The sequence below is a fragment of the Staphylococcus kloosii genome (assembly GCF_032139365.1).
GTDB classification, from domain to species: domain Bacteria; phylum Bacillota; class Bacilli; order Staphylococcales; family Staphylococcaceae; genus Staphylococcus; species Staphylococcus kloosii_A.
The window spans coordinates 1-57,671 of record NZ_JAVTDB010000003.1 but is presented as its reverse complement, the minus strand read 5'-3'; the positions used below and the strand labels follow the sequence as shown (position 1 = coordinate 57,671).

Sequence of the window (57,671 nt, the reverse complement as noted above, 5' to 3'; positions counted from 1 at the left end):
TGACCTTTGAGGAATAAATTCCCTTCAATAACCGTCATATTATTATCTGTAATGCCATAAACTGCTTCTACTTCATTCATATCTGCATCGTGTGCCGTCACTCTATATTTCGTCCCTGATTGCCATAAAAATACCGAATCCATTAATTCATGGCGTCCATTAAACAATGGCACTTGAACGATGTCAGCTTTTGGTATTTTATTAGCAATTGCTTCTTCCACATATCTATTGGCTTGATAACTAGAAATTATTCCATTAAATTCATCCATAGCTACTAATACTTTCATTTTTGTCACCTCATATTTAACATAGTTGCACTTTTATTATTTTTCTACTATCTTGTTATCCAACTATTAACTTACTAATTTATTGGTTGTTATTTGCATTAATTTAACTGTTATCTATATTGATAAGTTCATTGTTATATTATACATGTAGTATCAAAATATTTCACATCAAAAGAAAAAGCTTGTTAGCCACTAAATGATTTAGTAAGACATAACAAGCAAAGTTTAATGATTATGTGATTTTTATTCTTCTGCTTTAGCTAATGATGAAACATTAATTTGTTCATGACTCGCACTCCATATTGCTTTTCCATCTACGAAATAAAACGCTTGTGGTGATTCGTGTTTCACTTGTGTTTGTTCTTCAATATAATCGGATAATTTACGTTCTTGTTGGACTACTAAATAGTATCCATCCATATCTCTTTCATATAAAAATTTATTGAATTGATCATATGCGTTTGCTGATATTGGGCATGTTTCACTATGCTTAAACACAAAAGCATATTTATTTTCATTGACGACTTGTTCAAACTGGTCAATCGAACTCAGCTTTATAGCCATTCTATTCACCTCTAAAAAGATTTAACGCACCGTTACTGAATAACAGTGTGTAAGTTATAAGATATTTTCATATCAACGCTTCCCATTATACACAAATAACTTTTTGTTGTTAACCACCTATTTAAAAGTTATTTAATTGTATTTAGACTTTATTTTTTTGAATTCTTTAGCGAAATCATCCTGATATTTATCTAAATCTTTACCTTCTTTAGGCAATTGTTTGTAATCAATTGTCGATAATTTTTGACCAATATCTAAAGTCTCTTCTCTCGTTTCATAGTAGTTTTGTAAACTATAGTACATTTCTATCGTATGTTTGCGCGCTGCGTTAACGTGTTCATCACTAATATTTGTTTGATTCAAATCTTTAATTTGTTTATTAATTAGCGGCATAATGTCATTGTTAATTGACGCTTTTATTTCTTTTGGATTTGAAGTTTGCGTACTCTTTACTGCTGTTTGTTTTAATTCTTTATTATTATCTTCTATTTTTTTAGTAATCGTTGCTACATCGGTACTATCACCTGATTTTTCGGCTGTTTTCATATTATTTTCAACGATAGATCTATTTTTTTCAAATAATTTAGTGTAATCTAATATGTCTTCGTTAGCCTTAATAGATTGATTACATAAATCAACAAATCTTTTAAGTTCGTTCAACGCATAAACTTGTTTTTTTACATCTTTCTTATACGTTTTCTTTAATCCTTTTAATTCACTCGTCTTAGCTTTAAGATCATTTGTAGACTTTTCATACGCTTTTATTTTAGGTACTAAATCACTATTAATTTCATTTTGTATATCATTAATTTCTTTTTTATTTTCATCTGTAGTATCCGTTTTTCTTAATGAATCTAATTTTTCGATATGTATTTTATTAAGTGTCTTTTTTACTTCATGTTCTTTACTTTTCGATTCATTTAATGACGATTGAAAGTCTTTAAAATTATCATCATGTTTATTACCGCAAGCACTTAGTATAAAAATGAGACAGGCAAATAAGATTAAACTTATGATTTTTTTCATCTTCGCACTCCTTATTATTCGTATTATACATAAACATATTTAACTTGAAAATGATATATGATATATTATTTCAGAATTTACTCATTCCTTAACAGCATACAAAGGAGCTATGATTGTATATGTATAGCAACGTTCAACCACTTATAACTTTGTCTAACAATCCAGATTTTAAACAACAATATAAAGAGATTCAAGCTGTGTTATTTAATTTATTAGATTCACCAGTTAAATCTACATATCATATCGGTGGTACCAGTCATTTTAATTATGCAACTGAACCTATTTTAGATATTTTAGTTGGCGTAAATAACTTACATGATATTACTGCTTTAGATGAAAAACGTTTAAATTATGAAGGTTTTTACAGATTACATCACTCATATAAAAAGAAAGTCCTTATGGCAAAATTTAATAATTTAATTGATTTAAAACAACTTGTTCGCTTACATATATTGCAACAAGATAGCGATATATTCGAACAATATTTAACGATGAATGATTACTTATCTAATGATCAAAGTGTAGCAATGTCATTTGCGCAGCGTAAACAAGAAATATTAAATAATGTAGTAACCATACGTGCGTATGAAAATCAAAAACAGCAAGTCTTCTCTACTTTATATCAACAAATAACTAAAAAATAATTTTAGCCTTTACAATTAAGTCTAACTATATAATTATTACTATAAAATAATGCGTTACAATTTAGCATATTTAGTTAATAGTTGCTATAATAAATAAATGAATTCATTCAGAAAGGATGTTCTAGTAGTGCATAAAGATACTATCTTAAAAGAACTAGAAGCGCTTGTTCCTGAAAGTATTATCAAAGTTGACGAGCCGCTCAAACGCTACACTTATACAGAAACTGGAGGTAAAGCAGATTATTATTTAACTCCAACTTCTAACGAACATGTACAAGCAATTCTGCGTTTCGCATATAAAAATAGCATACCCGTGACTTATTTAGGTAATGGTTCTAATATTATTATTCGAGAAGGCGGCATTAGAGGCATCGTTATAAGTTTATTGTCATTAGATCATATTGAAGTGTCAGATAATGTCATTATTACTGGTAGTGGTGCTGCTATAATTGATGTTTCACGTAAAGCAAGAGATCATTCACTTACAGGTTTAGAATTTGCATGTGGTATACCTGGCTCAATCGGAGGCGCTGTATTTATGAATGCTGGCGCTTATGGTGGCGAAGTAAAAGATTGTATTGATTATGCATTATGCGTTAATGAACAAGGCGATCTTATTACGCTAACAACTAATGAACTAGAATTAGACTATCGTAATAGTATTGTACAAAAACAAAATTTAGTCGTCCTTGAGGCTTCATTCTCACTTACGCCTGGCGACAAAACAGAAATCCAAAGCAAGATGGATGATTTAACGGATCGCCGTGAATCTAAACAACCATTAGAGTATCCTTCTTGTGGCAGTGTTTTCCAAAGACCACCAGGTCACTTCGCAGGAAAATTAATTCAAGATTCCAACCTACAAGGCTATCGCATCGGTGGTGTTGAAGTTTCTACGAAACATGCCGGCTTTATGGTTAATGTAGATAACGGAACTGCAACTGATTACGAAAATCTTATTCATTATGTCCAACAAACCGTCAAAGCTAAGTTCGATATTGAACTTAACCCTGAAGTTAGAATAATTGGTGAACATCCCATAAATTAATAGGAGACATTGTATGGTTAAAGTATATGGTTCTACAGTAGACGATGAAACAAGATGTATACACTATCAAACACCATTAGATGTCATCGCTATTAAATTTAAATGTTGCGATAAATATTATCCTTGTTATAAATGTCATAACGAACATGAATCACATCGAATAGTACGCTGGGAGTCAACTGAGTTTGACCAACAAGCGATACTATGTGGCGTTTGTAGACACGAACTTACAATAAATGAATATATGATGACAGAAACATGCCCAAATTGTAACGCGCATTTTAACAATCGCTGTAAGTTTCATTATCATCTTTATTTTGTAATTTAAATATTAAAAGGTTAGGCTTCCTTAAATGGATAACCTAACCTTTTTGCTTAACTAAAAAAAGGAAGCAGGTCTACAAAATGTTCTTATAAAAATAAGATTTTTGTCCCGCTCCCTTATAATAATTTCATTTAGTCTTCAAAAATAAAATCTTCATCTTTTAACGCTTCAACGTTTAACGCTAAAGTATAACCATCACCTTTAACTGAAAAGAAATCATGATTTTTTGTTGAAGTATCTAACGCATTTTCAATTATTGGGTTAAATTCACGTTCTTCGAAATATGGTTCGAAACCTAAGTTTGATAATGCTTTATTACCGTTATATCTTACGTAATTTAATACATCTTCTGCAATCCCAATGTCATCGTAAAGTCCATGTGTATATGACACTTCATTTTTATATAATTCATCTAGCAATTTATACATTTCTTGATCTGCTTGCTGCTTTTCACTTTCTGATAACTCATTACGTAAACTTTGAGCATCCATACCAGTGAATACACCATGAATAGATTCATCTAATAAAATTTTACGAATAATTTCGCCAGATGTTGTCATGCGTCCTTGTCCAGCTAGATATAGTGGATAATAGAAACCTGAATAGAACAAGAATGTCTCTAAAAACACACTTGAAACACGTGCCATATATTGATCAAAAATTGAGGCTTCTTTTCCCCATAACTTGTGATAGTTTGCAATAATTTTATCTGATTTAAATTTTAAATGTGGTTCCTCAATAACCCATTTATCTAATAAATAGTTAGTTTCGCTAGACGGTAGTAATGTCGTAAATATATGTGAATAGCTTTTAGCATGAATTTGTTCCATCATAGCCATAAATGAATAAACGGCTTTCTTACGTAAATCCGTCGTATGTAGCATAATTAGTGGCATACCATCATCAGCTTGATGTGTATCCAATCCTGTCAAACCAGCTAGAGCCTTTTTAAAAGCGTCTTTTTCAGCATCTGTTAATGTTTTCCAACTTGCGATATCTTTTGATACTTTAAATTCAGTTTCAACCCACATTTGCGAGATGTTTTGGCGCCAAAACATATTCGTCATATCTTCTTGCGTATTCCAATTGACTGCTTTCATAAGTTTAATGCTCCAATCTATTTTTTAAAATAAACAATGATATGCAGAGATTAGTAAATGATCTAATCCCTGCACCATTGCTTGTGGTCATTTCTTAATGCTTAGTTAAATTGCACAGCTTGTACACTCTTCAACACTTAATAATTTATTACGTGTATAATATAGTGATTTAAGGCCTTTATGGTGTGCATATACATATAATCTAGAAAGTTCACGTGTAGAAATCTCGGAATTCACATATAAAATAGTAGAAATACCTTGGTCTACGTGAGTTTGTATAGTAGAAACTAAATCAATCAGTTTCATTTGATCCGTATTGAACGCTGATTTGTAATACCACATTGTTTCTGGTGATAAGAAAGGCATAGGATAAAATGTTTCAGCATTACCATAAGTACGACGTTCAATTTGATCAACGATTGGCATTACAGAACTTGTCGCATTTTGTACGTAAGAAATACTTTGCGTTGGTGCAATCGCTAGACGATAAGCATGGAATAAACCATGTGTTTCGACTTTTTGTTGTAGTGCTTTCCAATCTTCAGGTGTTGGTATTTCTAAACCATCAAATAATCTACTAACTTTGTCATATTTTGGTTTAAATGATTGAGAAGTGTAAAATTCAAAATATTTTCCGTTAGCGTAATCTGATTTATCAAAGTCTTTGTATACCTCGCCACGTGCTTTAGCTATTTCCATTGAACGTTCAAGAGAATAATAGTTCATAATCATAAAGAATGTATTGGCAAAATCTTTAGCTTCTTCTGATTCGTAATTAATTTTATTTTTCGCTAAATAACCATGTAAGTTCATAACACCCAGACCAACTGAATGTAATTCACTGTTAGCTTTTCTTACTCCTGGCGCATTTTTAATATCTGCTTCATCACTCACAACCGTTAATGCGTCCATACCAGTGTGTACAGAATCTCTAAATTTACCAGATTCCATCACATTAACGATGTTTAATGAACCTAAATTACATGAAATGTCACGTTTGATTTCGTCTTCGGTACCATAATCGTTAATTATAGAAGTTTCCTGTAATTGGAAAATTTCGGTACATAAGTTACTCATTTTAATTTGGCCAATATTAGAGTTAGCGTGGACTTTATTGGCGTTGTCTTTAAACATTAAATAAGGATAACCTGATTGTAATTGAGTTTGAGCGATTGTATTTAGCATTTCACGCGCATCTTTTTTCTTTTTGTCCACATTAGGATTAGCTACAAGTTCATCATAATAAGCATCTAAATCGATATCATCTAGCGTTACCCCGTATTCATTGTATATCGTATGTGGTGCAAACATATGGAAGTCTTTACCTTCTTTAGCTAGTTCAAAAAATTTAGCGGGAACGATTAAACCAGTTGAAATTGTAGATAGTCTCAAGTCTTCGTCAGCATTTACTTTTTTAGTATCTAAAAATTCTTCTACGTCATGATGGAAAATATTTAAGTATACTGCACCTGCACCAGGACGTTGCCCAAGTTGGTCTGCATAACTAAAACCACCTTCTAGTGATTTAGCAACTGGTAGTACGCCTTTTGCTACACCTTTAATACCTTTGATTGCTTCTCCACGCGCACGTAATTTAGATAAATTAATTGCAACACCGCCTCCAATTTTACTTAATTGTTTAGCTGTAGCATCGATAAAGTTAATAGAATTCAAGCTGTCATCTACTTCTAGTAGGAAACAAGAAACAAGTTCACCACGACGCGCACGTCCAGCATTTAAAAATGTAGGTGTTGCGGGCTGGTAACGTTGTTCAATCATCGCTGAGATGAATTGCTTCGCAGTCTTTTTGTCACCATTCGCTAAATATAAAGAAACGATTGCCACGTGTTGGTTGTAGTCTTCTAAATATTGTTGTTTATCATTTGTTTTCAACGCATAATCTTTAAAAAATTTACTTGCAGACATGTAACTAGCAAATTTGAAGTCGAAGCTACGTGCGTATTCTGTCACTTCTTCTAGTTCTGCCTCTGAATATTTTTCAAAAGCATCAAAATAAAAATCATTATCTACTAAATAATGCAGACGTTCAAGTTCAGTTTCAAAATAAATTGTATTATCTTGAATTTCTTCTAAATATACAGCTAAGGCTTCTTGATCTTTTTCTAAATTAAAAAAGCCATTCTCTTTCCGTTTAGTCACTTCATTATTTAATTCAATATGATTGTATTTCTTCTCGTCTATAGTCTTCATAGAATTGCCCCACCTTATCCTTAAATTGTTCTACATCATTAGATGTCCCTTGTACTTCAAACTTTATTAATAACGGTACTTGATAGCTTTCAGCTATACTTCGTCCGGCTTTGGCAAAATTTTGGCCCCAATTACGATTTCCGCTTGCGGCTACGGCTTTTAACAAGTCGCCGTTTGTATTTAAAAATGACTGTACTGGTTGAGGGATCTCGCCAAATCCTATTGTCCCAGTGACCAAAATGAAAGGTTCATCAATACGTTCTGAACAATTCGTTTGTGTAATTTCCATCGTGTTTGTTATTTCTGCTTTGTTGATAAATCTTCTGACATTACCCGAAAATGAAAAGAATACAACTTTCATTGGTACACCTTCTTTCTAAATCAACATTGAACATTTAAAAATAAAACGTTAACTCACACTAACGTTTTTCAAACACAAAACTTATATGGCAAACACAATATATAGTGTAATTAACTAAAAACTGTCTATATATGGAACAATTAAGTGCTTTAAAAACCTTAATTTGTCATGTTTCCACTAAATTTTCATAATAATTAGTTTGTAAATTTGTATTTTTACAATTATTAATACTGTTTAAAAACACAACATATAGTAGCGTTGTTTTTCAACCAGTACTATATTATGTGTTTAATTATACATAACAACCAATTACTTTTAAAGGCTTAAGAATTATTAAATTACTAACTAAACAGCATAAATGGCACCATTTCAACGTTACAAAACGAAAAAAATTTTTTTCTAAAATTATAAGGTATTTCAGTTGATTTTTTTTGGAAAATCTCAACTCGTTGGCACACGTAGCTTCTAGACCCTTGCTTTAAATTTCTAATTTTATTAAATAAATTTATTACTCAATAGTTTTGTAAATTAGCGTCTTAAAACAGAACATTTGTTCGTATAAATATAATAATATACTTTTATATTTATTGCAAGCGCATGTGTACATTTTAAGAATATTTGTGCTAATATAAATACGTTAAAATTTTATGAATGAGGCGATATACAGTGAATCCAAAAATAAAAGGTATCATTGCTATATTAATTTCTGCAATTGGCTTTAGTTTTATGTCCGTATTTTTTAGATTAGCCGGTGATCTTCCTGTTTTCCAAAAATCACTTGCCAGAAATTTAGTATCGTTATTTATACCTTTATATTTCATAATTAAATACAAGCAACCACTATTCGGTAAATTAAGTAGTCAGCCACTGTTAGTTTCTCGTTCGACACTTGGTCTCATTGGTGTGCTGTTAAACATCTATGCAATTGACCATATGGTACTAAGTGATGCCGACACGTTAATGAAGTTAAATCCATTTTGGACGATTTTGCTTAGTCTTATTTTCTTAAATGAGAAAGTCCGAAATTATCAAGTCATCGCGATGATTGTTGCAATTGGTGGTATGCTTTTCGTAGTCAAACCAGAATTTTCATCTGCTATGATACCGGGAGTCGGTGGCCTATTATCTGGTATTTTTGCCGCAAGTGCTTATACATGTGTACGTGCTTTAAGTACGCGTGAAGCACCCTATACGATTGTATTTTATTTTTCATTATTCTCAGTCATAGTACTCATACCATTTACTATTTTCACGTATGAGCCTATGACTTGGTTGCAATTGCTTTATTTAATAGGCGCTGGTTTATCAGCTGCCGTAGGTCAAATAGGTATTACATTGGCATATAGTTACGCACCGGCAAAAGATATTTCAATCTTTACTTATGCTTCTATTCTCTTTACTGCCTTTTTCGGTTTAATTATCTTTGGAGAATCTCCAGATGTATATGCTGTCCTAGGTTATATTATAATTATTGGTGCAAGTTACTATATGTTTGAAAAAGCTCGACGTCAAAATATTGCTGCCGTTAAAGAAAACCAACGTAAGTAAATAATTTTAAAGGAGGTAATCAAATTGGCACAAGGCCGAAATAATGAAGAATTACAAAATATAACACTTTTAGGTAACCAAAATAACAAATATGACTTTGATTATACCCCTGAAGTATTAGAATCATTCGATAACAAACATCAAGGTCGAGATTATTTCGTGAAATTCAACTGCCCTGAGTTCACATCTTTATGCCCTATCACAGGTCAACCTGATTTTGCTACAATTTATATCTCATATATACCTAATATTAAAATGGTAGAGTCTAAATCTTTAAAGCTTTACTTGTTCAGTTTTAGAAATCACGGTGACTTCCATGAAGACTGTATGAATATTATCATGAATGATTTAATTGACTTGATGGATCCACATTATATAGAAGTTTGGGGAAAATTCACTCCTCGTGGAGGTATTTCGATAGACCCTTATACAAATTACGGCAGACCTAATAGTAAATATGAACAAATGGCCGAACATCGCTTAATGAACCATGATTTATATCCAGAAAAAATAGATAATCGTTAATATGAAATCTCCGTAATAAACTAAGTTTATTACGGAGATTTTTCTTTCAAACAAATTTAATAAAATTAATCATTAATATGTAGCTACAAAAAATACACTTGTTTTTTATATAAAAACAGTATAGAATTAGTTCAACTATTTAAGGGGAGTGAACAAATGAGGAAAATTAGTTATACACACGAAGAAATAATGAAAAGTACACCAAGAACAGGTTTTTTCGGACATCCGAAAGGACTAAGTACTTTATTCTTCACTGAATTTTGGGAGAGATTCAGTTACTATGGAATGAAAGCAATACTGATTTATTATTTATACTATAGCGTCGCAAAAGGCGGTTTTGGTTTAGATGAAGCCGTAGCATTACAAATCGTCGCGCTATACGGGACACTCATTTATATGTCTGGTGCTATAGGAGGATGGATCGCTGACCGAATTACAGGCACACAACATGCCCTATTCTTTGGTGGCGTTTTAATAATGATCGGTCATATTTTGCTATCATTACCAAATAATTTAACACTTGTAATGGTTGCTTTATTATTCATTATTGCCGGAACTGGTTTATTAAAACCTAATATATCAACTACTGTCGGCGAGTTATACGATCGTAATGATGTCCGTACAGACTCTGCATTTACAATATTTTACATGGGGATTAACTTAGGTGGTTTATTAGCACCTTTAATCACTGGATTTTTACAAACCCGAGTAGGTTTTCATGCTGGATTTTTAGTCGCAGCTATCGGGATGTTCTGTGGTCTAGTTGTATTCATCATCAGACGTAAAGGTACGTTAGGTTTAGCAGGCTTAAATGTCCCTAACCCGTTAACAAAACGTGAAATTAAACGTATTAGTCTATTAGCTGGTATCGTAGTCGTTTTATTCCTTATCTATTTACTAGTGCTTAAATTAAACAATGCACTAACATTAGAAAACTTCAGTCTACTTGTTACCATTATAGGTATCGTATTACCTATTGGTATTATTATAAATATGATAGCCAGCAAGGATGTTACTAAGGATGAAAAATCTCGTGTATTTAGTTATATACCATTGTACATAGCTTCAGTAGCATTTTGGATGATTCAGGAACAAGGTTCTACTGTACTAGCCAACTTTGCAGATAAAAAAACACAACTAGAAATGTCTGCTTTAACGAATGGTTTAATAGATTTCTCTATACCGGCGTCATGGGCCCAATCACTTAACCCTATATTTATCGTAGTACTAGCACCTATTTTCGCTACGCTATGGGTAAAATTAGGCAAGCGTAACCCACCTACTGTACATAAGTTCGCTTACGGTACAATCATTGCCGGATTATCATATCTAGTAATGATTATTCCATTAGCTACAGGTGCAGCATTAATAAACCCACTGTGGTTAGTATTAAGCTTTTTACTAATCACAATTGGAGAACTATGTATTTCACCAGTCGGTCTATCTACTACGACTAAATTAGCGCCGTTAAGCTTTACGGCTCGTATGATGGCTTTATGGATGTTAAGTAATGCGACAGCTCAAGGTATAAATGCCCAACTTGTAGTCGTTTATACAAAGATAAATCAAAGCGATTATTTCATGTACTCAGGTGCATTTGCAGTAGTTATCGGTGTCGTATTGTTAATTATTTCACCACTTGTAAAACGTGCTATGAAAGGCGTTTACTAATATATTATTTAACGGTCAATCATTTAGGTTGACCGTTTTTTGTTGTGTAATAATTAACAATTTTTAATTTTCATTGTTTAAAAACTTATAACTAAAATAAACTGAATCTTTAGAATATTATTATTATTAGAATATTATTGCAATTAATTTTATTTAAGAGTAAAATCCCTTTTATACATAATTGCAGAAGAAAGGTTGAATGTTTATGCATAACGATAGCACATACAAACAACAGCTTGACGGGATTCCACAGAAAGGGTTCTTTGGACATCCAAGAGGATTAGGCGTACTATTTTTCGTCGAATTTTGGGAGCGCTTTAGTTATTACGGCATGCGTGCGTTACTAATCTTTTATATGTACTTTACAGTTACAAAAGGTGGACTAGGAATAGATGAAACGACTGCTCAGTCTATCATGTCCATTTATGGTTCACTAATATTTATGACTTCAGTACTTGGTGGTTGGGTTGCCGATCGTATCACTGGAACACGTGGCGCTACAATTATAGGTGCTGTTTTAATTATAGTCGGACATGTATGTTTAAGTTTGCCTTTAGGTATTTCTGGACTATTTTTATCGATGTTCTTTATTATCGTTGGTTCAGGCTTAATGAAACCCAATATTTCTAATATCGTAGGACGTCTTTATCCTAAAGATGATAAAAGAATGGATGCCGGCTTTGTAATTTTCTATATGGCAGTTAATAGTGGTGCATTAGTTGCTCCAGCTATTCTTAATCAATTTATTGACGGTGGTAATTTCCACATAGGGTTCTCTATTGCAGCATTTGGAATGCTATTAGGTCTAATCTGGTATGTATTATTTAATCGTAAAAATTTAGGACAAGTTGGAATGGCTCCATCAAATCCATTAACAGAAGATGAACGTAAAAAATACATAAGTATATTCACTAGTATCATCGCACTTATTATTATTGTTGTTATAATTGCTAGCTTAACTCACACATTATCTTTTAACTTAGTAAGTGTTACAGTTTTAATTTTAGGTATAGCATTACCAATTGGTTATTTTATAATTATGATAAAAAGTAAAGACGTAACAGACGATGAACGTTCAAGAGTATTTGCCTTTATTCCATTATTTATATTGGGTGTACTTTTTTGGTCGATACAAGAACAAGGTTCAAATGTGTTGAATATTTACGCTATTAAACATTCTGACATGTCGTTAAATATTTTTGGCTGGCATATTCCATTTGGAATGGCTATATTCCAATCAATCAACCCATTATTCATCTTATTATTCGCACCAGTAGTTTCAGCAATTTGGAAAAAACTTGACTCTAAACAACCAAGTTTGCCTACTAAATTCGTATTAGGTGCATTGTTAGCTGGTGTATCTTACCTCTTAGTTGCAGCAATTGGACATGCATCTGGCGGAGCACAATTTAGCGTAAACTGGATAGTCTTATCTTATATCATTTGTGTTGTGGGCGAACTGTGCCTATCACCTACCGGAAACAGTGCTGCCGTAAAATTAGCGCCAAAAGCCTTTAATTCACAAATGATGAGTTTATGGCTGCTTACAAATGCAACTGCGCAAGCGATTAATGGTACGTTAGTAAAATTAAGAGCACCATTAGGTGACAATAATTACTTCCTGTTTTTAGGTATCATTACAGTTGTAATAAGTATAATTGTAATCGTCTTTATCCCTAAAATCGTTAAAGGTATGCGTGGTATCAGATAATAGATTAACTAAATATATAGTGCACTACACCACGGTTATTTAAAATAATCGTGGTGTTTTATTATATTCTTTCAAATATAGTATAATACTGTTACGTACTATCTAGGAGGAACTACAATGACTCAAACATACAATCATGGCGTTTTATTTTACCATGAACATTCTGGTATTAAAGATATATACGAAGGCTTGGGAGAAGTAGCTAAATCTTTAACTACCATATGTAAACACTTATCTATACAGCTGAGTGAAGATGAAGGAAATATCGTAACATTTTGTGAATCTATCAAATCACAACAATATAGCGATGATGTAGATATTATTTTCATTCTGGGCGGTGACGGTACCGTTAACGAATTGATCAATGGCGTCATGCAGCATGAATTAAATATCCCTATCGGTATCATTCCAGGTGGCACATTCAATGATTTTACTAAAACGTTGAATTTAAATAATGACTTTAAAGTTGCTAGTCAACAATTAACAGAAACTAAATTGAAATCATATGATGTTATGAAAGTTAATGATCGATACGCCTTAAATTTTGTAGGTCTCGGATTAATCGTTCAAAATGCTTTAAATGTTCAAGACGGTAATAAAGATTTATTCGGCAAATTAAGTTATGTTAGTTCGACAATGAAAACACTTGTAGATCCTGTGAAATTTAATTACAAAGTGAAGGTAGACGGTAAAGAACTAAGTGATGAATCATCAATGATATTAGTGGCAAATGGACCATTTATTGGCGGCAATCGTATTCCATTAACTGATTTAGCTCCAGACGATGGCTATTTAAATACTTTTATTTTTGATGACCAAAAATTTAATATATTTACTGATGTCTTTAAACAACGTGATAGTTTAAATTGGAATAATATGACAAAAGGGATAACGCATTTACTTGCAAAAGAAATAACTATAGAAACAGATGACACACATAAAGTAGATATCGATGGTGAAATTGCCTTAACGACACCATTAAATATTCAAATTATTCCTCAAGCCATTAAAATATTAACGCTTTTTGAGGAACCAACAAATAATTAAAAAGACGGTGCTGGGACATAATTCCCAGAGAAATAGCCAGTAAATGAGTTTTTTATGAATTCATTTACTGGCTTCTTTATTTACAATACTATGTATTGTTGGCTTGCTTTCTTAGGGGACAGATTCAGCCTGTAGTCTTCAGCTTGTCCTGTGCCCTCAAGAGTCTAGCCAAAATACTTTGTATTTATATATAATTTTACATTGAAATGCTTAAAAATAATGAAAAATTATAACTTGAAATATTTTAAAGGGCAAATCAACAAAAAGCTTTCTGAACCGGACACAAAAAATAGCTACAGTCAAAGAAAAAATTAATGTAGGTCTTGTTTTTTGGAGTTATGAAAGTTATTTTGGGTTTCACTTGAATGTCCATTCAAAGAATAAATAAAGTCAAAAGAGAACTTGGATTTATATTAAAGGCATTTAATATAAGAAAAATAGCAGCTCAACGAGCTGCATATGATCAAAATAATTATAAACAAGGCAATTTCTATATTATTTCAATAGCAATTGCCTTGTTTCACTTGTCCAAGCACTTTATGTCCTAGACTTGTCTTTTATTATTTATTTCCCAAGAAATAATCTTCCACATCTTCCCAATTATTAACGCGTGCAAATCTATTATCATCAACATTATGAGACGCTGTATACATAATAGGTTTGCCTGTAAAAATACTTAATTGTCGAGGATTATCATCAATTAAATAATCTGCTTTGACTATGTTTTTACGACCACAAAATACAAAATGTTGTGGGTCTAAAAATGGAAAATGTTGTCTTAACCATTCATATTTATCATGGAACGACGTTGGTACGTCCATCGCTGCCGTAGCAATATATACATCATAATGAGCAGTTAGCTTTTTCACTACATCTTGTGCACCTGACATCACTTCAAGTTGTCTGAAAAAGCCAGGTTCTCTTAATATTTCAGTTAATAAGCCATCATGTTCAGGCATCGCATGACGTAATTTCTTACCTTCCAACATTTCATAAGTGATACTCAAGTCCATACGGTCATTAAGGCGTTCTATAAGTGACCCCACAGTATCTGCTAATACTTCATCCATATCAATTGCAATTGATTCTCTAGTCATTAATCAGTCTACTCCCTTTTATAAGCTATGCTTACTGTGTCTTTATTAATCTTTCGATTACGCTTAGTAATCGAAAGATTTTAATACTTCTATCATTTTATCATTTTGTTCAGGAAAACCAATCGTTATTCTGACTCCATTTGGGAATGGTCTAGTAATACATCCTACTTTAAGAAGCGCTTCATATAAAGCATTTGGACGAGTAGTATTAACGAACACAAAGTTCGTTTGACTTGGATAAAAATGCTCGCTCTGAGGAATGGCATAGAACTTTTCTCTCTCTTTAGCATTATAGTCAGTTATAGATTTAAGATAAACTTGATCTTTAAATGCCGCTATCGCTGCATATTCTGATAAACGACCTACGTTAAATGGTGGTCTTATAATATTCCATTTTTCTATAGCTTCTTTAGCTGCAATCACATAACCTACGCGTAAGCCAGCCAAACCGTATGCTTTGGAAAATGTTCTTAGTAAAAAGGCATTATCATGTTCTTGTTGAAGAGCTAAAGCATTTGGAAAATCATCAGCTGTTACAAATTCAGCGTAGGCTTCATCAATGAGTACCGGTATATTACTTGGTGCTTCATTCAAGAAATGTTTCAACTCTTCATGCGTAAAATATGTACCTGTTGGATTGTTAGGATTACATAGCCAGATTAATTTAGTACGTTCATCCACGGCATTCAAAATACCTTCTAAGTCAAAATGACCATCATTTAAAGGTACTTGTTTTACTTCCGCCGCTTCGACAACGGCATTGTGGGTATATTGACCGAATGTCATCTCACTCGTTACAATATTATCTCCAGGCGTTAGCACCGCTCTTGAAATCATTAAAATAACTTCGTCTAGACCTGCACCAAATAAAATGCGACTTTCATCAATATTTAATTCATTACTTATTGTTTCTCTTAATAATGGAGACCCTGTTTCAGGATAGTAATATAATTCATCTAAATGTGCTGTAATCGCTTCTTTCACTTTTGGTGAAGGCCCATGTAAATTTTCGTTTGAAGCTAATTTATATAATTCTCCTTCAATGCCATAAGCCGCTTTTAGCGCACGTGGCGACAAACCTGGTTGATAAGCTGATAGTTGTTCTATTTGTTTTTTCATCTTGATGTTGGTCCCCCTTTTGAAATTTCATAATAAAAACTTATCCGTTATTATAACGCTTTAACAGAATGAAAAGCAATAACATCAGCTATTAAACATAAAAAATTGAGCTGAACGATTATCTTCCAATCGTTCAACTCGTCTCTAGTTATTTAATTAAATGATGCTTTTTTAAATAATTTTTGGCTACGGTATATGGGTCTTTGTTTTTAACAGTGACTTGATAATTCATTTCTTGCATATCTTCATCAGAAATTTTACCGGCTAATTTGTTCAATGGTGCTTTTATTTCAGGATGCTTTTTCAAGTATGACTGTTTAAACATTGGCGCGCCCTGATAAGGTGGGAAAACGTGTTTATTATCTTTTAATGCAACCATATGATACTGTTTTAATTCAGCATCTGTAGAGTATGCATCTATCAGATTAATATCACCTTTTTGAACGGCCTGATATCTCAATTTAGGTTCCATTGTTCTAACTTTACCTAGATCTAAACCATAAGCTTTTTTAACTGCTGGATAACCATCACCACGGTCATTAAATTCTAAAGTAAAACCAGGCTTTATTTTATCTTTCACTTTGTTTAAATCATCAATGGTTTTGATATTATTTTTCTTCGCGAAGTCTTCCTTCACAGCCAATGTATAAGTATTATTATATTTCATTGGTTTTAACATCGTCATATTATATTTATGTTCTAAGCTTGTTTTAGCTTGATTATATACTTTTGGTTCTTCTTTAGATGTTAATTTCTCTTTTGTTAATTCACCTAATACAGTACCAGTAAATTCTAAATAGCCATCTATATCGTCTGATTTTAAAGCGTTGAATAAGAATGACGTTTTGCCCATTCCATCTTTCACATCGACAGTATCATTCGTATTTTCCTCTATAAGAATCTTATACATATTTGTGATAACTGATGGTTCAGAACCTAATTTACCAGCGATAGTTACTTTATCACCTTTATGGGCTAACATTGGGCCTATAATAACAAGTAATAAGATTACCGCTATAGAAACTAAAGAAATAATTAGTTTTTTGTATGATAGCTTTTGCATAAAACGCAATACTAAATCAAATAAGATCGCAAGTAATGCTGCCGGAATGGCACCAATTAATATGAGCGATGAATTGTTACGGTCAATCCCTAGTAAAATAAGGTCACCAAGACCACCCGCACCAATTAAGGCTGCTAATGTTGCAGTACCGATAATAAGTACCATCGCAGTTCTAATACCTGCCATAATTACAGGCATAGCTATTGGTAGTTCAACTTTAGCGAGTCTACGCCCAGGCTTCATACCGATCCCTTTTGCCGCTTCGACTAAAGAAGGATCCACTTCATCTATACCAGTATATGTATTTCGTAATATTGGTAATAATGCATATACGACAAGCGCAATGACTGCGGGTATTTTACCTATACCAAATAACGGAATCATCAATCCTAATAATGCTAAGGAAGGTATAGTCTGTAACACAGCAGCGATATTCATAACTATTTCTGATAGTTTTTTAGTTTTTGTTAATACTATTCCTAGTGGCACACCAATTAAGGCAGCAATCAGTAAGGCAATAAATGACAGTTGTATATGTTCAAATATTGTCGTTACAAGTTGTCCTTTACGGTCAGAGAGCGTTTGAATTAACTCATGCATTAGTTGCTCCCTCCTTTAGCTTCTGCTAAATAATTAAACATATCTTCTCGTTTTAAAATATGTTGTTGATTATGTTGTTGATTAGTGACAATAACTGCAGGATGTTGCGCAAGATAAGCATACGCATCTTTAATGGTAGCTTCACCATCAAGTGTTGGATATTCATTATTCAGATCATCCACTTGTTCAACATCATGGTTAATAACATCACGTAATTTTATATTGCGTGTATCGCGTTCTAAATGACTACCCATAAATTGTTTTACAAAGTCACTTTGTGGATGGGTCATAAATCCTTCCGGTGTATCTATTTGTTCAACTTTCCCCTCATTCATTAAACAAATTCTATCCCCTAATTTCATTGCTTCCTCAATGTCATGTGTAACAAATACGATAGTTTTCTTAATTTTTTGCTGTAATTCTATCAAGTCGTCTTGTAACTTCTCACGACTAATTGGATCCAATGCACTAAATGGCTCGTCCATTAAGATTACAGGCGGATCTGCTGCTAATGCACGAATAACACCAATTCTTTGGCGTTGCCCCCCAGACAATTCATCAGGTTTACGATTTTTAAATTGTTCTGGATCCATATTTACCATATTGAGTAATTCATCCACACGGTTATCGATGTCTTTTTGTTTCCACTTTTTCATTTGTGGTACTTGCGCAATATTTTCTTTTATCGTCATATGCGGAAACAACGCAATTTGTTGTAATACATAGCCTATATCCCAACGCATTTCATAGACTGGATAATCACTAATAGGTTTATCATTAAAGTAAATATAACCATCCGTTAAGGCAATCAAGCGATTAATCATTTTCAAAGTTGTGGTTTTTCCACACCCTGAAGGCCCAATCAAGACAAAGAACTCCCCTTGTTCTATATTAAAACTCACATCTTCTACTGCTAATTTATCCCCATAACGTTTTGACACGTTATTAAATTTAATCATATCGTCACCTTCAATTTTTATTTCCTAAAGTACAATTCCATATCATTTATATTTATATCGTTCTACATATACCCGTATAAAAAAGTATTAAATATAAAAATTCACATTTCTATATTTCTTTTTTATAAAAAACGTTTGCATAGCTAAACTTTACTGCCTAACTACGCAAACGCTTATACGTTATTATTAACTTTTCAAATGTAACTAAGTTTAAATTAAATTTGAGCTTTATATGATTGAATCGTTTCTAAAAATTTGGGGCAATAATGTTTTAATTTATAGCTACCTACACCATCAATAGAAATCATATCTTGTTTGGATTCCGGTTTACGTTTAGCAAATTCCTCTAACGTATAATCAGAAAATACGCTTACTGGCGCAATATCCAATTGTTCACTTAGTTTTTGACGTACACCTTTTAATTCATCGAATAAAGCTTTATCTACACCTTCAACAGTATTGATGCTAACTTTCTCTTTCGACTTACGTTTAAAGGGTGTCGTAAACACGACTTTTTCTGCGTTTAATAATGACTTAACGTTACTATCACATGTAAGAATCTCATCATTTTCATTTAAATAACCTTTAAATCGTAATTCATCGATTAAATGACTTAAATCAGAAGTCGTATAATCTTTCATAATGCCATGCGTCGATAACTTATCATATTCACAATAACGAATATAATCAGTTACTTCACCGCGTAACACTTGAATAATCACACCATAGCTTTCTTGTTGCTTCATGCGTGCAATACAGCTAATAATCATTTTCGCTTCATGCGTCATATCATAAGTTTTATTTTCACGCACACAATTACTACATTGTTGGCATTCTTCTAACTTTTCGTTAGGTTCAAAGTAATGTACTAACGTCGCTTCTAAACATTTTTTAGTTTTCGTATATTGAATCATTTTAGTTAATTTTTCGCCCATCTTGTCTTTATAATCATCGTCAGCTTTAGATGATGAAATAAAGTATTGATGTAATCCGATATCACGTTCACTAAAGAGTAAAATACAATCACTTTTCAAGCCGTCACGACCTGCACGTCCTGCCTCTTGGTAATATGATTCCATATCTCCTGGCATGTTGTAGTGAATAACAAAACGTACGTTAGATTTATCTATTCCCATACCAAAGGCATTCGTGGCTACTACGACTCTCACACGGTCATAGACAAAGTCATTTTGAGCTCGTTCTCGTTCTTTGTTCGTCAAACCAGCATGATAAATCGTGCTATTAACATTATTATCTTCAAGCGCCTCATGTAATTCTTCTACTTGTTTACGCGTCGAACAATAAATAATACCCGCTTCTTGTTTATGATGACTTACATAATCAATCACAAATTTTTGTCGTTGATATGTAGGGTTTACTTTAAATACTAAATTTCGTCGTTTAGTACTTGTTTTTACTTCATCAGCTTTATTAATATTCAAGCGTGACATAATATCTTTTTGAACTTCTGCAGTTGCTGTTGCCGTTAAAGCTACGATGGCAAAATCCTGTGGCAAATCAAAAACTTTATAAATGACATCTTGATAACTTGGTCTGAAGTCATGTCCCCATTTTGATATACAGTGTGCCTCATCAAACGCAACTAATCGAATAGGAAGTTGTTGTAATAGGCTAATAAAATAATCATTATCAAAACGTTCTGGCGCTACATATAAAAACTGTATTTCACCTTTTAGCAATTGTTGTTCTATTGCTTTTTGTTGTTTTTGAGTCAAACTACTATTTAAAAACGCAGCACTAATGCCTGACGCTTTTAATTGGTCTACTTGGTCTTTCATTAATGAAATTAACGGACTGATAACAATCGTCGTCCCTCCCAGCATTAAACCTGGTACTTGATAACAAATTGATTTTCCCCCACCTGTAGGTAATACACCTAACACATTACGATGAGATATAATTTTACTTATGATTTCTTTTTGGCCAGGACGGAAGGTGTCGTAACCAAAATAATGTGATAAAGTTGCTTCCATGTTATAAAATCCCTCATTGTTCTTTTAATTCTTCAAGCTCGGCCCATCTCGTAATATCTTCATCATATAGCTGCTGAAGTTGTTGTTGTTCCTCGTTTAATTCTTTGATTTTACCATAATCAGAACTGGCATCTATCATTTCTTGTTCAATATTATTTAATCGTTCTTCAGTTTGATCTATTCTATCGATTATCGTGTCGAACTCTTTTTGTTCTTTATAAGATAAACCTTTTTTACGTTTCGTCGGTTGCGATGTCTTTTGCTTATGTTGCACTTTATTACTAGCACTCGATTTATCTTGCGCTTTTTTATGTGCTTCATAATCTTCAAAACTACCAATTATACGTTCTATCTTACCGTCATGAATATACCAATATTCTTGTGCAACTTTATTTAAAAAGTAACGATCATGGCTAACAGTGATTACTGTACCCCCAAAAGAGCTAATGTAATCCTCTAAAATTGTTAATGTTTCAGTATCTAAGTCATTTGTCGGTTCATCTAATAATAATACATTAGGTTGATGTACAAGTAATTTTAATAAATATAAACGTTTCTGCTCGCCACCAGAAAGTTTAAATAACTTTTTGCCATGTGTAGCACTTGGAAATAAGAAGCGCTCTAAAAGCTGTGTCACTGACACCGTTGTCCCATCTTGTTCACGTGCCATTTCACTTTCTTCTCTTAAGTAATCAATCATCCTGATATCTCTATCTAAGCGCTCATCGGTTTGTTTGAAGTAAGCCACTTTAACTGTCTGACCAATTTTCAATGTACCTTCATACTGTTGATCATCATTATTTAAAATATTAAGTAACGTTGTCTTACCTACACCGTTAGCGCCTACGATACCTATACGTTGGCCATTTTGAATAATTTCAGTAACATCCGCAAATAATGTACGCTGATTAATTTGTTTAGTCACATGTTCTAATTCAAATACTTGTTTACCTAATCTAGAATAAGCTAAATTCAGAGACCCTTTATCTTGTTGATGTTGCTCTTTTACGTCTTGTTCTAAATCATTAAAGCGATTAATACGTGCTTGTTGTTTCGTCGATCTAGCCTTCGCACCTGCACGCATCCAAGCCAGCTCTTGCTTATATAAAGCCTTTTGCTTTTGTTGTTGCTTTTGTTCTATAAGTTCATTCTCAGCTCTCATCGCAATATAACTTTCATAATTGCCTGGATATGACGTGAGGCGACCACGATCTAATTCGATAATTCTCGTTGAAACCTCATTTAAAAAATATCGATCATGGGTTACAAACAATACAGTATGCGGATATTGTTTTACATAATTGATCAACCAATTAATTGATTCAAAGTCTAAATGGTTCGTCGGCTCATCTAGTAATAATAAATCCGGTTGTTCTATTAATGTTTTAGCTAAACCTACGCGCTTTTGTTGACCACCAGATAACTCATTTACTTTTTTTGTCGTATCAACAAGACCTAATTTTGATAAAATCGTTTTAATTTCAGCATTGTAATCCCAAGCGTCGTTTGCATCCATCGCTTCTTGTGCTTGCATCATACTTTGAAAATCTGTGTCACTTTGTGTTTCGCTATATTGTTTAACCGCCAGTTCATAGCGTTGTATTACTTTTAATGTTGTAGTGTCGGAGTTTAATACGGCTTCAAAAACAGACACATCTTCATCAAATGACTGTTTCTGAGATGAATAACGAATACGATAATCGTTAGGATGATTGATATCTGCTTCAAAATCTTCGTCTATCCCAGCCATTACCTTTAATAAAGTACTTTTTCCAGTACCATTAATACCAACTAATCCAATCTTTTCGCCACTAGAGATTGATAATTGTAAGTCATCAAAAATTATTTTGTCGGCATAAGATTTATGTAAATGTTCAATTTTATATGCTTCCAACATGCAACATCCTTTTAATATCGAATATTCTGATTATCTCTATTTAATTAATTTTCAGTTCTATATATTATACACCTTTTAGTAGCTAAATGATACTCTCGCGGTAATATCGATTAGATTTTCCAGTTAAGTAACTATCTTGATGTTAATAATGATTTGCCATTGAATGAAAGCCTTATCACTTTTAGCTATAAAAAAAGGAACGGGAAAAATCTTTTTTTATAAGAAGATTTTATAGTCCCGTCCCAGCACGGATGACTAGTGTTGAAAGCAGCTTGATACAAGCACATTTTCAATTCAGTCATTTACTGCCTATATAAAATTAGAGCCTGAAGACAATAGTCCCAGGCTCTAAAAACTTTATTATTTTTTCTCTTGTCCCTTAGGACCAGATTTATATTCATATTTTGCTGGATTTACTTTTTTGAAGTCTGGGTTTTTGTAGAATCTGAATAAATCACCGTTTAAGACATTGTCACTCATTTCTAAGTCTTTATCTGTTTGCTGTTTACGTTTTTCAAAGTCTTTCGGTTTAGTCGTCATTGGTTTGTTATCTTTGTTTGAATAGATTCTACCATTTACATATTTATAATCTTTAGTCACAAAGTCACCATTTCTGAATGGTACTGTATCGTTGTGATCTTTAGATAATAAGTCAGTACCCATCATCAAGTAGTTTTTAGAATCGATACCTAATAAGTGTAATACTGTAGGCATAACGTCTTGTTGACCAGCGTAAGTTTTATCAATTGTACCTTTTTTGCCAGGTATTTTCAGCCAGAAACCTGTACGGTTTAAGTCTGTGAATTTAGCTGAGTCAATTTTTTCGCCTAATAGTTTTTCCATTGCTTTGTTATGATTTTCAGAAATACCATAGTGGTCACCATAAATCATAATTACAGAGTCTTTGTATAAGCCTTTTTTCTTAAGATCACCGATAAATTGTTCTAATGATTGGTCTAAATAATTTGCCGTTTGAATATATCCATCTACAGTTGAATCACCAGTGTGTGGTTTTTCAATTGAAGCATCTTGAGGTGATAAAGTGAATGGGTAATGGTTCGTTAATGTAATCAAATGATTGTAGAATGGTTGTTTTTCTTTTGCTAAGTAATCAACTGATTCTTTAAAGAACTCTTTATCTTTAAGACCTAAGTTTTGGATATTCTTTTGTGACATATCGTAGTATGTTGCATCATAGAACTTATCGATACCAAAGTGTCTATATATTTGGTCACGGTTCCAGAACGTTTTGTAGTCACCATGCATTACGCTTGATGTATAACCTTGTTGTTGGTCTAAAATAGCTGGTAATGATTGGAACGTGTTGTTTCCTTTAAGAGAATAAGCAGAACCTTGTGGTAAACCATACAAACTGTTATCCATCATAAACTCTGAGTCAGATGTTTTACCTTGACCAGTTTGGTGGAAGAAGTTTGGATAGTATCTGAAATCTTGTTTACCAGACGATAGTTTGTTTAAGAATGGTGTTACTTCTTGTCCATTTACTCTCTTATTAATTAAGAAAGTTTGGAAACTTTCTAAGTGAATTTTGATAATATTTTTCTTCTTAGCCACACCATAATATTCTTTATTTGGTGTTGTACGTTTTTGTTTTGTGTAGTTTAAGACTTTAGTTAAATCATCTTCATTAGCCAATGCTTTTTGTTGGCTGTTTTGAATTGTTTTAACACCGTCATAAACAGTGAAGTTGTATGGCCCTAAATATTTAACTAAGTATTTATGATCAAAAGTACGTGATAATAATTGAGGACGATCAGATTCTGCAAATGCTAAATTTAAGAAAAATAGCGCTACTGATGCTGCCATTACTACCGGAACAAACTTTTTGCTAAATACACGTCTATCTAACCATTTGTGCTTGAATATTAATACGAATAAGTAAATAATCGTATCGATAAAGTATATAAAGTCATACCATTTAAATGATGCAGTTACTGCGCCACCCATTGAATCAACGTTTCCTACTTGATTTAAAGTACTAAATGTTAAAAAGTCAGAGAAAAATCTGAAATAAACAACATTCGCGTAAAGTAAGAAACTAAGTAAAAATCCACCTATAAAGATAAACCAAAATGCTTTTTTACCTTTAAAGAATAAGAACACACTTAATATTAGTGCTATCAAACTATATGGATTCATTAAAAGAATTAAGTTTTGAACTAATCCTTTAACACCTAAAGAAAAATCAACATAATAAGAAAAATACGTTTTTAAAGTAACAGTCAACACTGTTAGTATAAAAAACGCAAATAGCGTTAATTTCTTCTTGTGTAAACTCATGATCGTTTCCCCCGATATTATCAATTTACAGGACGGAGATTAAAATTTCCTATCCATATTAATACATTTAACTATTGCTTTAATAAATAATTAAGCAAAACTGATAACTTAGTGCAAAGTTATGTATTACTGTTGGCTAAAGTGACATTCGACGAGTTTAACATTACACTTAACATTGCACAACACAAGTTGCTATTAAGCCCAATCCAAACTCATAATTTGATTTAATTTAATAATTTTTAATTCTAGTTAATGACTGATATAAATTTATGTTAATAATTGTAAAAACACTCTTACAATTATAGCGTTTTGTAACCTTTTTGTAAAAAACGCACATAGTTCAATTTATAAATATATAGTAATAATCAACAAATATCAAGTGTTAGGGTGATTTAAACATGAAATACACATCACCTATATTCATAATTTAAGTTTTCAAAATTAAAGTCATCAACAGATTATACTTAAATTTTTCCACTAATTAATCAGACCACAGACTTAGAAATTAAAGTGCAATATCTCACTTTTATAAATAATTGTAATGCAAATTGTTCACTGGTTTACAAATCAGATTTTAATGCATAGAAAAATATTTATATTTTAACATTGTTGAACCCTCAACTAATATTTAATAACAATTATCGACATTCATTGAGAAGCAAATATTAACTTGCTGCACAAAAAAATAGAGATGAAGTTCTATTGTAGAACCCCACCTCTATTTATTTTTGCATTTCAAGTTGCATTCTATATTCTATACCGTGGAATAATTGATTTAACCAGTTATTAAACTTAATTAAATTTTCTTCCGCCGTCTCAACATCGATAAATTGGAATTTCAATCTTTCTCCTTGATGCTTTTGTCCTAATTTAGTTAAGTGGTAAGTTGCAATCGTTCCTAATTGAGGATAACTACCTAACGTGTAATGGTCATTTAATAAAATAATGGGAGTGCCATCTCTTTTGACTTGTATCGTGCCACGTTTAACAGATTGATGTAAAGGCATATCTTCGTAATACGCTTTAACAGACTGACCTTCAACTAACATACCTACCCGATTAGCTTTACTTGTAACTTTATATTCACTCAAAGTGAAACGATCTAATGTATCTTGGTCAAAATCCTCAGTACCTTTATTTTTGATAACGTGAAATACATCAGACATATAATTGAATGACAGTGCATAGCCATCTATGCCCCAATTTGTTTGTCTCGTATGCTCTAAATTCTCAAATAGTTTGTGATGACGTTTAGAATAATTACGTTTCATATTAATTTCGTCACCTTTTTTCAAACTTCGTCCATGGAATCCACCAATTTTAGCTTGAAAATCTGTAGCGCTTGACCCTAGCCATTCATCTAATTCAAAGCCACCACCTACGGCTAAATAGACTCTTGATGTGCGTTGTGTCTCAACAAATCGTAAGACATCACCTTTTAACATCAAGTATAATTTATTTGGTAATACGGTTAAATCATCAGTCGTCGCCTTAAATGTCCCACCGCTTAAAGCAATCAATGTTGGCTCAGTAAAACGTATACGAGCCATTCTATTAGTCATTTCAAGCGTTGCTTCATGTTTGTCATTTGCTACAAGTCGGTTAGCAATTTCGTGAGACAATGTGTCTAAGGCGCCACCAGGAATGACACCTCGGTCTTCATAACCTTGTCTACCAAAGTCTTGAAAGCTTGAAAATAATCCTTCGTCCTCTATTATGATTGACATGGTTTGAAGCCCCCTAAATCTATTTCATTTTCCTTACACGGTATAAATCTTACATTATCGCCAAGTGTAAGCTTAGTAAAATCATCTTTCTCAGGATTAAATAAAGTTTCGGGCGTATAACCAATAACAAGCCAATCTCCATATGTATCTGTAGTATTAATGCCTGTTTTTTTCCCTTCAATAATAACGGCACCTGCTGGAATAAAAGACTTCTGTTTTCCTGTATGATTTACAAATAAGCGTTCATCCATGCCTGTTAAATAAGGAAAGCCTGGAGAATATCCCATCGTAGATACAAAGTAAGTACAATTTGTATGTCGATTAATAAAAGTCTCTAAATCAATATCATAGTATTGCAATAGTTGCTCTAAATCAGGTCCATATTCTCCACCATATATGACTGGAATATGAGTTATTCCTTCAGGTGTATCATCATGCACAATTTCTAACCTAATTGAATAAACTAAGTCTTTCATATATTGAAAAGGTGATGGAATATGGTAATGCTTAATCATACTGCGCGCATCATAACAAATCATCATATCTGATTCAGTTGGTACAATTTCTGTTATAAATGGGATGTTGCGTTCTAAAAGATAGGACTTTAATGCTAATAAGTCTTCAGTTAAATCCTTTGATACCTTTTTTTCTATAGAAACCACTATAGCTTGATCCCCTTGACTATATATTTTCATACTTGCACCTCATCATAATTTCTTAATGATAAAAAACATTTAATCCTTTGACTAAAAGTTGAATAATATTGCCAACCAAAAAATAAACTAATACAAATTGTATTAAGCAAAAAACCATAAGCACACAATAATTCACAATCGTAGCATCGTCTTTATGGTTGAGATTAATAACCCACTTAGCAATTATCGTTACTCCAATAATTAATAGTAGCCATAAAATTATCATTATTTTCTCCGTTCGGGTTGTTAGTTAAATTTAACAATATAATTTCTTTTCTATAACTATAGCATCATCGTTGTTCACTTTAGTAATTACATTCATAAATAAACTGTGGATAGTAATAGTTTACCTTTTTTCTTTATATATTCTATAGATAAATTTCTACATCGGCAACCTCACGTAAACTATTTAATAGAAAAACTTTTATCTCATTATTTTGTAGTTTACGTACGAAAGTAGCCACATCATAATTTTTAATTGCTAGCGAACCTTGTTCGATCAAAGCTCTCCTCATCGTACCGCGTAAAAAATCATGTTCGAATTCTGGGGTATACCATTGCTCGTCTTCTTCTACCATTACATTACCAATATCAAATTCTAAAATTTTACCTTTGTCATCATGTAATAAAATAAGATCTGTTGAATGATTGTGTTGTAGATGATCTCGGTGTGTTGTTTTATGAATAAGGTCTTGTTCTTTAACTACTTTATCTAACTGAACTAAACGCGCAGTAAAGTGTTGTTTGTCAGGTAATTCAGCTATTTCATATGACACTTCTCCCTGTTGATCAATCATCATTTTTAATCGTTTAAGTTGATTAGGATAATTTTCTAAAATGTGAGTAATCACATCGTTCCACTGTTTAGTATCAAAATTTATTCCCAATGCTTTACAAGAATCTTGAATTCTCTCTTTATGTAAGGATAATCGTTTAATTTCATTGTTTTCTAATCTCATTGTTTCAAATAATTTCATTATAAACGCTCCAATATTTTTACTTTGTCGTTAAATTCTATTATTTCTTTATCCGCTTGCGAATCTATCGTTATACCCGCACCTACACCGTAAATTGCTTGTTCTCCTATATATTGAATGGTACGTATTGGCACATTAAAAATTGACTTCCCGTTAGGCATTAGCAACCCGATTGTTCCACAATATACATGTCTCGGTACTTGCTCTAATGTTTTAATAAATTTCATTGTATTGACTTTAGGTGCGCCGGTAATTGAGCCACACGGAAACAGTGATGCCAATATTTTATTCAATGATGTCGTTTTAGCAAGTTGTCCCGTGACCATAGATGTCATCTGAAATACAGTATCATATTTTTCAATATGAAATAATTTGTAAACATTCACGCTATTCGTTGCTGCAATACGTGCAATGTCATTCCTTAATAAATCCACAATCATGACATTTTCGGCTTTATCTTTCTGAGATTGGGCCAACGTTTTATATTGCATTTCATCATCAGCAGGTGTAACGCCACGAGATATTGTCCCTTTCATCGGTTTACTCACAATAACATTGTCGTTATTTTTAAAAGTACCTTGTTGAAAGAATAATTCAGGTGAAGCCGAGGCTATTTTTAATTCATCAGTATCTATCATTACCGAATAATTTCCATTATTAGCAAGTTGCAATTGTTGATACAAATCATAAATAGGTCGTCGAATATTGTCAGTTAGTCGTGTAGTGTAATTAACTTGATACGTATTACCTTTAATAATTTCTTGCTGTATACGTTCTATATTTTTCTTTAATATTTCATTAGATTCTAAAAATTGGAAATTGTGACATTTAGCATACGTATTCGGACCCTGTCCAATTACTTGTTTGACTGAATCAAAGACATAAGCAACTGCGTATACATATGGATCTTGGACGTTCACGACTGCCATATCTTCATTATAAAAATTAGCCGCTTCATATGGTAAATAAAGCGCCACATATTTATTTTGTTTTTGCATCATTTCAGCAAACGACACTACAGCACCTACCTCATCTATAGTCCAAGCTATTTTTTTAGCACTATAATCTGTACATTCGATATGATAAGTTTCAAAATCATTTTCGTCGTTCATATAACGATAATTAAATTGAATATGCACAATGTTCGCCCGCTTTCGCTAAGAATAATTGTAACTGTTTATGGCCATTCTCACTTAAAATGGATTCAGGATGATATTGAACACCATATAACGGCAATCCTTCATGCTCAACTGCCATAATAATTTGTTCTTCATTGAAAGCTACAATATTTAACTCAGATGGTAGTGACGCCGTATGTGCAATCAATGAATGGTATCGCATAACTTGAAAATTTTGCTTTAGACCTTTAAAAATGCCACTGCTTGTATGCGTTAACGTCGTTACATGACCATGTACGGGCTTATCACTCTTAATTACTTTCCCCCCATAGTACTCAACGATTAATTGAAAGCCTAAACAAACACCGAGAATAGGCGTAGTTGCTGCAAAAGTTGTAATTACATGCGTCAATATGGGATAATCACTTGGTTTACCTGGTCCTGGCGAGATAATAATTGCTTCAGGTTTTAAGTATTGCAATGTCGTTATATCAACTTGATCCACATCAATGACTTTGACTGGTTGCTGAGAAATATTTTTAGTATAATCAACAAGATTATATGTAAATGAATCCTTATTGTCGATGACGATAATCATATTACTACCTCTTTCATATCATTCTATTGTTAGCCGATTAGTGCTATTATGCCAAATATCAACTTGATTTTACAGTTTAAATATATTATTCTAGTCATCATGTAAATGAATAAACAGAGGTTTCTAGCTGACACCCTCTATAAAAAACTAGACTTAACGCGTCTATCTTTTTATAGAGATAGACGTTTTTTTACGTCTTATTACAGTAGTTACTTTTAAGGAGAGCGAATTTTTAAATGACCGAACAATTACTAGATAATAATAAAGCCATTGTAGTGTTTAGTGGTGGCCAAGATAGCACGACATGTTTATTTTGGGCCAAGAAACATTTTGATGAAGTTGAATTAGTAACTTTTAAATACGGACAAAGACATGCACAAGAAATTGAAGTTGCACAAGCTATAGCAGAAGAGCAACAACTTAAACATCATGTTCTGGATATGTCTTTATTATCTCAATTAACACCTAACGCTTTAACAGACCCTAATATGGCTATTGAAGCAAACGACGATGAAATTCCAAATACTTTTGTCCCTGCTCGCAATTTATTATTTTTATCTTTTGCTGGCGCCTTAGCTTATCAACTTAATGCGAAAAATATAATCACAGGTGTATGTGAAACAGATTTTTCTGGTTACCCTGATTGTCGTGATAGTTTTGTTAAATCTATGAATGTTACTTTAAATTTATCAATGGATAAAAACTTTGTAATTCATACGCCATTAATGTGGTTAGATAAAAAAGAGACTTGGGCATTGAGTGATGATTTAGGTGTACTTGATTACGTAAGAGAACGTACATTAACTTGTTATAACGGTATTATTGGCGATGGCTGTGGCACGTGTCCAGCATGTAAGTTACGTGCACGTGGTTTGAACAATTATTTGGTTGAAAAAGGAGCGAATAACTAATGTTTCAACAAAATTATCCTCAAGTAAATCATAACTATGTATTCGAATTAAATAAGGACTTTAACTTTTCAGCTGCCCATTATATTCCAAGTGAAGATGCTGGAAAATGTATGCGCACACACGGACATACTTATTTTGTAAACTTAACAATAGCTGGTAATGAACTTGATCACAACGGTTTTTTAGTTAATTTTAGTGATTTAAAAAAACTTGTTCACGGTTCATTCGATCATCAATTATTAAATGAATTGCCAATGTTCAAAGATAAAAGTCCATCAACAGAAGTAGTGGCACAAACAATTTATGAAATAATACAAAATAACTTAGACGCTCGCTCAAACAAGCCTCACTGCTTACAAGTATATGTTCGTGAAACGCCAACTAGTTACGTTGTCTATCGACCAAAGGAGCATCACAATGGCTAAAATTCCTGTTCTCGAAATATTTGGACCTACAATTCAAGGTGAAGGCAGAGTAATCGGACGTAAGACGATGTTTGTAAGAACGGCTGGTTGTGATTATCGTTGTAGTTGGTGTGATTCTAGCTTTACTTGGGACGGAAGCGCAAAAGAAGATATTCGCATGATGACTGCCGAAGAAATTTATGCAGAGCTCTATGAAATTGGTGGAGACATGTTTAATCATGTAACTATTTCAGGCGGTAATCCTGCACTGATTAAAGGTATTCAAGAGTTAGTAGATTTATTTGAAACAAAAAATATTTATAGTGCATTGGAAACACAAGGCAGTAAATTCCAACCATGGATGACACAAATCGACGACTTAACTATTAGTCCAAAACCCCCTAGTTCTAAAATGAAACCTAATTTATTAGTCTTAGATGAAGTCATCGAACAATGTAAACATGACACTTTGAATTTAAAAGTAGTTATATTTGATGATGAAGATTATGACTTCGCAAAAATGATTCATCACCGCTACCCATCCATACCATTTTATTTACAAGTAGGTAATCCATATTTAGACGGTGAACACGTAGCGCAACATACTGAAAAACTTTTATCGTTATATGAAGATCTTGTCACTCGTGTTATGGAAAGTAGCGATATGAACAATGTCTATGTTTTACCTCAACTTCATACATTATTGTGGAGTAATAAAAAAGGGGTATAGTCCCCTTTTTGAGCATATTATACTAACTTTTACGCTATGTTATAAAAATATATTCATTTTACAACTACGATTGGCTACTTATACTATTTATCGCAATTAATAATTTATAGTGCTTAATTACTTGGATTGTAGAATGTTTTAATAATGCAAACACTAATAAAAGATAAAAGTTTACAATATTTATTGTTATTAAATGCTTAAAGGGACATATATTGGTATAATACTGCAATGAACTATTAATGTAAGGAGACCAAAATGCTAATATCTGTTATCATCAACATAATAGTTACAGTCGTCATATTAAGTTTTGACCTGTTTCGCCAGAATTTTAAACAACTCAAGTATAGCGCTATTCTCATTGCAATTACTGTTAATGGTCTTGTTAATTTATTTATAAGCGGTGAATATGATTTTATTACATTCACTTTTATATTGTCATTAATTATTTGGACACTACTACAACTTTACATAAATAATAAAGTTCGCGTCTTATTTATTGAAAATCAAAAATTCATAGCAGCTGTACTTACAATTATTTTAAGCACATCTACTATTCTTGCTTATGATACGAGCCACGACTCCTATTATATGTCTGTCCCATATCTAGCACCTACCATTTCATTAATTGGCGCAATCTTGCTCTTTTACAGTACTTTTAAACCTACTGAACAAGCACAATTGCCCTTTATTAAACGCGTTAAAAATCCAATTTTAGTGGGCCATATACTTTATATTCTATCCTTTGCGGTAATGATGTTATTGACGCCATATTGGTATGCCTTCATTTTAATATACATCATTTTCATTTTATTTATTTTATGGCAAAAGATATTTAAAAATTAAAATGATTATTTAATTTACTTTAGTGGTATATATAAATAATAATTAAATTACAAAAAGGAGGCCGATTTTTATGGGCTTTATACTCATGTTAATCGTTGGCGGTTTAATAGGTTGGATCGCTGGTGGTATTTTAGGCAAAGATATTCCTGGGGGTATTCTTGGTAATATAATTGCTGGTATTGTAGGTTCAGCTTTAGGTTCTTGGTTACTAGGTGATTGGGGCTGGCATTTAGGTGGCATCGCAATCTTCCCAGCACTGATTGGTACAATTATTCTAGTAGCTGTTGTGTCGTTTATAATAGGCAAATTACGTAAAAAATAATACGTGCATGGTTATCAATTATTCATACTCAAAATAAGAGAGCCTGGAGATTATATTGTCTTCAGGCTCTACTTTTATATGGGCAGTAGACGACTGAATTGAAATTGCGCTTATATCTAGCCGCTTTTAACGCTAGTCATCTTTGCCGGGGCGGGACTACAAAATCTTCTTATAAAAATAAGATTTTTGTCCCGATCCCTCTTATTATTTAAAATCTTACGCTTATATTAGATATGACTCGTGATAACCTATAGTCACTTATTTATTATCAATAGTCGTCTTATTTGATTGACGTCTGGCAGCTTCTTCAAGGTCTTGTGTATAATCCACGTCCATTTGATCACCATCTCTAGACTGATCATTAATATTCGTTGCTAACACGATATATTTAGGTCTTTGTTTAACCTCGTAATAAATGCGACCAATATATTCTCCGATGATACCAATCGATATAAGCTGAATACCACCAAGCAGTAGAATAGCGGCGATAGTGGAGAAATACCCCGGTGTATCTATACCATCAATTAAAATGCCGCAAAAAATGTATATAATATATAACATACTAATAAAAGAGACAAACAAACCTAAATATATTACTGCTCTTAACGGCTTATTGTTAAAAGAAATAAGTCCATCAATTGCATAATTTAATAGATTGCCAAAAGACCATTTGGATTCGCCTTCTTCTCGTTCAACATTTTCATAAGTGAAAACTTTTGTATTATAGCCAATCCATTCATATAACCCTTTGGAAAATCGATTGTATTCTTCTAATGAAGCAATAGATTTCACTGCCCTATTACTCAACAGTCTGAAATCACCAACACCATCTTCAAGATTAATATCTACAAAATAATTAATTATTTTATAGTAACTACGTGTCAGTAATTTTCTTGGTTTTTTCTCGCCTTCACGATTACGTTTAGCAATGACTTGATCGTAGCCATCCAAGTAACCTTCTATCATTTGAGGTATGAATTCAGGAGGATGTTGTAAATCCGCATCTATCATAATTACAGCATCACAGTCAGTACTATATTGATAACCTGCAAGCATGGCAGACTCTTTACCAAAATTTCTACTAAAAGAAATAAACTTGATATGTCTGTCTTTATTGGCAATATCTTGAATATAATTTATAGTAGCATCTTTGCTACCATCATCGACAAAGAGCACTTCATAGTCATATTGTCGACGTTCACTGTCTTGCGCTAACATTTCAGTTAATCGCTTATAGGTATTTACAATAACTTCACCTTCATTATAACAAGGTACAATGACCCTTATGTTCATGCATTTGCCACCCTCATTCTTTATTTTTACTTACATTTCCAATCCTATACCATCGTTATAATAAGCCGATTTACACTAAACTAATAGTTGTGTTCGCTTGTTCTAATCGTAAAATTGATACTTATAGTCCTTTCAAAAAGTATATTTATTTTAGCAAATTAAGTATCATAGCTAAATCAAATCATTGTAATACTTTCATCTTATTTTTCAATATCCTATTTAAATGACACTGTTATTTTAAAGTACCCATACATACATCATTAGGATTGTTACCTTGGCGTTGATTTCTATTTAAACTATCAATTTCTGCGATATCTGTTAGTTCTAAATTGAAGTCTAATATATTATAATTTTCTTTAATACGTGCTGGAGTTTTTGATTTTGGTATAACCAATCTATTATGTGCTAAATGCCACCTAAGTACTATTTGAGCTGGCGTCTTGTCATATGCTTTAGCAATATTAACAATTGTAGGATGTTCTAATAAACCTTTATTTCTCATTAGAGGCATCCAAGCTGTCACTGCAATATCTTTATCATCACAATATGCTTGTAACTCACGTTGATCAAAATAAGGGTGTACTTCAATCTGATTCACTGCTGGCTTAACTTTAGTTTCTTTCATTAAAGTTTCTAAATGATGTTGTTCGAAATTACATACGCCTATTGCTTTTATTTTTCCTTCTTCATACAACGCTTCCATCGCTTTGTAACTTTCAATAAATAGCCCATCTTCTTCACATGGCCAATGTATTAAATATAAATCTAGATAATCTGTTCCTAAATTTTTTAACGTTTTATTAAAATATTCTTTTGTACTATTGTAACCTTGATAGTCATTCCATAGTTTAGAAGTTATAAATAAGTCTTCTCTATCGATATCTGCACTGCGTAAAGCTTGTCCTAGAGCTTGTTCATTATCATAAAAATATGCAGTATCAAAAGCACGGTAACCAGCCTCTAATGCACTATGGACAGCTATCTCCATTTCCTCATCTGTAATTTTATATACCCCTAAACCAATTTTAGGCATAGGGTAGCCATTGTTTAAATAATATATGTCATTGCCCATAGCTATTCTCCTCTCAGTCAATAAAAATATTAAAATAATACATTTACTATATTTCCAGTTTTTATAAATTTAATCATTACGATTTCACTACATTACGTAATTTTAAGTAATAATATAGTAGTACTGTTATATTGTTTATTTTTCATTCCACAGATTTTAGTAACTTTCAACATTTAAAAGTAGTTTATTACGTTTATTACTTTGTTGCATTGATAATAAACGACATTTTCTCAACAGTTATCACACTAGTTATCTAAAAGTAAAAGCACGATAAATCCCTTTAAACAAGATTTATCATGCTTCGTATATTAGTCTGCGTCTGATTCTTCTTCATTCTCGGTATCAGCTACGCGTTCTTTATTATATTCAATTTTTAATATTACTGAGATAATCTGATGATTTTCAATTTCTGAAATAATCCAGCGATCGAATTCGGTATCGACATAATCTTTTTGTTGCAAATTAGTGTTATGTGCTTGTAACCATCCACCAATTGTATCAATATCTTCAGAATCTTTAAATTCAATGTCGAATTGTTCATTTAAATCATCTAACAATACGCGACCATTTATTTGATATGTTTTATCGTCTTTTTTAACGATATCGTTTACTTCGTCGTCGTCAAATTCATCACGTATTTCTCCAACTATCTCTTCTAGGATATCTTCCATTGTCAAAATACCTGCCGTACCGCCATATTCATCAATAATTAAACTAATATGAACATGTTCACGTTGCATTCTAACTAAAGCATCACTAATACGAGTTGTTTCTGAAATCATTGGTAACTCATGTACAAAGTTGCCTATTTTAATAGGTTTGCCTGAAGCATACTCAGTTAAAAACTCTTTAACATTTATAAAACCTTTGACATGATCTTTATCACCATCTTCGGTAATCGGATAACGTGTGAACTGATATTCTTTGATCGTTTCTAATAATTCATCCACATTGAATGGCTCATTCATAGTTATCATTTGAGTTCTAGGAACCATAATATCTTTCGCATGGCGTTCATCAAACGAAAAAATATTTTGCATATAAGCCAATTCAGTTTGGTTTATTTCTCCACCGTTATAACTATTATTTATAATAATTTTAATTTCTTCTTCTGACATCGCGTCATTATTTGCATCAGGATTAACACCAAGCATACGTATAATCACACGCGCTGAACCATTCATTAACCAAATTAATGGTTTCATAACGATACCAAAATAATAAAGCGGTCTTGAATAGATAAGCGCTAATTTTTCTGTGTATTGAATTGCTAATGTTTTAGGTGCTAATTCACCTAATACAACGTGTAAATATGTTACAACAATGAATGCAATAATGAATGAAATTGTCGTAGTTAGGGGTTCAGGCAAATGTAATAATTCAAATAATGGGTGTAATAATTTGTCAAAAGTCGGTTCCCCTAACCAACCTAATCCAAGTGATGTTACAGTGATACCAAGTTGACAAGCAGATAAGTAATAATCTAAATTACTAATCATTTTTTTCACAACTTTAGCATTACCATTACCTTCTGCTGCTAATTGTTCAATTTTTGTTGCTCTCACTTTAACTAACGCGAATTCCGAACCTACGAATACAGTGGTCAATGCAATTAAAAGAAAAAATATTACTAAGTTTAATATGGGTACTGTTTCCAATTAACTCCCTATTACTAGGGATTCACCTCCAAATTTTACGTGTCACAATAGATGACCGTCTTCGTTTTAAATTTTGATAATTACTCGTAATAAAGACTAAATCCTTCCCATTGTAACACCTCCCAAAAAATTGACGTATGAATTTTATTTTATCATATCATAACTGCAAGTTGTAACATTGCGCATTAATTTAATAACAATATTTATCACTAAAATAAACACATCTAATAGTTACTATTATTAGCAATCTTTACACAACAAAACGTTACCACCTAATCTGCATTAGGTGGTAACGTTTTATTAATTTTATCATTATTCGTTCATAGCTTCTGACGCTTCTGCTTCTACTTGTGTCACTTTTGGTTTTAATAAACCGTATATCATAGCTGCCACAACTGCACCTATGATTATCGCAATTAATGATTGCAATGCGTGTGTTATATCTGTTGCGAGGATAACGATAATACCACCATGTGGCGCTTGTATTGCTGAACCCAAACCTAATGCGATAGCTCCTGCTACACCTGATCCAACCATCATTGATGGGATAACGCGTAGTGGATCAGCAGCTGCAAATGGTATCGCACCTTCAGTTATAAATGAGAAGCCCATAACAAAGTTAGGAATAATTGACCCTTTTTGTTCTTTTGTAAATTTCTTACGGAACATCAGCATAGCAATTGAAATTGCGATTGGAGGCACCATACCACCAATCATTGCTGCTGTAATAGGCGCGCTATTACCTTCAGTTAATGCAGCAGTCGCAAATACATATGCGGCTTTATTAAATGGACCGCCCATATCAATCGCCATCATTGCGCCAATGACTAAACCAAGTAACACAATATTAGCGCCAGATAGACCGTTTAGACCATTTAATAATAAGTTATTTAACCATGAAGCAGGTGGATTAATAACGTATACCATTAATAGTCCAGTTATCGTAACTGATAATACCGGATAAATTAAAGTTGGTTTTAGACCTTCTAAAGATTGAGGTAAACCACTAACTAGACGTTTAACACCTTGAGTTAAGTAACCTGCTAAGAAACCTGCTAAAATACCACCAATAAACCCTGCATCACCTGATATAGCTAACATACCACCTACTAAACCAGCAGCGAAACCTGGTTTATCGGCGATACTTCTAGCAATGTAACCTGCTAAAATTGGAATAATTAATGCAAATGCACTATTTTTACCAATATTCCACAGCTGTTCTGCGAATGCATTATGTTCAGAACTTTTCGGATCGAAAGAGTTGGCACCAAATAAAAAGACGATTGCCATCAAGATACCACCAGAAATAACTAATGGTAACATATTCGATACACCATTCATAAGATGTTTGTAGATAGTTTTCCCTACACCTTGGTTATTGTCCTCAGTAGCTTGGCTACGTTTACCACCGGAAGCCACAAATGGTTTCCTAGATGTATCTTGCGCTAAATTTATTAATGTCTCTGGTCGTTTTATACCATCTGCTACAGGTACTTCTACTACATTTTTACCGTCGAAACGGTCTGTTTCAACGTGTACATCAGCCGCAACAATAATGCCGGTAGCTTTAGCAATATCATCATCAGTCAATGCGTTTTTCACACCACCTGATCCATTTGTTTCTACTTTTATTTGTACACCCATTTGTTTAGCTTGTTTTTTCAATGAATCTCTTGCCATATAAGTATGAGCAATACCAGTTGGACAAGCAGTTACAGCTAATATATAAGGTTCATCGTTTGCTTCATCATCTGTTGATCTAGTTGTAGCCACGCCTTGTTGCTCAGCGTTTTCTTCTTCAGTTGCTTCATCATCTGCACGGTCAATAATCTGTAGTACTTCTTCAGGTGATTGGGCCGCTAATAAATCTGCTCTAACTTTATCGTCCATCAATATACCTGATAACTTAGCTAAGGCATCGAGATGCGTTTGTGCCCCTCCTTCTGGGGCTGCAATCATAAAGAATAAATGAGCTGGTTGCATATCAAGACTTTGATAATCAACACCACTTTGTGATTTACCAAAGGCGATAGCCGGTTTATTTACAGCCGCAACTTTAGCATGTGGTATGGCAATACCTTCACCAATACCAGTAGTACTTTGAGCTTCGCGATCAAATATAGCTGATTTAAATGCTTCAGCATCATTTAAAATTCCCGCTTCATCGAGTTGCGTTACTAGCTCATCTATGACCCCATTTTTCTCCGTGGCATTTAACTCCATTGCTATCGTATCTTTTGTTAATAATTCAGTTATTCTCATCTTAATCACTCCCATCAAGTTTATGAATTTCAACTTGTGATTCTATATTTTTAATTGCTTCACTTTGTGCTAAGTCATCATTAAATGCTGTTGCCGTCCCCGCAGCAACTGCTAACTTAAATGCGGATGACACTGAATAGCCACTCGTTAAACCAGCAACCATCCCCGCTACTGTGCTATCACCCGATCCAACAGTATTTATGACTTTTCCTTTAGGAACTGTGGCTTTGAAGCTTTGCTGATGGTCAACGTAAATTGCTCCTTCTCCCCCAAGTGACACAATCACTGATTTTGCACCCTGTGCTAATATTTCACGGCCATACTTAACAACTTCTCTGTCACTGTTAAGCGAAACATCAAACATAACCTCTAATTCGTCTTTATTAGGCTTAATAAATAACGGACCAAATGGTAATACACTTTCAACTAAGTGTTTCTCAGCATCTACGACTAATTGAGCACCTGTCGTTTTAGTAATAGCAGCTATTTTTTCATAAACATTATTACCAATACTTTTCGGTACACTACCCGCCACGATAACAATATCGTCAGCCGTAGTATTTTTAATTTTTTCAAGTAATGTATTTAATTGTTCCTCAGTAATTTGAGGACCTGGTGCATTGATTTCTGTTTCATTGTCAGTTTTTAATTTCACATTGATACGCGTGTCCTCATCCACAGTGACGAAATCCGTGTTAATGTTACTGTTTAATAACGTATCTTTAATAAAGTTTCCTGGAAAGCCACCTACAAATCCTAAAGCGGTTGATGCGACATTTAATGTTTGCAGAACTCTTGAAACATTAATGCCTTTTCCCCCAGCAAATTTATGCGTCGATGAGGCACGATTTAAACCATCAATTTGGAAGTCTTTTGAGACCATAATATAATCTATTGATGGGTTAAAAGTTACTGTATAAATCATCGTTTTCCTCCTAATATGTCATAATGACGACTAAATAAATCATAATTTTCAATTTGTTTAATTTTTTCTGAAGTGATTATCGATACATCTTGATCAATAGGTACATTGGTGAAAAAGACGTTATTAAATTTTGAGCTGTCAGCAACAACGAATTTATTTAACGCTTGTTTCAATGCATATTTTTTAACAAAAGCTTCTTGATCATCTGGTGTAGTTAAACCATAGTTTATATCGATACCATTAATACCTATAAATGCCTTATCAAATCGATAACGCCCAAGCGTCTCAATGGCACTAGGTCCGACAGTAGCAAATGTATTGGGTTTAACTTGACCACCAATTGTTATCGTTTTAATACCATTTTTGATTAATTCTTCAACGTGGGTAAGTCCATTGGTTACGACTGTAATGTTACTGCTAGTAATAAAAGGAATCATTTCTAACGTAGACGAACCAGCATCTAAAAATACACAATCGTTATCTTCGATTAATTCAGAAGCTATTCGTGCTATATCTTTCTTTTCTTGAAGATTTTGGCTACGTTTATCCATAAGATTAGGTTCTAAGACAACTGACTGGTTTAATGTAGCACCACCATGTAAACGCGTTAATTTTCCTAATTGTTGCAACTTAGATAAATCTCTACGTATAGTAGATGCACTACAGCCTATATTGTCGATTAATTCTTGTAATGATAAGAAATCCTTTTTTGAAAGTTCATTCAAAATCAATTCATGACGTTTTTCTGTAATCATCTTCCCACCTCATCTCACGATTAGTATAATGTATACGTTTTCTTTAAGCAATCATTTTTTATCATTTTCATTCAAAAACAATCATATTAATCGATGATTTAAGCTGAAATCATTCAAAATCAACCATTTACTGCCAGCCACTTTGCATAAGAAATAAAAAAACAGTAGCAATTCAATTTTAATACTGAATTGCTACTGCTTTTGTAGTCACATTGCAACTTATAATCACGTTGTAACTCATTATTCTATTATATTGGCAGTTGCTGCTTCTGCTATATGAATCAAATCTTGGCTATTTATTTTAATTTGCATGCCTCGTTCTCCGCCACTAACATAAACATCTTGCAACTGTAATGCACTTTCGTCAATATAGGTTGGAAATTGCTTTTTCATACCTATAGGTGAACAACCACCTCTCACATAACCTGTAACTTGTTTCAGACGCTCAAGTGGTAATAATGTTAATTTCTTTTGTTGTGCGGTATGCGCTGCCTGTTTCATATTCAACGTTTTCTCGACTGGAATTACAAATACAAAACATTCATGTTGTGCATTTTCTAATACTAGCGTTTTATACACGAACTTAACATCTACACCAACAATTTGCGCAACCGTAGCCCCATCCATATGTTTATTCGTAACCTCATATTTGTTTATCTCATAATCAATGTTAGCTTTTTCTAATATACGCATCGCATTAGTTTTTTTATGTTTCATAAGAGACACCTTCTAGAGTTATTTTCAATGTTACTTCAAACGTTAGATGTTAAAAGCAACAATATTTAACTTCACTATTCATTTAATCAAGGTTGAGTGATTTGATAAATGTTTTCAATTCATCATTCATCGATTGATCTTTTAGTGCAAATTCAATCGTTGTTTTAACAAAACCTAACTTTTCACCAACGTCAAAACGGTCACCTTCGAAATCATATGCAAAAACTTGATCATCTTTGTTCAAACGTTCAATCGCATCTGTTAGCTGTATTTCGCCACCTGCACCTTTACCTTGTGTCTCTAAATAATTGAATATTTCTGCTGTAAGGACGTAACGTCCCATTATTGCTAAATTCGAAGGCGCAGTGCCTTCAGCTGGTTTTTCAACAAACTGTTTCACTTCATAGCGTCGACCTTGTTGTGCTATAGGGTCAATGATGCCATATCTATGCGTTTCTTCTTCTGGAACTTCTTGAACACCTATCACTGACTTTTCAGTTTGTTCATAAATATCCATAAGTTGTTTGATTGCGGGCGTATCCGATTCAACGATATCATCACCTAACAATACAGCGAATGGTTCATCACCTATAAATTGACGTGCTGAATAAATAGCATGCCCTAATCCCTTTTGTTCTTTTTGTCTTACATAGAAAATATTGGCTAATTCAGTTGAATATTTTACGCGTTCTAATAAATCATCTTTCCCTTTTTCTTCTAAAATCATTTCTAATTCTTTTTGGTTATCAAAATGATCTTCTATCGCTCTTTTATGTTTACCTGTAACGATAATAATGTCTTCGATTCCAGCTTTTGCCGCTTCTTCCACTATGTATTGAATTGTCGGTTTGTCTAATATAGGCAACATTTCTTTAGGCATTGCTTTCGTTGCTGGTAAAAATCTTGTACCTAACCCCGCAGCAGGTATGATTGCTTTTTTTATCTTTTTCACAAAGTTCACCCTTTTCATAATATATACTTTATTCATCAATATCGTATCATTGATTCTTTTATGGAATAAAAAATTCACATAAATCGAGTTTGATTTATGTGAATCATAACATTTTTTAAAACACGTCGGCTACTTCATTGTTGGTAAATTAACTACACTACCTGAATTTGTTACATGTGCTTTTAAGCGTTTGTGATTTAATGGATTAACAAATAAATAAGTCATCCCTTTTGTAGTACGACTGATATGACTTAATGTCGCTTGGGGTGACAATTGATCTTGCGCGTATCGCTGTGCTATGACGCCCATTTCTTGTTTAGACACAGTAATATTATGTCCCTCAGTTTTATTTGGTTTGAATGCGTCATCATAAATATGCGCCTTATTTTGAGCATCCACTGTCACTCTATAATAAGTGCCCTGTTTTTTAGCATTTTCAAAAGTGAAAACATAATAATATTTACCTTTATAACTTTTATCGATGGCATAGTCATTATATCGATTATGAGTTTGATTCGTACTATTTACTAATGATTGGGCGGAACCTAAACTTGAAGTAAATGGAGGTAAGTGTTTATTTGCTATTTCATCATTATTAGATACTTGAGTAGTATTTTGGGCAATAGGCGTAGCATATTTATCATTGCGCGGATTATTTAAACCTGAAGGTTGAATAGCTGCATCAATTGTATGATGATATGCAAAAATACTTTCAACTTTATTAACAACAACTTTTTTTACTGTGGGTTTACTACAAATCAATTCATGAACTTTTACAAGCGCATTTTGATTCATTGAGATAAATAACAGGAAGGCTAGAAAGCACGCTAGTAAAAAAGTTACTAACCCTAACATTAAATTTTTCATAACTTACCTCCCCGTCACTGATTTATTTTAATAAATAGTAACATAAAAAAAGGTATATAACGGTAAGTGTAGTGCAATTTAAAAAAATTGTAATGTATGTAACATATTTATTACGAATTTAAAAATTACTATAACAAAATTGTCACTTCATCACTAATATTTTAAATTCCTCAAAAAAACACTCTTATCTTTATTATTAGATAAAAGTGTTGGTTAATAACTTAATTAAGCTTGTGCTTTTTTACGTTTCATTCTAAACGCTTTTTCAATGAAGATTACAATTATTCCTAAAATCATAACGACTACTGACATATATAGTGGTAATTCAAAATTAACATCAAAAAGTGAACCTGCCACTAATGGCCCAATAAAATTACCCATACTCGTAAACGTAGAGTTTAAACCACCCGCAAAGCCTTGACGATCTCCTGCGATATTTGAAAAGTAATTCGTAATTGCTGGACGAATCATGTCAAATCCAATAAAGACGATGAAACTGACTATCATAATGCCCCAATAACTTTGCGTTATCGTCAATGCGACTAAAACAATAGCAGAATATATCAATGCATAAATTATAAAATTGAGTTCACTGAAATATTTCATGAATTTATCAAAAAAGAACACTTGGAATACTGCACCTGCAATCCCACCACCAGTAACAGCAATAGAAATATCCAATGGTGAATAGTGAGCCTTATCTGCAGTATATAATGGAAACAATGTCTCAAATGAAGACAACCCAAATGCTAAAACGAGCGTTAAAATGATTGGTGTTAAAAATACTTTCCACTTTATTTTACTCAACATCTCCGGCTGATAATTTGTAAAACCAGCCGTCGTCGCTTTCTTAGGATTATGAATAAGTATAATAGATAAAATTAAAGCTAAAATGCCACTAAAACCTGCAACGAAGAATGGTAAACGGTGTGAAAATTCAGCTAAAAATCCACCTAATCCAGGTCCTAAAATAAAACCAGAATTAATAATGGCAGACATATAACCAAAATTCTTAGCTTTATCTCCTGCAGGTGATATATCAGCTATTAAGCCTGTTACACCTGGCATTACCATACCTGCACTAAAACCACCTAATATTCTTGATACAATTAATAAGGTGAAGGAGTGACTAATCGCAAAGAGAAATTCTGAAATTGCGAAAAGTAGCAAACCAATACATATGATTAGCTTTTTACCAAGTTTATCGGCTAGCGTACCACCAAAAGGTGATATGATCATTTGAGCCAATGCAAAGACAGCTACTAAGATTCCTAAATCGCTACCTTTTAAGCCTAAATCTTTCAAATATACTGGTAATACAGGAACGATTAACCCTATACCTAAGAAAACTAAAAATATATTAAAATATAAGACGTAAAACTGTTTATTCATAATTCACTCTCCCCACACTCAAATTAAAGGTTTTTAATTGGATTATTATACAATTTATCAACGTGCATATTTTGCATAATATTACAATATTTTATTACAACTATCATAATGAACACAATAGAAAAATTTAAATTTTTCGAGTTATAAAGAAAACCACTCTGGGTAAGTAATAATTATACAGAAATAAACAAATAGGTGGGAGTTATATGAACTATAAAGTTGATGGTCAAACTATTATTTTAGTATTAGAACAAGGCGAAGACATTGTTGAACAAGTAACTACAATAGCGCAACGACAACATGGTAAATTTGGTTCTGTTAGTGGTATTGGCGCTTGCCAAGGCGTAGAATTAAATTTTTATAATCTTGAAACGCAAACATATGAAAAACGAGAAGTGAAAGAGCCACTAGAACTTATAAGTTTGCTCGGTAATATTTCACATGTTGACGATAAACCATTCGCTCATTTACATGCTACTTTTGGTACAAACCAATATCAAACATTGAGTGGTCATTTAACTAAAGCAATCGTCTCTGCAACTGCAGAAATTGTTATTACAATGACTAATGTAGATATCAACCGTAAGCATAATAGTAAAATTGGCTTAAATTTATTAGATTTATCATCGGATTCATAATTTATAACCATAAAATCATACAGAGGTGACACTTGCAATAATGCGTCGTCACCTCTGTTTTTATATGTTTAAGTAATATGAATTATTGAATTGCTCATAAAATTACTTTAAACAGACTACATAGCTATTGAAGGTTAAAAGAAGCCTGCTATTATATTTCTTTTTAATTGATTATAAAAACCAAAACATGTATTATTAAATCTCATATTCTCAAACACACTTTATATTATTAGTATATAGTCAAAATAGTCGTTTTAATTAAGGAAGGTAAGTCTTATGAACTTTAAATATAAAGTAAGATATATAGCACGTATTGTATTTTTATTACTCATAATCATTTCTATTTTAAAAAATAATGTTTATGGTTTTATGACACTCAATCTATTTTTAGCATATATTCCTTTGGAATTATGTTTATTACTTAAATTGTTTAAACCTAGACGTAAATTTGAATGGCCCTTATTCGCTATTTTTTCACTTATTTTCGTCTTTATGGTGCCTAATACATTTTATATGATTACTGATTTAATACATTTAAATCAATTCGCTTTTAACTTTTATGCTGGTTTGAACATTACCGAATGGAAATACTTTTCATATTTAGTTGCTGCAGTATTTTTCGCTCTCTATTGTTTAGTTTTGATATTCCTAGAAATGAGTACATTTACACATTATATGTGGTTAAATCGTACAATTATTTTAATCATGATGTTTTTAAATGGGCTAGGTATATATATGGGCAGATTTTTACGTGTTCATTCAGTATACTTAATCAACGAACCATTAAGAATTATCAGAGAAGTATTCGTAGCAATTTTTAACGTCGATACAATTATTTTCGTATTATTGATGGTTTGCTTACAATTACTGCTTGTATTGTTTATGAAAGGAGTTCGCATGGCAAAATGATCACAAAAATTATAATTTTGTTAGTTATCATTATCTTACTCCAACTCATTATCGGTCATTTTTTACACGAAGTAGGATTTTCTCTACCCCACAGTATAATTTTAATGCTATTCCCATTAGGTATAGGACTGTTCTTCTTACAATTGTTTTATTATGAGCAGCGCTACCCAGAATGGTCAGTTCCTTTAAAAGTAAAATTAAGATTAAAATATATGTATATCATTACTTTCTTCGAATACGTTGCCGTTTATGTTTGTTTATTTTAAAGATTAAAACCGAACCCGGAACATAAATCGCAGAAAAATAGCACTCAGATGATTAAATTGAATTCATCTGAGTGCTTCATTTTTGTTCAACATCTCGTATTATAGGCTCGGATAGCTTCAGCCTGTAGCCTTCAGTTTCCCCTGTTCCCTCATACGTCTCGCCAAAATACGTCGCATTGATATATGATTTTACGTCGTTATTGTAATATTCACTTATCTATTATTTTTGTCGTATTCTTTTTAACCATTTAAATAATATATATATAACTAGAAGCAATAATAAGACATAAATAATTTTAGAATAAATATCCATATAATTAACAATAACGTGCCAATTGCCACCTACTGTTTGTCCTAAATAAATTAAAATAATATTCCATAATAGCGTACCAATCGTCGTAAAAATAATAAAAATCCATATATTCATGCGCGTAATCCCGGCGGGAATTGAAATAAGACTTCTTATTAAAGGAATAAATCTACAAAAGAAAATTGTCCAATATCCAAACCGTTCAAACCACTTAAAAGTTTTTGTTAAATCTTCTGTTGTCACACGTAGAAATTTACCGTACTTTTGCACTAATTTGTATAATTTATTTTCCCCAATCCACATACCTATACCATACAGGGCGATAGCCCCAATTACAGAACCAACTGTAGAGGTTATGACGACGCCAAAGAATGTTAAGTCAGTTTTCGTCGTCATAAAACCACCAAAAGTTAAAATGATTTCAGACGGTATAGGTGGAAAAACATTTTCTAAAAAAATTAACCACGCTATACCGAAATAACCATATTGTTCCATAAAATGAATTATCCATTTTTCCATTCATTTTCTCCTAATAATAATTGATTTTTAGAACAAATTATTAAATGAAGCATATAAATATATCAGTGTACCAAATATTGCACCTGATAATACTGTTAGTATCAATGCTTGCAACATTGTACGTTTATAATGTTTAACAAATGAGACGAATAGTAATCCGCCATTATATAAGAAAAACAAACCAAATAATGCTAGAAAAATATTGATATCAGGATATGCAATATTTAGTATTAGTATAACTACAGCAAAACCTAAAAATGGAAAACTAATTAGGTTTCGTTGAAATTTTGTTTCTTTCTCTTGGTGTTGTTCGTTCTTTTGACTCATTTTCTATTTCTCCTTTTAATTATGGAATATCGTGGCCGAGTGACGCAGTATAAACATCAAACCATTCTTGGTCACTTAGCGTAATATTCATTCCTACAAGTGCATCATCTACCCGGTTCATTTGGTGCGTGCCTAAAACTGGCATGACTTGGGACGGATGTTTATTAAGCCACGCCATGATTATCCCTGAAGTTGTAACTTGATATTTTTGTGCTAGTGATTCAATCTTAGTCATTACACGTTGTGCTTTAGCATCATCAGCATTAAATAGCTTACCGCCAGCAAGAGGACTCCATGCCATTATTTTAACATCGTCTTTATACATATGATTAATTGTACCATCTTCTAACACGTCGAGCGTGTATGGCGATAATTCTAATTGATTTAGTGTAATATGTAACTTGTCACATACTAAGTGCTTATTCAATAAATCATATTGAGACTTATTAAAATTAGATACGCCAAATGATTTAACCTTTCCGGCTGTCACTAAATTTTTTAATGCCTCGGTAATTTCATTTGGATCCATTAATGGCGATGGTCGATGAATAAGTAAAGAGTCAAGATAATCAACGTTCAACTCTGATAACGACCTATTTACTGATTGCTCTATATGTTGTTGAGAATGATCATAACGATGTCCATTCGTCCATGACAATTTGTCAGAAGGCAATACTATACCACATTTAGACACTATCTCTATCTTATCTCGAAGTTCAGGAGATAATTTTAACGCTTCTCCAAATATGCCCTCACATGAATAATCACCATAAATGTCTGCATGATCCATAGTAGTAATACCTCTATCTACTAATTCATGTAAATATTTATTTAATTGTTGCGACGACCAATTCCACGAATTCGCCCGCCAAAAACCTTGTATAATTTTCGAAAAAGAAACGTGCTGATTAATTGTAACTCTATCCACCTAAAACACATCCTTTATAACGTTTTGTTAATTACGTAAATTGTAACATGTCTAACTTATTTTTTATTCTCTCAACATCTAAATATTCTCCAATAATCACAATTGTTAAATTTTTATCACATTCTATCGGTTGGTAATTCGGTACACCAAACGCATATTGAAATTCATAAATAATCTCAGGCTCGTCGCGAAATTTTACAAACCCTTTAAGTCTCAAAACATTTTCTGGTAAACGTAAAATAAACTGATAAAACAGACGTCTATCAATAGGACTAGTAAACGTATAATTTAAAGTATTAATATTAAGATGATTACCGTGTATATGTTCAAATTGAACATTTTGGTGACTAACGGTATTGAGTTGCGCTTCAGTAATTTGCCCGTATTTCGTATAGAATATGGTCGCCTTGTCGTTAATCGTGCGCAATAGTGATAGATTTTCACGTGAAGCGTTTGATATCAAATCCATTTTATTTACTAAAATTAAGCTACATACCTTTAATTGTTCTTCCATAAGCTGTTTAGTCTGTTGGGTATAGCTTTCTCTTGCCATAAATGTTGAAGCATCTGCTATCCCAATAATAAATGGCTGAGCTACTTCATCAATGATATCTGGATCTTGGCAAGCGGCTACAATTTCTATCGGATTGGCAATACCGGTTGCCTCTATTACGATATGATCAGTTTGTCTGTTAGCAATAAGTTGTTTCATTTGTATTAATAAATCTTGTTTCAAGTCACAACAAACGCAACCATTTAATATAGGAATCACGTTAATGTCATGTGACAATTGGTTATTAGCATCAAAATTACCTACTTCATTGACAATGAGCTGTGGTTTTTCATCTTGGTGTAATAAATATTGAATATAATTATCAAGAAATGTTGTTTTCCCACTGCCCAAAAAACCAGTTACAATAGTAACGGCTAGCTTTTCTTTCTTTAAACCTGTCATAGAAATCACTCATTTCAAAATTTAATGTTTGCATAAATAATAAATTAAACCTATAATTAACCTTTTACTTGATAAAAAATTAAATATCTTCTACACTTTAATTACACTGAATATTTTAGCATGGCAAAGTATAAAAGTGTGTTTGCAAATGGAATCTAAACAACATAGACGGATTTAATTCCGATGCACAGAGAAAAATACGGATTAGGATGTCTGGAGGAGAACTTAATGTCTGAGCAACTAAATTTGAAGGAACAATTATGTTTCAGTTTATACAACGCACAAAGACAAGTAAATCGCTACTATTCAAATAATGTCTTTAAAAAGTATAAACTAACTTATCCACAATTCTTAGTTTTAACTATCTTGTGGACCGAATCACCAGTTAATGTTAAAAAGGTCGTTACCGAATTAGCATTAGATACAGGTACTGTTTCACCGTTATTAAAACGTATGGAGCAGGTTGATTTAATTAAACGCGAAAGATCAGAAGTCGATCAACGCGAGGTATTTATTCATTTAACAGATAAAAGTGAAGCAATTCGTCCTGAATTAGAAACTGCATGTCAAGATGTGGCAGTAGCATCTTCACTTGATACAGATGAAGCAGCCGAACTTAATAGATTACTTGGCAAAGTAATAAATGCATTTACTGAATACGAAAATGAGTAATTAGGGTACATGCTAAAATATCGTAGAAGTTATTGTAATTGACATCAATAAATGTAAATTTGAATGAGCCTGGGACATAATATTGTCTTCAGGCTCTATTTTTATATTTATATAGGCAGTAGATGACTGAATTGAAAATGAGCTCGTCATCTTTGCCGGGTCGAGACTACAAAATCTTCTTATAAACATATGATTTTTGTCCCGCACCCATTTTTAAATTCACGCCTATTTTTACTGAACATCATTTAATTTAAAGACCTCATATAAATAACCTCGTTGTGTTATTAATTTATCGTAACGACCGCGTTCTATAATTTCACCTTCAACCATTACAATAATCTCATCGAAATAAGGTAATAAACGTAAGTCGTGTGTTGCTACAACAAGCGTTTCAGCATAATCATGAATCACTGACATAATTTTATCTGTATTATAAATATCTAATGCAGTCGTTGGCTCATCCATTATCCATAAATCACTTTCTTTTAATAATAATCTAGCAATACTAATACGTTGCAATTCTCCTCCTGAGACATTGTTACCACTAAGATCAAGTTCTTTATCGAGTGGCATATCAGATAGTCCAACTAAATCTAACACTTTTCTTATTTCGTCATCGCTTCGTTGAGTAAATAAATTATCTCTGAGCGTGCCATCGAATATTTGCTGCGATTGTAATAACGCATTGATTGAAGCATATTTTTGCTCGTTTTTTATATGATGAATCTCTTGTTGTTGATATTTTACATTACCTTGATCGGCAGTGTATAAACCTAACATTAGATTCAACAGTGTACTTTTACCAGAACCTGAAGGACCAACAATTGCTACATGCGATCCTTTTGTAATTTTTAAATTCACATTATTAATGACAGGTAAATGCTGTTGCCAATATTTAAAAGTAACGTTATTAAATTCTAGTATTGGCTTATCGCTGTCAGTTTTTGTTACTAAGTTCTCATTACCTTGCTCTACTGGGTGCGCCATTATATTATTAACGCTGTTCAATGCATCATCTGTATCTGCTTTAAAATAAGCAACATTACTCATAGGTACAGCTTGCTCAAATAACGTCAACATCATTAAAACAATGCTTGTTAAATAAACAACATCCAAACTTCCTTTTTGCACTTGTAACACGCCTAACAGTAAAGTGAAAAAGAGCGCTGCCATGGCTATCAAGTTTAACAAGAAATCATAACGCGTTAAAAATTGTTGCTCTTTATCTTGTGCATGACTGTAGTGTTCCAATGCATGTTGTACTTTACCTTTATATTCGTCAATCTTACTAAAACGATTTAATTCAGCATAACCTGCTTTATAATCATAATAATAATCCATAAAGTCTTTTTCAGATGCTCGTTTAATTTGTTTTATTTTACTCGCCCTTTTGGCGCTAATCCAGGGCACTATACCTAACGTAATTAGCATACTAATAAAAATAATCGCAGCATGTACATAAGAAAAAGCAAACAAGACGCTTACAGATACGATTGACGTTAACCCTATTACGATTGGCGGATAGTATACACGCAAATAAATATTTTGTAAGGCTTCAATACGTCCTATCATATTAGATAATAATTCTGTAGATTTAAACTTTCTATAAATATCCGGAACAACTGGAATCAAGCCTTTAAAAAACTGAACCCTTACGTCTCTCAACATCGTAAAAGTTGTTCTATGTGATAATAATCGTTCAATATATCTAAAAATCGCGCGCAAAAAACCGAACATTTTTACAGAAACGATAAACACCATTAACGCAAATAACGGTGCACCGAGCGCGCTTTGTGTAACCATATAGCCACTCAAGAAAAACATCGCTAGCGCTACTAAACTGCCAAGCACACCTACGACAACTGCAAGTATTAGATCTTTGTCTATTTTAATATGAATGCGTGGTTTCATTGTAAATCATCACCTTTTAACTTTATTGCAGATGTTAAGCCATCAACATTTTGCATCTTACCTTGACTAAGTTCAATAATCATATCTGCTTGGCGTATTGTGCTATCTCTGTGTGCAATAAATATAATTGTTTGTTGTTGGAAATGACGTGCTATCGCCGCCTGGATAATTTTTTCAGTGCGAATATCTAAGCCTGTCGTAGGTTCATCAAAAATCACTACATCGGGTTGTAGTAATAAGACTCTTGCTAGCTCAATTCTTCTCATTTCTCCACCAGATAACATTTCTCCACCTTCACCAATGTGTGTGTCTATACCTTCTGTTAATTGGCAAATTTTGTCCTTTAAGTTCACTTCTGTTAACACATTAATAATAACTTCATCTGCTATAGTGTCATCAAACATCGTTACATTATTTCTAATTGACGTATTAAAAATATAAGGATGTTGACTTAACACACCGAAGTTAATCGTTGTCTCATTCGTGTACAATTCACCACTCGATGGTTGCAATTGTTGACTGATTATTTTAGCTAAAGTGGACTTCCCAGCACCGCTTGGTCCCACTAATGCGATTTTGTCACCACGTTTAATCTTCAGATTGATATCTTGTAACACATAGCTTGCCTTTTCATTATACTTAAACCAAACGTTTTGTAGCGCTATAATATCATTTGAAGATATGACTTGCGGTTGAGCTACAACGTGAGGCTCAGCACCATCTAGAAAATCGAATAAGACATCGCTAGAACCTTCACTTTGTTTACCTGTATGGAATGACTGACCTAAGTCTTTAATAGCATTGTAAAATTCAGGTGCCAAAATAATAGCAATGGCTGCTGTTTCAAAATTTATATTGTGAAACACCACAAGTCCCAAACCTACTTCCAATGCGACTAAACCAATACCTAACATAGTAATGAATTCTAGCATTAAACCAGACAAGAATGCACTGCGTAAAATTTTCATTGTTAAAGTTCTAAAATGTGTGCTTTCTTCATATAATTCACGTTCTGTTTGTGCAGTACGGTTGAATAACTTCAAAGTGACTAAGCCTTTTACTTTATTTAAAAATTGTTGACTAAATTGATTTAAATAAGTCATTTTATCTTTAGCTTCATCACGTGTTTTCAATCCGAAAACAATATAAAACAGCGGAATGAAGGGCGCCGTTACAAACATAATTAAAGCAGTATTTAAGTGTATAAAGCACATTGCAACAATGATAAATAATGGTATCATCATTGACTTAAACACTTGAGGAAAATAACTATTAAAAAATGGTAGTATGCCGTCTATAATTTCAGTGACAACATTGACTTGACTACCAATTGGCGTGTTCGAATTTTTAGCAATTGCCTGTTGTCGAAAATATTGTGCGACTTTGGAAGCCATACGGTTACCTAAGTTCAGATTTAACATATTGAAAGTAGCCCTTAATAGTAAAACCACACCAGTTAAACTGAGTAATCCATATATTTGAAAATATTTATTTATTAATACTTCATTTAAAACTTTAGCAATTGCTATATTTTGTATCACAACTGTTAAAGCTAAAAACATGCTTATAATCGCCATGCCTATTAAATATATTTTATATGCCATCGCTATCTTTGTTAATCTTTTCACAAGTATCACCTAAATTACATTATAGTCTCTTTGTTATATTTTTAAATGAATAAGGTTTGTATTTAACATCAAATTCATCAGTCTTTACATATTTTCGTCACAAATGTTATATCCATATTTCACAATGGACATAAACTTTCATTTAGTGTTTTATACAAACGTGAAGTGTCTTACTATTATTAATATATCTTTGCATAATTTCATGATATTATAAGTAACGAAATGTAAAAATTAATAATAGCTATGAAAGTAGGTAACTTATGTTCATTCTTGAATTGATTAAAGGAATTATATTAGGCATTGTTGAAGGTTTAACAGAATTCGCACCGGTTTCCTCTACTGGACATATGATTTTAGTTGATGATATGTGGTTAAAATCAAGTGCATTTTTAGGGTCTGAATCGGCATTCACTTTTAAAGTAGTCATTCAGCTCGGTTCTGTATTTGCAGCTGCATGGGTCTTTAGAGAACGTTATTTTGAAATGCTTCATATTGGAAAATATAAATCCCAACCTATCGATGGTCTAAGGCATAAACCTAAACGCTTAAATTTATTACACATTTTAGTAGGTATGATACCTGCAGGCGTGTTGGGGCTACTATTCGATGATGTTATTGAAAAGTATTTATTTAGTGTGCCAACTGTAATGATTGGTTTGTTGATTGGTGCTGTTTACATGATTATTGCCGATGTTTATAGCAAAAAAGTACCTAATCCTAAAACAGTAGATCAAATAAATTATTTACAAGCTTTTATTATTGGATTATCACAAGCCATAGCTATGTGGCCTGGTTTCAGTAGATCTGGCTCTACTATATCAACGGGTGTACTTATGAAAATGAATCATAAAGCAGCTTCAGACTTTACATTTATGATGTCTGTGCCAATTATGCTTGGTGCAAGTTGTTTGTCATTAATAAAAAATATTGAATTTATTCATTTAAATCAATTACCTTTCTACATCTTAGGATTTTTAGCAGCATTTGTATTTGGATTAATTACCATCAAATTATTCTTACATCTTATCAGTAAAGTTAAACTATTACCTTTCGCTATTTATAGAATCATTATAGTAATCATTATTGCGATCCTTTATTTTGGTTTTGGTATAGGTCATCATATTACAAGTGCATAATCTTTTGGGACATTATTTTTCAACTTTAAATGTTAAGATTAATGTCCCTTTTATATTAGAAATGTTAATATTAAACCTTAAGTAAACGAATATTTGATAATTCATTTGTAGCGTTTATTGTGGTGATACACAGGGTAAATGTTACATAGTATATTTATATGGAGGCAACGTTATGGACAAAAAGAATTTAGTGAAAACATTAATTAACGTTTTACCAATCTTTCTCGTTCCACTTGTTTTAGAACGTAAACGTATTAATGAACAGCCAGATGTTAAAAAAGCAACTGATGCTACAGTAAAAGCTTCAAAAACAGTAGCACATAAATCTGTTCAGTTCAAAGATGCTGTTGTAGATAAATCAGGTGATGCAAAAGATTATGTTGTTGAAAAAAAACAGCATTTGGACGAAAAACGTCAGCTTAAACAAATCGCCAAAGAGAGCGATCCAGCTTATATCGAAAAGCAAGAAGAAAAAGCTGCTCAAGAAAGACGTAAAGAAGCTGAAAAGTTAGATAAAAAATTACAAAAACGTATTGAAAAACGTCATAAAGAAGAAGAAAAATTACGTGCAGCGAATCAATCTGAACGCATCAAAAGTATTAAGAAAGCCAACAAATATATGGATGAAGTTGGTTTAAGCCCTGGTAAAGTTGATAAAGAAACCGAGAAAAAAGGTGACAAACTTGCCAAGGAAAATCGTAAAGAAATTAGTAAGTTAGATAAAATTTTACAAAAACGCATCGCCAAGAGACACAAAGAAGAAGAAAAAGAGCTGGAAAAGAATAAAAAAGCACGCCTTGCTGAATTTAAAAAGTATAAAAATTATGACGCTAAAAGCGTCGTAAAACAAAATAAAGAGCAAGACGAATAAGCGATTTATGACTAGAATTATAATAGATGGAGATGCTTGTCCTGTTACTCATTCAGTTATTGAAATGACTACAGGGACAGGCATTTTTGTTATCATTGTACGCAGTTTCAGCCACTTTTCTACAACTATCCAGCCCGACCATGTTCGTACCATTTATGTCGATAGTGGCCCAGAAGCCGTCGATTACAAGATTGTACAAATCACAAAACCTAATGATATCGTTATTACACAAGACTATGGATTAGCTAGTTTACTTCTAAATAAAGTCGCAATGGTGTTACATCACTCTGGTCGTCATTATACAAATGACAATATCGACACTTTACTCGCACAGCGGCACGCCAGCGCTCAATTTAGAAAAAGTGGCGGAAGAACTAAAGGCCCTTCTAAATTCACTTCTGAAGATCAAGCGCAATTTAAAGTGAAACTAGCACAAATTTTAAAAGATGACACAGCAAAGGAGTAATAATCATGAAAAAAATTGCAGTATATTGTGGTGCAAGTAAAGGTAACAACCCTATATACGTCAAAGAAGCGTATAATTTAGGAAAATATATGGCTGCAAAAGGTTATGAGTTAATATTTGGTGCCGGATCAGTTGGTATTATGGGAGCAATTCAAGACGGCGTATTAGATGCTGGGGGTAAAGTAACAGGTGTAATGCCCAAAATGCTTGATGAGCGTGAAATTACGAGTCAAAAAGTAAGCGAACTGATACTTGTTGATTCTATGCACGAACGTAAAAATAAAATGGCAGAATTGGCCGATGCTTTCGTTATGGCTCCTGGTGGTGCCGGTTCTTTAGAAGAATTTTTCGAAATGTATAGTTGGTCACAAATAGGAATTCATCAAAAACCAATCGCAATGTTCAATATCAATAATTTTTTTGACCCGTTAAAAGATTTATTATTACATATGATTGACGAAGGATTTATCGACTACAAATATAAACAATTAGCGCCTCTATGTAATACAAAAGAGGATTTACTTACTGCTTTAGAACAATATAAACCACTCGGTATACGTACTTATGATTAAAAAAAGAATGTAGCTTATTGTCCATAGTCTACGGTAAGCTACGTTAGTCTCAATTTCTTTAATAGTTTGTCTCATTGATTTTATGCCAAATAATCTTTAAATAAGTAAACTCTTAACTAAGATAACTGGATCAATAGAAGGACGTCCGTTATCTAGACAGTATTTATCTTCAACGAGTTCATAAACGAAGTTTAAATCTAATACCTTATCTACTTTTCTCAACAAGTGATCTTTAGGTACTCAGTTT

55 protein-coding genes and 2 pseudogenes (1 of these 57 running past the window's edge) are annotated in these 57,671 nt (G+C 32.6%); 22 read left to right on the top strand and 35 right to left on the bottom strand.

The genetic code is table 11. From position 1 onward, the window contains the following. The 3 genes from RPL90_RS00450 to RPL90_RS00440 all read right to left on the bottom strand — a co-directional run. Positions 1 to 287: the 5' portion of a glycerate kinase gene (locus RPL90_RS00450; protein ID WP_313541362.1), read on the bottom strand. It extends 835 nt beyond the left edge of the window; 287 of the gene's 1,122 nt are visible here — the first part of the coding sequence; it begins with the start codon at positions 285 to 287; its stop codon lies beyond the left edge, outside the window. A gap of 243 nt (positions 288 to 530) precedes the next feature. Further along, positions 531 to 851 (bottom strand): bacillithiol system redox-active protein YtxJ, encoded by a 321-nt coding sequence (ytxJ, locus tag RPL90_RS00445; protein ID WP_313541360.1) that lies wholly within the window; start codon positions 849 to 851, stop codon positions 531 to 533. A 132-nt stretch (positions 852 to 983) separates the two neighbouring features. Further along, the gene (locus RPL90_RS00440; protein WP_313541359.1) at positions 984 to 1,877 is read right to left on the bottom strand and encodes an EMYY motif lipoprotein; all 894 of its coding nucleotides are present in this window, start codon (positions 1,875 to 1,877) and stop codon (positions 984 to 986) included. 119 nt (positions 1,878 to 1,996) lie between these two features. Between RPL90_RS00440 and RPL90_RS00435 the strand changes: the two genes are divergently transcribed. The 3 genes from RPL90_RS00435 to RPL90_RS00425 all read left to right on the top strand — a co-directional run bounded on the left by RPL90_RS00435 (position 1,997) and on the right by RPL90_RS00425 (position 3,897). After that, positions 1,997 to 2,521 (top strand): GrpB family protein, encoded by a 525-nt coding sequence (locus tag RPL90_RS00435; RefSeq protein WP_313541357.1) that lies wholly within the window; start codon positions 1,997 to 1,999, stop codon positions 2,519 to 2,521. A 97-nt stretch (positions 2,522 to 2,618) separates the two neighbouring features. Then, positions 2,619 to 3,569, top strand: coding sequence for a UDP-N-acetylmuramate dehydrogenase (gene murB / locus RPL90_RS00430; protein ID WP_313541355.1), 951 nt, complete (start codon positions 2,619 to 2,621; stop codon positions 3,567 to 3,569). A 13-nt stretch (positions 3,570 to 3,582) separates the two neighbouring features. After that, positions 3,583 to 3,897 (top strand): CHY zinc finger protein, encoded by a 315-nt coding sequence (locus RPL90_RS00425; protein WP_313541353.1) that lies wholly within the window; start codon positions 3,583 to 3,585, stop codon positions 3,895 to 3,897. 128 nt (positions 3,898 to 4,025) lie between these two features. Here the strand turns inward: RPL90_RS00425 and nrdF are convergent, their stop codons facing one another. The 3 genes from nrdF to nrdI all read right to left on the bottom strand — a co-directional run bounded on the left by nrdF (position 4,026) and on the right by nrdI (position 7,566). Further along, the gene (nrdF, locus tag RPL90_RS00420; protein WP_313541352.1) at positions 4,026 to 4,994 is read right to left on the bottom strand and encodes a class 1b ribonucleoside-diphosphate reductase subunit beta; all 969 of its coding nucleotides are present in this window, start codon (positions 4,992 to 4,994) and stop codon (positions 4,026 to 4,028) included. 105 nt (positions 4,995 to 5,099) lie between these two features. Continuing rightward, on the bottom strand, positions 5,100 to 7,205 hold the full coding sequence (nrdE, locus tag RPL90_RS00415; RefSeq protein WP_313541350.1) for a class 1b ribonucleoside-diphosphate reductase subunit alpha: 2,106 nt from the start codon (positions 7,203 to 7,205) through the stop codon (positions 5,100 to 5,102). Beyond that, positions 7,168 to 7,566 (bottom strand): class Ib ribonucleoside-diphosphate reductase assembly flavoprotein NrdI, encoded by a 399-nt coding sequence (gene nrdI / locus RPL90_RS00410; RefSeq protein WP_313541348.1) that lies wholly within the window; start codon positions 7,564 to 7,566, stop codon positions 7,168 to 7,170. Before nrdI ends, nrdE begins: the two co-directional genes overlap by 38 nt. A 666-nt stretch (positions 7,567 to 8,232) precedes the next feature. On the opposite strand from nrdI, the gene RPL90_RS00405 reads away from it, so the two are divergent. From RPL90_RS00405 to RPL90_RS00380, 6 genes and pseudogenes are all read left to right on the top strand, one after another. After that, entirely contained in the window at positions 8,233 to 9,114 is an 882-nt protein-coding gene (locus RPL90_RS00405; RefSeq protein ID WP_313541346.1) for a DMT family transporter, read from the top strand. A 24-nt stretch (positions 9,115 to 9,138) separates the two neighbouring features. Next, positions 9,139 to 9,639, top strand: a complete 501-nt coding sequence (gene queF, locus RPL90_RS00400; RefSeq protein ID WP_313541345.1) for a preQ(1) synthase — start codon at positions 9,139 to 9,141, stop codon at positions 9,637 to 9,639. Between the two features lie 156 nt (positions 9,640 to 9,795). Further along, positions 9,796 to 11,310 (top strand): peptide MFS transporter, encoded by a 1,515-nt coding sequence (locus RPL90_RS00395; RefSeq protein ID WP_313541344.1) that lies wholly within the window; start codon positions 9,796 to 9,798, stop codon positions 11,308 to 11,310. A 205-nt stretch (positions 11,311 to 11,515) separates the two neighbouring features. After that, a complete protein-coding gene (locus tag RPL90_RS00390; protein ID WP_313541343.1) occupies positions 11,516 to 13,021 on the top strand; it encodes a peptide MFS transporter in 1,506 nt (501 codons plus the stop codon). Positions 13,022 to 13,138: 117 nt separating this feature from the next. Continuing rightward, a complete protein-coding gene (locus tag RPL90_RS00385) occupies positions 13,139 to 14,068 on the top strand; it encodes a diacylglycerol/lipid kinase family protein (protein WP_313541340.1) in 930 nt (309 codons plus the stop codon). A gap of 213 nt (positions 14,069 to 14,281) precedes the next feature. Beyond that, positions 14,282 to 14,616: pseudogene (locus RPL90_RS00380) on the top strand (transposase); the annotation flags it as partial. A gap of 12 nt (positions 14,617 to 14,628) precedes the next feature. Here RPL90_RS00380 and RPL90_RS00375 read toward each other — a convergent pair. From RPL90_RS00375 to RPL90_RS00320, 12 genes are all read right to left on the bottom strand, one after another. Beyond that, entirely contained in the window at positions 14,629 to 15,165 is a 537-nt protein-coding gene (locus tag RPL90_RS00375; RefSeq protein ID WP_313541338.1) for a 5' nucleotidase, NT5C type, read from the bottom strand. Between the two features lie 63 nt (positions 15,166 to 15,228). Then, positions 15,229 to 16,284, bottom strand: coding sequence for a histidinol-phosphate transaminase (hisC, locus tag RPL90_RS00370; RefSeq protein ID WP_313541336.1), 1,056 nt, complete (start codon positions 16,282 to 16,284; stop codon positions 15,229 to 15,231). A 148-nt stretch (positions 16,285 to 16,432) separates the two neighbouring features. Continuing rightward, positions 16,433 to 17,947, bottom strand: a complete 1,515-nt coding sequence (locus tag RPL90_RS00365; protein ID WP_313541335.1) for an ABC transporter permease/substrate-binding protein — start codon at positions 17,945 to 17,947, stop codon at positions 16,433 to 16,435. Beyond that, positions 17,947 to 18,906 (bottom strand): ABC transporter ATP-binding protein, encoded by a 960-nt coding sequence (locus RPL90_RS00360; RefSeq protein ID WP_313541334.1) that lies wholly within the window; start codon positions 18,904 to 18,906, stop codon positions 17,947 to 17,949. The genes RPL90_RS00365 and RPL90_RS00360 overlap by 1 nt, the downstream gene beginning before the upstream one ends. Positions 18,907 to 19,121: 215 nt before the next feature. Continuing rightward, positions 19,122 to 20,900, bottom strand: a complete 1,779-nt coding sequence (recQ, locus tag RPL90_RS00355) for a DNA helicase RecQ (protein WP_313541332.1) — start codon at positions 20,898 to 20,900, stop codon at positions 19,122 to 19,124. A 13-nt stretch (positions 20,901 to 20,913) separates the two neighbouring features. Further along, positions 20,914 to 22,797 carry an ABC-F family ATP-binding cassette domain-containing protein gene (locus RPL90_RS00350; RefSeq protein ID WP_313541331.1) on the bottom strand — a complete coding sequence of 628 codons (1,884 nt, stop codon included), beginning with the start codon at positions 22,795 to 22,797 and terminating at the stop codon, positions 20,914 to 20,916. 360 nt (positions 22,798 to 23,157) lie between these two features. Further along, positions 23,158 to 25,098 carry a polyglycerol-phosphate lipoteichoic acid synthase LtaS gene (ltaS, locus tag RPL90_RS00345; protein WP_313541329.1) on the bottom strand — a complete coding sequence of 647 codons (1,941 nt, stop codon included), beginning with the start codon at positions 25,096 to 25,098 and terminating at the stop codon, positions 23,158 to 23,160. Between the two features lie 722 nt (positions 25,099 to 25,820). Beyond that, on the bottom strand, positions 25,821 to 26,825 hold the full coding sequence (locus RPL90_RS00340; protein ID WP_313541327.1) for a 5-oxoprolinase subunit C family protein: 1,005 nt from the start codon (positions 26,823 to 26,825) through the stop codon (positions 25,821 to 25,823). Next, positions 26,813 to 27,520: a 5-oxoprolinase subunit B family protein gene (locus tag RPL90_RS00335; protein WP_313541325.1), complete on the bottom strand. Its 708-nt coding sequence runs from the start codon at positions 27,518 to 27,520 to the stop codon at positions 26,813 to 26,815. Before RPL90_RS00335 ends, RPL90_RS00340 begins: the two co-directional genes overlap by 13 nt. 368 nt (positions 27,521 to 27,888) lie before the next feature. Further along, complete coding sequence (locus RPL90_RS00330; protein WP_313541323.1) at positions 27,889 to 28,497, bottom strand: aminotransferase class IV; 609 nt, start codon at positions 28,495 to 28,497, stop codon at positions 27,889 to 27,891. Then, complete coding sequence (locus RPL90_RS00325; protein WP_313541321.1) at positions 28,497 to 29,636, bottom strand: anthranilate synthase component I family protein; 1,140 nt, start codon at positions 29,634 to 29,636, stop codon at positions 28,497 to 28,499. Before RPL90_RS00325 ends, RPL90_RS00330 begins: the two co-directional genes overlap by 1 nt. Then, on the bottom strand, positions 29,620 to 30,213 hold the full coding sequence (locus tag RPL90_RS00320) for an anthranilate synthase component II (protein ID WP_313541319.1): 594 nt from the start codon (positions 30,211 to 30,213) through the stop codon (positions 29,620 to 29,622). Before RPL90_RS00320 ends, RPL90_RS00325 begins: the two co-directional genes overlap by 17 nt. Positions 30,214 to 30,449: 236 nt before the next feature. Between RPL90_RS00320 and queC the strand changes: the two genes are divergently transcribed. The 5 genes from queC to RPL90_RS00295 all read left to right on the top strand — a co-directional run bounded on the left by queC (position 30,450) and on the right by RPL90_RS00295 (position 33,423). Further along, positions 30,450 to 31,124, top strand: a complete 675-nt coding sequence (gene queC, locus RPL90_RS00315) for a 7-cyano-7-deazaguanine synthase QueC (protein ID WP_313541318.1) — start codon at positions 30,450 to 30,452, stop codon at positions 31,122 to 31,124. Further along, the gene (queD, locus tag RPL90_RS00310; protein ID WP_313541317.1) at positions 31,124 to 31,549 is read left to right on the top strand and encodes a 6-carboxytetrahydropterin synthase QueD; all 426 of its coding nucleotides are present in this window, start codon (positions 31,124 to 31,126) and stop codon (positions 31,547 to 31,549) included. Before queC ends, queD begins: the two co-directional genes overlap by 1 nt. Further along, positions 31,542 to 32,258, top strand: a complete 717-nt coding sequence (gene queE, locus RPL90_RS00305; protein WP_195715670.1) for a 7-carboxy-7-deazaguanine synthase QueE — start codon at positions 31,542 to 31,544, stop codon at positions 32,256 to 32,258. Before queD ends, queE begins: the two co-directional genes overlap by 8 nt. Before the next feature lie 255 nt (positions 32,259 to 32,513). Continuing rightward, positions 32,514 to 33,101: a hypothetical protein gene (locus RPL90_RS00300; protein WP_313541315.1), complete on the top strand. Its 588-nt coding sequence runs from the start codon at positions 32,514 to 32,516 to the stop codon at positions 33,099 to 33,101. A gap of 70 nt (positions 33,102 to 33,171) precedes the next feature. Beyond that, positions 33,172 to 33,423: a GlsB/YeaQ/YmgE family stress response membrane protein gene (locus RPL90_RS00295; protein WP_313541313.1), complete on the top strand. Its 252-nt coding sequence runs from the start codon at positions 33,172 to 33,174 to the stop codon at positions 33,421 to 33,423. Positions 33,424 to 33,681: 258 nt separating this feature from the next. On the opposite strand, the gene RPL90_RS00290 is transcribed toward RPL90_RS00295, so the two are convergent. The 10 genes from RPL90_RS00290 to norA all read right to left on the bottom strand — a co-directional run bounded on the left by RPL90_RS00290 (position 33,682) and on the right by norA (position 45,316). Beyond that, the gene (locus RPL90_RS00290) at positions 33,682 to 34,716 is read right to left on the bottom strand and encodes a glycosyltransferase family 2 protein (RefSeq protein ID WP_313541311.1); all 1,035 of its coding nucleotides are present in this window, start codon (positions 34,714 to 34,716) and stop codon (positions 33,682 to 33,684) included. A 232-nt stretch (positions 34,717 to 34,948) separates the two neighbouring features. Further along, positions 34,949 to 35,788: an aldo/keto reductase gene (locus RPL90_RS00285; protein WP_313541309.1), complete on the bottom strand. Its 840-nt coding sequence runs from the start codon at positions 35,786 to 35,788 to the stop codon at positions 34,949 to 34,951. A gap of 308 nt (positions 35,789 to 36,096) precedes the next feature. After that, positions 36,097 to 37,446: a hemolysin family protein gene (locus RPL90_RS00280; RefSeq protein WP_313541307.1), complete on the bottom strand. Its 1,350-nt coding sequence runs from the start codon at positions 37,444 to 37,446 to the stop codon at positions 36,097 to 36,099. Positions 37,447 to 37,758: 312 nt separating this feature from the next. Continuing rightward, a complete protein-coding gene (locus RPL90_RS00275; protein ID WP_313541305.1) occupies positions 37,759 to 39,708 on the bottom strand; it encodes a PTS fructose transporter subunit IIABC in 1,950 nt (649 codons plus the stop codon). Position 39,709: 1 nt separating this feature from the next. Then, a complete protein-coding gene (gene pfkB / locus RPL90_RS00270; protein WP_313541303.1) occupies positions 39,710 to 40,633 on the bottom strand; it encodes a 1-phosphofructokinase in 924 nt (307 codons plus the stop codon). After that, a complete protein-coding gene (locus RPL90_RS00265; protein WP_313541301.1) occupies positions 40,630 to 41,388 on the bottom strand; it encodes a DeoR/GlpR family DNA-binding transcription regulator in 759 nt (252 codons plus the stop codon). The genes pfkB and RPL90_RS00265 overlap by 4 nt, the downstream gene beginning before the upstream one ends. Positions 41,389 to 41,628: 240 nt before the next feature. Continuing rightward, complete coding sequence (gene ybaK / locus RPL90_RS00260; protein ID WP_313541299.1) at positions 41,629 to 42,105, bottom strand: Cys-tRNA(Pro) deacylase; 477 nt, start codon at positions 42,103 to 42,105, stop codon at positions 41,629 to 41,631. Between the two features lie 82 nt (positions 42,106 to 42,187). Continuing rightward, positions 42,188 to 43,057 carry a UTP--glucose-1-phosphate uridylyltransferase GalU gene (gene galU / locus RPL90_RS00255; RefSeq protein WP_313541296.1) on the bottom strand — a complete coding sequence of 290 codons (870 nt, stop codon included), beginning with the start codon at positions 43,055 to 43,057 and terminating at the stop codon, positions 42,188 to 42,190. 129 nt (positions 43,058 to 43,186) lie between these two features. Then, entirely contained in the window at positions 43,187 to 43,924 is a 738-nt protein-coding gene (locus RPL90_RS00250) for a hypothetical protein (RefSeq protein WP_313541294.1), read from the bottom strand. A gap of 225 nt (positions 43,925 to 44,149) precedes the next feature. Further along, positions 44,150 to 45,316 carry a multidrug efflux MFS transporter NorA gene (gene norA, locus RPL90_RS00245; protein WP_313541291.1) on the bottom strand — a complete coding sequence of 389 codons (1,167 nt, stop codon included), beginning with the start codon at positions 45,314 to 45,316 and terminating at the stop codon, positions 44,150 to 44,152. Between the two features lie 206 nt (positions 45,317 to 45,522). On the opposite strand from norA, the gene RPL90_RS00240 reads away from it, so the two are divergent. From RPL90_RS00240 to RPL90_RS00230, 3 genes are all read left to right on the top strand, one after another. Further along, positions 45,523 to 45,954 carry a PPC domain-containing DNA-binding protein gene (locus RPL90_RS00240; RefSeq protein ID WP_313541289.1) on the top strand — a complete coding sequence of 144 codons (432 nt, stop codon included), beginning with the start codon at positions 45,523 to 45,525 and terminating at the stop codon, positions 45,952 to 45,954. Between the two features lie 276 nt (positions 45,955 to 46,230). Continuing rightward, entirely contained in the window at positions 46,231 to 46,863 is a 633-nt protein-coding gene (locus RPL90_RS00235; RefSeq protein ID WP_313541287.1) for a DUF1361 domain-containing protein, read from the top strand. After that, positions 46,860 to 47,129 (top strand): hypothetical protein, encoded by a 270-nt coding sequence (locus RPL90_RS00230; protein WP_313541284.1) that lies wholly within the window; start codon positions 46,860 to 46,862, stop codon positions 47,127 to 47,129. Before RPL90_RS00235 ends, RPL90_RS00230 begins: the two co-directional genes overlap by 4 nt. Positions 47,130 to 47,349: 220 nt before the next feature. On the opposite strand, the gene RPL90_RS00225 is transcribed toward RPL90_RS00230, so the two are convergent. The 4 genes from RPL90_RS00225 to RPL90_RS00210 are packed head-to-tail and all read right to left on the bottom strand — an operon-like array spanning position 47,350 to position 50,168. Further along, the gene (locus RPL90_RS00225; protein WP_313541280.1) at positions 47,350 to 47,958 is read right to left on the bottom strand and encodes a DedA family protein; all 609 of its coding nucleotides are present in this window, start codon (positions 47,956 to 47,958) and stop codon (positions 47,350 to 47,352) included. A 27-nt stretch (positions 47,959 to 47,985) separates the two neighbouring features. Further along, a complete protein-coding gene (locus RPL90_RS00220; RefSeq protein WP_313541276.1) occupies positions 47,986 to 48,285 on the bottom strand; it encodes a hypothetical protein in 300 nt (99 codons plus the stop codon). A 19-nt stretch (positions 48,286 to 48,304) separates the two neighbouring features. Continuing rightward, on the bottom strand, positions 48,305 to 49,213 hold the full coding sequence (locus tag RPL90_RS00215; protein WP_313541275.1) for an aldo/keto reductase: 909 nt from the start codon (positions 49,211 to 49,213) through the stop codon (positions 48,305 to 48,307). Positions 49,214 to 49,244: 31 nt separating this feature from the next. Further along, the gene (locus RPL90_RS00210) at positions 49,245 to 50,168 is read right to left on the bottom strand and encodes a CobW family GTP-binding protein (protein WP_313541271.1); all 924 of its coding nucleotides are present in this window, start codon (positions 50,166 to 50,168) and stop codon (positions 49,245 to 49,247) included. 228 nt (positions 50,169 to 50,396) lie between these two features. Here RPL90_RS00210 and mgrA point away from each other — a divergent pair, with 228 nt between their 5' ends. After that, positions 50,397 to 50,840: a global transcriptional regulator MgrA gene (gene mgrA, locus RPL90_RS00205; protein ID WP_048792526.1), complete on the top strand. Its 444-nt coding sequence runs from the start codon at positions 50,397 to 50,399 to the stop codon at positions 50,838 to 50,840. Positions 50,841 to 51,071: 231 nt separating this feature from the next. Here the strand turns inward: mgrA and cydC are convergent, their stop codons facing one another. Further along, entirely contained in the window at positions 51,072 to 52,751 is a 1,680-nt protein-coding gene (gene cydC, locus RPL90_RS00200; RefSeq protein ID WP_313541269.1) for a thiol reductant ABC exporter subunit CydC, read from the bottom strand. Further along, entirely contained in the window at positions 52,748 to 54,379 is a 1,632-nt protein-coding gene (locus tag RPL90_RS00195; RefSeq protein WP_313541267.1) for an ABC transporter ATP-binding protein/permease, read from the bottom strand. Before RPL90_RS00195 ends, cydC begins: the two co-directional genes overlap by 4 nt. A 260-nt stretch (positions 54,380 to 54,639) precedes the next feature. On the opposite strand from RPL90_RS00195, the gene RPL90_RS00190 reads away from it, so the two are divergent. From RPL90_RS00190 to RPL90_RS00175, 4 genes are all read left to right on the top strand, one after another. After that, a complete protein-coding gene (locus RPL90_RS00190) occupies positions 54,640 to 55,515 on the top strand; it encodes an undecaprenyl-diphosphate phosphatase (RefSeq protein WP_313541265.1) in 876 nt (291 codons plus the stop codon). Between the two features lie 172 nt (positions 55,516 to 55,687). Next, entirely contained in the window at positions 55,688 to 56,386 is a 699-nt protein-coding gene (locus RPL90_RS00185) for a hypothetical protein (protein WP_313541263.1), read from the top strand. 7 nt (positions 56,387 to 56,393) lie between these two features. Continuing rightward, a complete protein-coding gene (locus tag RPL90_RS00180) occupies positions 56,394 to 56,852 on the top strand; it encodes a YaiI/YqxD family protein (protein WP_313541261.1) in 459 nt (152 codons plus the stop codon). A gap of 5 nt (positions 56,853 to 56,857) precedes the next feature. Continuing rightward, positions 56,858 to 57,424 carry an LOG family protein gene (locus RPL90_RS00175; protein ID WP_313541259.1) on the top strand — a complete coding sequence of 189 codons (567 nt, stop codon included), beginning with the start codon at positions 56,858 to 56,860 and terminating at the stop codon, positions 57,422 to 57,424. A 30-nt stretch (positions 57,425 to 57,454) separates the two neighbouring features. Here the strand turns inward: RPL90_RS00175 and RPL90_RS00170 are convergent. Then, positions 57,455 to 57,664 (bottom strand): annotated as a pseudogene (locus tag RPL90_RS00170) (transposase); the annotation flags it as partial. Positions 57,665 to 57,671: the final 7 nt, after the last annotated feature.

Coding starts and splice junctions, on each gene's coding strand:
- RPL90_RS00225 (WP_313541280.1), bottom strand. CDS start 47,958: ATGGAAAAATGGATAATTCATTTTATGGAACAATATGGTTATTTCGGT.
- RPL90_RS00390 (WP_313541343.1), top strand. CDS start 11,516: ATGCATAACGATAGCACATACAAACAACAGCTTGACGGGATTCCACAG.
- RPL90_RS00360 (WP_313541334.1), bottom strand. CDS start 18,906: ATGATTAAATTTAATAACGTGTCAAAACGTTATGGGGATAAATTAGCA.
- RPL90_RS00275 (WP_313541305.1), bottom strand. CDS start 39,708: ATGAGAATAACTGAATTATTAACAAAAGATACGATAGCAATGGAGTTA.
- mgrA (WP_048792526.1), top strand. CDS start 50,397: ATGTCTGAGCAACTAAATTTGAAGGAACAATTATGTTTCAGTTTATAC.
- RPL90_RS00340 (WP_313541327.1), bottom strand. CDS start 26,825: ATGTCAATCATAATAGAGGACGAAGGATTATTTTCAAGCTTTCAAGAC.
- RPL90_RS00425 (WP_313541353.1), top strand. CDS start 3,583: ATGGTTAAAGTATATGGTTCTACAGTAGACGATGAAACAAGATGTATA.
- RPL90_RS00210 (WP_313541271.1), bottom strand. CDS start 50,168: ATGACAGGTTTAAAGAAAGAAAAGCTAGCCGTTACTATTGTAACTGGT.
- nrdE (WP_313541350.1), bottom strand. CDS start 7,205: ATGAAGACTATAGACGAGAAGAAATACAATCATATTGAATTAAATAAT.
- hisC (WP_313541336.1), bottom strand. CDS start 16,284: ATGAAAAAACAAATAGAACAACTATCAGCTTATCAACCAGGTTTGTCG.
- RPL90_RS00190 (WP_313541265.1), top strand. CDS start 54,640: ATGTTCATTCTTGAATTGATTAAAGGAATTATATTAGGCATTGTTGAA.
- RPL90_RS00265 (WP_313541301.1), bottom strand. CDS start 41,388: ATGATTACAGAAAAACGTCATGAATTGATTTTGAATGAACTTTCAAAA.
- RPL90_RS00235 (WP_313541287.1), top strand. CDS start 46,231: ATGAACTTTAAATATAAAGTAAGATATATAGCACGTATTGTATTTTTA.
- ltaS (WP_313541329.1), bottom strand. CDS start 25,098: ATGAGTTTACACAAGAAGAAATTAACGCTATTTGCGTTTTTTATACTA.
- RPL90_RS00300 (WP_313541315.1), top strand. CDS start 32,514: ATGCTAATATCTGTTATCATCAACATAATAGTTACAGTCGTCATATTA.
- RPL90_RS00240 (WP_313541289.1), top strand. CDS start 45,523: ATGAACTATAAAGTTGATGGTCAAACTATTATTTTAGTATTAGAACAA.
- RPL90_RS00175 (WP_313541259.1), top strand. CDS start 56,858: ATGAAAAAAATTGCAGTATATTGTGGTGCAAGTAAAGGTAACAACCCT.
- cydC (WP_313541269.1), bottom strand. CDS start 52,751: ATGAAACCACGCATTCATATTAAAATAGACAAAGATCTAATACTTGCA.
- RPL90_RS00395 (WP_313541344.1), top strand. CDS start 9,796: ATGAGGAAAATTAGTTATACACACGAAGAAATAATGAAAAGTACACCA.
- RPL90_RS00320 (WP_313541319.1), bottom strand. CDS start 30,213: ATGATTATCGTCATCGACAATAAGGATTCATTTACATATAATCTTGTT.
- RPL90_RS00385 (WP_313541340.1), top strand. CDS start 13,139: ATGACTCAAACATACAATCATGGCGTTTTATTTTACCATGAACATTCT.
- RPL90_RS00335 (WP_313541325.1), bottom strand. CDS start 27,520: ATGAAAATATATAGTCAAGGGGATCAAGCTATAGTGGTTTCTATAGAA.
- RPL90_RS00365 (WP_313541335.1), bottom strand. CDS start 17,947: ATGCATGAGTTAATTCAAACGCTCTCTGACCGTAAAGGACAACTTGTA.
- RPL90_RS00330 (WP_313541323.1), bottom strand. CDS start 28,497: ATGAAATTATTTGAAACAATGAGATTAGAAAACAATGAAATTAAACGA.
- nrdF (WP_313541352.1), bottom strand. CDS start 4,994: ATGAAAGCAGTCAATTGGAATACGCAAGAAGATATGACGAATATGTTT.
- queD (WP_313541317.1), top strand. CDS start 31,124: ATGTTTCAACAAAATTATCCTCAAGTAAATCATAACTATGTATTCGAA.
- RPL90_RS00250 (WP_313541294.1), bottom strand. CDS start 43,924: ATGAAAAATTTAATGTTAGGGTTAGTAACTTTTTTACTAGCGTGCTTT.
- RPL90_RS00290 (WP_313541311.1), bottom strand. CDS start 34,716: ATGAACATAAGGGTCATTGTACCTTGTTATAATGAAGGTGAAGTTATT.
- RPL90_RS00185 (WP_313541263.1), top strand. CDS start 55,688: ATGGACAAAAAGAATTTAGTGAAAACATTAATTAACGTTTTACCAATC.
- queE (WP_195715670.1), top strand. CDS start 31,542: ATGGCTAAAATTCCTGTTCTCGAAATATTTGGACCTACAATTCAAGGT.
- RPL90_RS00285 (WP_313541309.1), bottom strand. CDS start 35,788: ATGGGCAATGACATATATTATTTAAACAATGGCTACCCTATGCCTAAA.
- RPL90_RS00230 (WP_313541284.1), top strand. CDS start 46,860: ATGATCACAAAAATTATAATTTTGTTAGTTATCATTATCTTACTCCAA.
- RPL90_RS00180 (WP_313541261.1), top strand. CDS start 56,394: ATGACTAGAATTATAATAGATGGAGATGCTTGTCCTGTTACTCATTCA.
- queC (WP_313541318.1), top strand. CDS start 30,450: ATGACCGAACAATTACTAGATAATAATAAAGCCATTGTAGTGTTTAGT.
- murB (WP_313541355.1), top strand. CDS start 2,619: ATGAATTCATTCAGAAAGGATGTTCTAGTAGTGCATAAAGATACTATC.
- ybaK (WP_313541299.1), bottom strand. CDS start 42,105: ATGAAACATAAAAAAACTAATGCGATGCGTATATTAGAAAAAGCTAAC.
- RPL90_RS00375 (WP_313541338.1), bottom strand. CDS start 15,165: ATGACTAGAGAATCAATTGCAATTGATATGGATGAAGTATTAGCAGAT.
- recQ (WP_313541332.1), bottom strand. CDS start 20,900: ATGGAAGCAACTTTATCACATTATTTTGGTTACGACACCTTCCGTCCT.
- RPL90_RS00220 (WP_313541276.1), bottom strand. CDS start 48,285: ATGAGTCAAAAGAACGAACAACACCAAGAGAAAGAAACAAAATTTCAA.
- norA (WP_313541291.1), bottom strand. CDS start 45,316: ATGAATAAACAGTTTTACGTCTTATATTTTAATATATTTTTAGTTTTC.
- nrdI (WP_313541348.1), bottom strand. CDS start 7,566: ATGAAAGTTGTATTCTTTTCATTTTCGGGTAATGTCAGAAGATTTATC.
- RPL90_RS00440 (WP_313541359.1), bottom strand. CDS start 1,877: ATGAAAAAAATCATAAGTTTAATCTTATTTGCCTGTCTCATTTTTATA.
- pfkB (WP_313541303.1), bottom strand. CDS start 40,633: ATGATTTATACAGTAACTTTTAACCCATCAATAGATTATATTATGGTC.
- ytxJ (WP_313541360.1), bottom strand. CDS start 851: ATGGCTATAAAGCTGAGTTCGATTGACCAGTTTGAACAAGTCGTCAAT.
- RPL90_RS00435 (WP_313541357.1), top strand. CDS start 1,997: ATGTATAGCAACGTTCAACCACTTATAACTTTGTCTAACAATCCAGAT.
- RPL90_RS00350 (WP_313541331.1), bottom strand. CDS start 22,797: ATGTTGGAAGCATATAAAATTGAACATTTACATAAATCTTATGCCGAC.
- RPL90_RS00295 (WP_313541313.1), top strand. CDS start 33,172: ATGGGCTTTATACTCATGTTAATCGTTGGCGGTTTAATAGGTTGGATC.